Origin of the sequence: Undibacterium sp. TJN19, assembly GCF_049339485.1 — a bacterium.
GTDB lineage: Bacteria > Pseudomonadota > Gammaproteobacteria > Burkholderiales > Burkholderiaceae_D > Undibacterium.
The window spans coordinates 57672-109978 of sequence record NZ_JBMPPL010000003.1 but is presented as its reverse complement, the minus strand read 5'-3'; the positions used below and the strand labels follow the sequence as shown (position 1 = coordinate 109978).

The window sequence follows — 52307 nt, the reverse complement described above, 5'->3', positions numbered from 1 at the left end:
CAAACTGTAAGTGAGCATGGTCAGGGTTATGAAGGTCACCGCCTTCCAACACAAACTGCTCAAACGACCACACTTTGACTTCTGGTGCCGGTATAAACTGGTGCGGCGCCATTGGCTCGAATAAAGATTCTGGCGGTATTGGCCTGGCGAATTCAAGAACTGCCTTAGACTTCCTTGCCATCATCGTTTCACTTTAAACGTCACTCCACGCATAATCCAGTACATCACTCGCTCCATATTCGGTTCGCAACCGAATAACTCGCACAGAAAAGATAGCGTGTTTATGTACACCAGAACCCACCAAGAATACTGGACTTTTATTATGATCTTTGCCATGGCTCGTTATTGTTTTTCACTTAAGAAGAACCGGCGGGCCTGTAAAATCAGCCAGGAATGCATTGGACGACAGTTGTTTGTCGCCCTCTTCAGCATCGAACACCCGGAGTCTTGGCAACTCGCTGTGAAATATTTCATTATCTAGAGCAACGCCGTGCTCTGCGCACAGTGCCTCAAGTGCAATTTTGAATGCTTCGAAATTGGCGGACATTCTCTACCCTGTCTCTATTTAACTGAGTATCTCAAGCAAACTAATAAGGTTTGTTGGTGCTGGCGGCCAGCAAGTGGGATTCGAACCCACGGCGCGTCGTCTGTAAGCTACAGAGCCAAACTCAGCACTTATCTGTGTCACTGTTAAACCAGCTCCAGCATTGCTGCCTTTCCAGCACCAACACGCATGATTACTACAATTATTTGGTAATCATGCGTGTTGCCACTAGTGAACTTATTTGCAACTATTGTTTGCAATTGAAATTGTGTTTTTGAATTGTCTTTTATTTAAAATAAATACGTCGACAATTTTCTGCCGATAACTTATCAAAAGGAAAACAAATGGCTACTTTTTGCGTTACCGCTGCAAATCACAAAAATATCAAAAACCATTGCGCATCGTCGTTTAATTTGTGGGAAAAAAACACGGACGACAATATCTATCGGCGCATTGGTGCGACTCCACTTAGCAAACTAGTTGCCCTTATAGCTGATGGGAATATTGTTCTTACAGGTAGGGAAAACGAAGACTCTATTACTGTTGGCGCGCCAATCGAAGCAGAACTTAGAATTGCGAAAAACGAAAAACATTTCCCCATCAGTGAAATGCCTACTTTTTAATATTTTAATGAAAAAAGCCCCGAATCTTTCGACCGGGGCTTTGCAGTGACACTGATGACGTGTATATGAAACGGATGTTATACCGGACGAATATTCCGGTCAAGCGAAAAGTTGTGATAAAAAATCACCTTGGCATCAGGGCGTAATCTTCACACCATTAAACTCCATGCCCTCACAGGATACGTTAACGTTATCGCGGTATTCCTGCGTAAATTGATATCCGCCAGCCTTGCCAATACTAGAGGTCATTGCATCCAGACATTTTTTCTTACGCTTTTCAAAATTCTCGGGCGAATTGTAATAAGCACTTCCGACCATGCCGGCAAGAACAAATAACGAAAATAAAGTGATACCGGAAATCAATGTGTACCTGAGCCAAGGCGTAGGCTTGGCAATCACTGGTGTGGCAATAGGGTTGCCGCATTTCGGGCATGCAGCCGCTTTATCGCTGACTTCTGCGTCGCATTCACTGCAATTTACCAATGCCATACCAACCTCGCCAAGTTTTATCTTATCAATAATACATAAAACTCTCGAGTTAGGCAAAAATATACCCGCCTAAGCGGGTTTAGGGTTACGCAGCTATGTTATCTGAGCTCTGAACGCAAATGCGAGCAAGCCTTTCAGCAATTTGATGCTGAGCTGCCGCATCCACATTTTTCAACCATGACCAAATCAATTGTTTGTTGTCATGCGCGGAAGATTTGGCTACACCTAACCTTTCTGCCTCGCGTGTGATCGATATCTTGCGATCATAGAAAGCGCGAACAATTGCCTCACGCATGCCACGCACTGACATGCCAGTAATTTGTGACGTTGCCAACTCCCTTAAGCTGCCAAGTTCAGTTTTGAAGGCTTCACTCGGGCTTTCAGCACCACAGCATTTGCATTCGACAAGCTTGTTCGCGTACCGGACGATGATGCAGGACCGGTGTATCGGGGCGAGTCGATCTACCTCGGCGAGTATCATGCCGGCCTGACCAGCCCCGTCCACCGATATCAGACCTTTTCCGCTGCCGGCACCCTTGAGCGCTAATTTGGACATGGGCGACAATGCGTATTGCTGGCCTGAATAATTGAATGCAAACGTCAGGGCATCGTGCGTATTATTGAAAAGCTCGGTCATTGTTTTGCCTTTCCTATTTTAGCGGCTACACGAACGATAGCGCGACGAGTGGCCTCGTGTGAGTCTTCGCCCAATAGCTCGATTGCGAACGCGGCAGATACCTTGTCACCTCTGTCAGCAGAAACATGAACTACACCAGGCGACCTATACATGATTGAAAGACGCAACTTCGCCGCAAGAAACATAGCATTACCGTTATTTCTCAGCGGATTCCAAAGCCCTTGCAATGTTTCATATGTAGCAAGCATATCGTTCCACCTGATAATATTCACCTCATCAGCAATTGCAGCATATTTCAACAATTCAAATTCATCATTTGTCATGATTTGCACATCTCCAATGCTTGTTGCTCTGTAAAACCTTCGCTGACTAGACTGAGAAATCTCTTTCGTTTTATCTTTGCCTGAAGCACTTCATATTCAAATATCGCAGGCAAGTTCTCTCTCACTCGCACCACCGTCTGAGCAAATTCAAATTGTAGATTTTCTGGAATCATTCTGTCTCCTCATGTCTGACACATCCAAAATCTTGGGCAGTAAAAAGCCTTGCGTAAAATTCGCTGCCATCCGCGAGCCCAAAGCCATTTGATTCAACTGGCGATTCATGGAAAGTTTGCGTAGGCATTTTGCAAATTTTGGTTTCAAATCCACGGTCCATTGGAATAAAAGTATCCGGGTCAACAGGTAGGCATATCTCCTTTTCCAGACTCATATCACTGCCTGGGCCTTGCCAATGACGACAAGTCTTGCAAGTATTCATCAATCACGCTCCTTATAATTTGAACATTTTTTCCCGTGACGTCGGCCTTTGGTGCATGTCTTCAATTTCTCTTCAAACACCCTTTCCGTTTTCTCGAAAGCGCAGCCTTTGCACGAAACTTCTTCCCGCTTGATAAGGATCTCCAGGGGGTCACGCGAATATTCGTATTGCCTGGTCACCTGGCCTCCTGAATAGCGACAGGCTCAACAAGCAACCATTTTGTATTGTTGCTTTGACTTATATCGGCAGTAACAAGCCCTTCTTTTTTCATCTTTAGCAGTTCTGCCCTTACTTGAATTGTTGAAAATTTGATGCGTTCTTTGAACCACCATGTGCAGTACATAGCGTCGCGCTCACGATAAAATGTGCCAGGGTAATCTCTCTGCCTCATTTTTTCGTGCCGCTGCATTTCTGCAACTACTAGTTCTCTCAGCGAGACTTTTGATTCTTCTGAAGTTTTCATGTTGCATGCCTCAATTTATCCGCCGCTTCCTGGATCTGGGTGTCGCGGATCAGCTCTGCTGCATATCCAAGAGTCATTGACATTGCTGCCTTGCGCATGCGTTCAAAACAAGATCTTGCCTGCTGTACGTCCATATCTGTGATGCCCTGATCGTTCTGCAACTTCGTTGCGATCAGCCTTAGCGGTGACAAGTCAATCGTTACTCCGGCCCTTTTTTCGTGGATTTCGTATGCATCAACGACGCCCATGATGGCGTACGCGCTGTCGTACCAATATCCATCAACCACATCCTTAAACATCGGAGTACCGTTTGCTGATACGTCGACGGTACCGTCGCGCTCAAGTTGATGAACGATCGCCAGTAATGGGTCAAAAACTGCATTCAAACGCCATGGCTGGGTTTTGAAAAGGCACTTTGTAGAGTCGCGCGGCACATATTTTTTCTTCTCACGTTTTTTGGATGCCATAATCAAATTCGCTCCCTATTTGCCCAATCGTCACGCTTTCCAGCAACTTCCAGGTCTACTGATTTAAAATTTGGGCAGGTATGGCGCAATGCAATAAAATGCCCCGGGGCTTTTGCCAGCGAACATGCGCCATAACCAGTTTTTGCGTGCTGGGGAAATTTTTGCAGGCTTACAAGGTTGGTGCAGTGAATGCATGTCATCAGTCATCCCCTGAACAATTTTCAACTTCCGTTTCTTGATTTTTCCCCTTTAAAGCAGCCTGTAAGGCCTGACTTCTTGCCGCTTTCGCTTCCGGCGTCATATCCCTTTTCATTTCAACTTGGACGGGTGGACGTTCCGATATTTTGTTCGGAACGACAGCGGCATAGAGATCGGGCCCGTCAATTGCCGCTTGCACACGGGCTTTAAATGTCGGCATGTTTTCACCTGGATATGGCACCAGGGTGTGCTTCCGGCCCTCGGCCAGGATCAACTCGTCAGAAGTCCACCATGGCGTCTTGCGCTTACGCTCGCCGATCAGCGTCAGGCAAGTGGCCTTCAGGAAAGCGATCGGATCAACTGGACGCTGCACGACGGCAATGCGCACTGCCTCGACAACGATGTCATCCCCATGATCCTTGCAAAGCTTGCCTACGATTGCCCCGCATTGCTTTGCCGGTGTGCCAGCCTGGATCAGCAGAGACTTTCCCGCCGACCAGAGCTCGTCCTTGGTCATCTGCTCCTGGGTTTTGGGGGCTGGAGAATTTCCCGAACATGGGCTAGGCGCTTCAGCGCCCGTACCGACAGGTACGGAAGTATTTAAAGTTCCCTCTCCGTTCCGTTCCCTCTCCGTTCCCTCTCCGTTCCCTCTAAGAGGGTTTTCCGCTGGACTTCCGAAGGAAATTGGATTGCTTTCCGAAGGAATAATTTCGCTTTCCGACAGAATTCCATTTGGGTATGTACCGGATTTCCACTGATCAAACGTCGGAACTCCTACAGGTGGTCTCTTCTCATGCGTGCGTTTTACGTTCTCTTTCCGCATGCGGTCGCAGAATTTTCCGTACGCGTGGCGTTCCTTGGCTGCGTAAGCAGATACAGCTTTATCAGCTATCACTGGGTGATAAAGCCTACCATCTGAACATTTGATAAAGCCGTGCAATGCCTCGGCACGAACCTTGCGCCACTCCTTCACAACCCTGCCGTAGCCAGCAAGATTTGCGAGCTCAATATCATCATCAGGCAAAGACGAAGCTGGGGTCTGGTGCCAAGCAGCGCACCATAATAAAATTGCTGCTCGGAAGGCATCGCCATCAGCAGATGCAGCAAATCTGGAATCGCGCAGCCTGCGCACATCCAGTTCCATGTATTGGAAATCGCTCAAATCACAATCTGCTGGCGTCAACGGATCTGGTAATTCAGTCAATCGATATCTCCAAACCCATACGTTTTAATATTCGGTGTGTATGCTCTACGCCTGCGCGGAATTGCGCCAGCATCAACTCGCGGCTATAATTCTTTGGCATAGGCATGCGCCCATCAAGCAGATCGTGGCAAGTACTGCAACCGAACGCAGCGGCCGTGTCAGGTGCCTTCAGGCCCATACCCTTGCCGTCTTCCAGCAAGTTCGAATGACAGAGCGCGGTTGTCTCAGGGTTGTAGTTACATACCGGGAACCGCAACGTACATTCCTGGCTACGTGCAGCCTTGCGTATTGGTGTCATGCGCGGGCGACTGGTTTTCATGCGCTTGGTGCTGCGCGGCATTGGGGAGCGTTTCAATCTGTGCACCCCACACATTCAATTCCCTCGTCATCAAACGGGAAAAGTTCGCCATGGTCCATTGCCATTCGGTACATTGATTCATAAGATGGTCGATCAGATCTGAACACCGCGCCAGACGGCTTACTTGCTAGCCCTAGCTTCTCAGCCTCCATCCACCAAACCGCCTGTTGAGGCTCCTCGCGAACGAGTGATAAGATTTGATTCCCACCCTTTAAAAAGCATAGATCGCAATTTCCGTGCATAGTGATGCCGTTATTATTTGGCAACTGAAGATCAAAAGGTTGATCTTGCCAAAACTTACCGACATCACCTTTGGTGACTCCCGCTGCTGCGAGAGGAGCATGGCGAGTTTCGTACGTGCCATAATCTTGGTTACGGAGTTTTGCAACGCGCCGCTGCTCGTCAGAGCGCAACCCCACAAAACTGTCCCATTCAGTCCACCCGAGACTTTTCAAATACCGATGAACAACTCGGACTTTCAATTCAACAGTACAGAATCGTGCGACCGGGTTGGGAAGATATTGCCGGTCCAGAATTAGGCGCATGAAAGGCTCGCCATTGCGCGAAGCAGTCGCATAATCCACGACTGACAACAATTTTTCTCCTGAGCTACTCAGTCCGGCATACTCAAGCCAAATGATAGGAACACTCCAGCGCTCACTACATTCCTGAACAAAGTCCAAAGACTCCTTTCGTTCCTTGCCTGTATTTTCAAAGCAAACAATCGCGCAGTCTGGCAGTCCGCCATTGGCTTCAAGCACCAGCTTAAGCATCATTCCCGATGACCTGCCGGCACTAAACTGAATGACTGTGGGCACGTCAATTTTGAATGACATCTATCCCCTCCTTCACACCAGTCGCATCAACTGCTTGTCTGACAGTCATAGCGGCACGCTCAAGCTGCTCAGCAAGTTGGCTCAATTGAACCAATGCCCCATCACCATGCCAGCCGGTAAGCGACTCCAGCCTTTGCGCAAGCTTGACCATGTTTAAGGACGGGCCGCTATATCGATCAAAACTGATGCCGGTTTCTTGCGTAAATTTTTTAATTTGTTCTTCGCGTTCATGAAAGCGACGAGTCACACTTTCAACTTCCCGAGCAACACGCTTATCAATATCAGCACGTGCGTGATCAACAGCAAGTCGCTGTTTTTGCTCCGCGATTGAATCAATTTGTTCATGTGCACGGCGTATCAGAGATGCAAAGAATTCCCGTGTTACTTGTTTTGGTTCGAGTTTCGGCGCTTTGACCACCTGGACAATGCCGGTGTCGCGCAATTCCAGAAGCCCCCAGGAAGGCGGCAACTCGCCGTCTTTGACGATACCTTTTGGTGCCAAAATCCACCAGTAGTCACAGAAACGGTAGATGTCTTCGGCCTTTTCGGGCTGTTTCAGTTCGCGAAGCCAATCCGAGCGGCTGACTTTGATTTCGAAACCGTGGATGGCATGGCCGCGGCTGTTCCAGAGATTGATTGCGACTGCATCTGCATAGCGGGTGCCGCCACCGGTTGCCGGGGCGACCTCTTCCATCAGCGCCCATTCTGGCGCGGTGTAGCGTTTGTGAAGCATCTGGCGGGCATGCGCGGTGTTCAGCACTACTGGTGCCGAGGGTGCTTCTGTTTTCAAAAGGTCTGCCTGCGTCATGCTGCCACCTCTTGAGAGTCAAACAACGACAATTGTTCGTCTTCAACTGCCTGCGCCGTTTCCGCCATAGTTTGCTCATGCTTGATACGAGCCTGGGCGATAGCTACATAATCGGGGTCAAGCTCGATGCCAATGAACTGCATGTTCTCCCGTGTCGCGGCCTTGCCCGTGCTACCACTTCCCATAAATGGATCGAGTACGGTACCGCACGCGGGTGTAACCAGACGAATCAAGTAAGCCATCAGGTCAGTGGGCTTGACCGTTGGATGGTGATTGCCATTGCGGTCTGTCAAATTCTCAGCATCGTGCAATAAGCTTCCGCACTTGAACTGGGGCACGATCTCGCCTAACCCTGAATGTCGATCTGCTGGGCAGGCCTTAGCGCAATAGAAGAACCGGGCAGCGCTGCCTTTGTCCCCATGAAACGACCCCGCGACCCTCTCGCGCTCGCTTGTCACACGACTGATGCTCGCGGCGCTGGCCTCAGTGCCACGCACGGGCGCAGAGGCACCAGCCTGACTTGGGAAGGACGCAACGACCTCATCACTACCATCGTGAATGAAATTGGCTGGCCAGCGGCCCTTAGTTTGAAAACCGCCATGGGTGCCGCCACTGATACCCGAGCTTCCAAAGCCACTAACCCCGTTGGGATTATGCTTGATAGTGGCGACACCTTCAGGGGCAGCAATACGGCAATCATTGATGTTGATAGCACCAGTACCCCAAGCCAGAGCGTTCTCGACAACGGTACCAATGAGCGCCTTGCGCGCCACGACAATAGGCTCATGCGCCGGTTTTAATGCTGTGCCCCAGCCATCCCATTGTCTGGCCTCGTCGGTCTGCGGCACATACTCGCGGCCGTTGTTCTTGATCCATGAGCCGGTCGCGTCCTGGTCTGCACCTGGTATCATGCGCTTGACGGGCTTTCCCTCACTCACAACGATGCGCTCGGCACCAGCAGCCTTGTCGATCGCCTTGCTCACGTTCAGGCTTTTAGGGAATCCGCTTCCATAAACCCACATGATCTGGTCGCGGACCTCAAAACCAGCATCTTCGACGGCACACACCATGCGGTGATAAGTGCGGGAGCCGCCAAAAGCCAGCAAATGGCCGCCCGGCTTTAGGACGCGCAGACATTCGGCCCACATAATTAAATTATTAGCAATGCCAGTGCTATCCCATTTCTTGCCCATGAAACCCAGTTCGTATGGCGGGTCAGTAACAACGCTGTCCACTGAGTTGTCCGGCATAGTTTTCATAACCTCGATGCAATCACCAAGATAGAGAGTGGCGTTCCCGATGACAATTGCGCTGATGTCTTGCAAAGAATGTTCATCGTCGCTTAGAATATTTTCAGTCACTTCTCATAACCCTATTTGTGCGAATTGATCAGAAGCCCTGGCAGTTACAGCTGCCTGGGCTTTGCTTTTTGATTTGACGCTGACGTATGTCGCAAGCTGAACGACATCGCGGATCGTGCTTGCGCCAACTCCGTAGACTTGAGCCAGGGCACCGTAGCCCCTGCCGTGCTTGTACGTGCGATGGCTTGCGCGGATTTGGCGCACCTGATCGTCGGAGAGTTTGCGGCGGCGGGTCATGCGTTCCCTTTCTGGCTTGCCCAAACCCAGATCCATTTGTTGCGCCCTTTTCTTCCTGAGCGACCATCGGTGCCAGAATGTGAGAATGCCGCACGACTCCAGCCATCAAAGCGATATGTATTGCCATTGTGTATGTCAGCGTCTTGATAGCTGATTGCAAACTGGTACCCGGTATTCGGAAATACAAACTCGCGCCAAAGCCGCAACGCAACCCGGCAAAGATGTGGACGAACAGCACAGAGGCGCGACAGTTCGCAAGTGTTTTCCCTGGTTAGGTGGGACAAGCCGCCGCCAACACGCTCACGGATCAACGTTGACATCATTGCCAGGGCAACCGGTTGCCCGTTCTCATAAAGCGCGTAATGACACCCAGCCTGGATTCCACGTAGCAGCGGCCCCATCTTGTGGCCCCACGCTGTCAGCAGATCATTGGCCACCGACAGTGATATCTCGTCAAAAGAGGCAATCGGAAACATCAGTTGCTCACCTCGAATTGGCAGAGGATGGCTTCCATGGATTGCTCAGCAATCTGGGCTGACGCATGCGGCCATAGATACTTTTGAGCATGCGATGTACGGAAGAACTCCAGCACACCGTCACAGTAAATTTGAAAATCGCCTTCGTCACATTTGGCGTAGCTGATGGATTTGGGTACCGGGAACACCCCGCCGCGTGGACCAGCCGCCCAGACGACCCAGCCAGACCCCACTTTGACCCACAGCCTGAAAGTCTCGCGATCTTTGAATCGCTCTTGATTTTTAAATACTTCACCCTCCAGCTTCATCTGCTTGCGATGAGCTGGACCAAAACGGGGAATAAGCGTTTGAATTGAGAAGAATTCACCGCTTCCCAAGTGCCAAATTCCATTCCAGAACCTACGCCATGCTTTTTGGTCTTCTTCAGCCTGTCCGTCTACCATTTCAAACAGGCATTCGCGCAACACTTGACGCTGCGTGTCGGTCAGATCCAGGTCAGAACGCTTTGTGAGAACGATTTGCGTCATGCCACACCCCGGCAACGACGGCAGTACATATAGACTTCTTTGCCAGCAGCGTTACGAAATTGTTGGATAGAGCGAGATTGGCCGGCGCCATTGCGACAACGCGGGCCGTAGCAGAAACGCATACTTGATGGACTGATGCCAGGTATTTGGTTTTTGCGATGTAATTCTTCGGTGCGTGCGGCGGTATTCATGAATGTCATTGCTCACCTCGCAACTTTGCGATTTCTGTTTCCAGATCTTTTATGCGGGCAAGCAAAGCAGTGCGTTCAGATAATTCCTCGCGCCAACCAGGTATGAAAGTGTCCAGTTCGTCAGTGCCAAAACCTCCCCTGCACCAGCCTTCAATTAATGCTGGTTGTGGACTCCATTTCTTGCAATACGCATCATAAGCGCGTAAATGCATATCCCAAGGTATGCCACCTACATACCCCTGTACTGGTGCACGCTTTTCTTGAATTACTGGCAGTGGCAAGTTGCGAATCAATTTTGCGCATTGAGATCTGGTTGCTATTTCAATTGTGAAATATTTTTTGTAGCTATCGGGAAAGTTTCCTTCAACTACATGCGCGCACTGCTCTTTGAGCAGTTCTAATAGTGATGTCGTCGACATTTCATTCTTCCCAAAATGCAACGCAACCAACAAATAGAACCCATCCGGAATATTCAACTTTGAAAAACAATCCGATTAACCCTGCCACGATCACGAATGCGGCATTTAGTTTTCTCATGGCTGCCCCTGAAAGAAATCACGCAGCGTCCTTAAACGACGAATAACAAGGATGCGCGTCCAAGTAAGCTCAAGGCGCAAGAGTTCATAAATTGTCGGTGTCGTCATGATTCCGCCTTCACCAAGGTGTCAATTGCTTCCCGCAGATGGCGCGTAGCAGCTACCAAACGGCTCTTGCATTCTTCCGCCCTGGGTGTGCCACGCGCACCGATGTTTTCTTTGTCAGCCTCTCGCCAGTTTTTTGTCATCACAAGAACCCTTTCTTTTTTCTGGTCGATTTCGTCGTTCATTCCTGTCTTTCATGTGTCTCATTGTTATTTGCCCTTCCCGTCAAAGACGCATATTCCTGTTGGGGAAGATGGCCATTTTCTGGCCAGGTATGGGCCTTTCAATACGTCGCCGCGCTCGAATATGATTCGTACTACTTGCCCAGTTGTTTGCCAGGGTTCGTAATATTCTTGAATGAGGAATATCGTTTGCTTTACAGCGATTTTGGAATTCCAGATATTCGTCTGCGTTCAACAGGGTTTTTACAACGATGGTGCGAGAGTTCATGATTTGTCCTAGTGATAGTGATACAGGTGCAATGCGAATTTGGGGAAACTGAAAGAGCTCACATGGGTGCTTACTCCTGGAGTTCAGGCCAAAAATTCTCCCAATCATTTGGCCGCAATGATTTACGAGTGATACCGGTTTCTTTTTCAATGAGGACGCAGCCGTCTGAAGGGACTCCCACAGGACTTTTCAACCATTTCTGAATGTGCGATTGAGAGATGTTTGGCTTGTACTTTTTCAGCAAGTTCGCGAGCGCGACCTGCGATCCGGCGATCGTAATTGCTTCTTGAAGTGCTTCAAACGATTGGTTTTGTGTGCTCATAGGCATCACAATATAACCAAAGTAATCGTTTGTCAAACACTATGGTTATTTTGATTTGTATTACTTTAGTAATAAACTTAAGCAATGGAAAATACAGGCCAAACAATTCGGAAAAGACGTATCGAGCTAGGATTCTCTCAAGAGTCACTAGCTAAGGTATTGGGCTGTAGCCAGGCTAATATTGCGAAGTTGGAAAAGGGTTCCACGCCCGATATTCGAATCGGAATGCTACTGCAACGTTATCTTGGCCTGGATGCTATCAAATTATTTGTTGACGGCGAAGAATCGATTACCGAGGCAGATGGCACACCTTCACATAGCACCGATGAGCATATAAATGCCGTAATTTCCATGATGCGGGAAACCGACGCTGAAGGCAGGATAAGGTCGAAATTCGCTGTATCAGATACTCTCCGGCAATACACTTTAAATAAGCAAACTTCGACGCCTATAAGTACTAACTTGGACATTCCTGAGTCTGTGCTTCAGAATGAAGATTTCCTGAATATGCTTTCTACATTGATTAAGCAATTTTCGAGCGGCGGCAAGGCCAAGAAGTATTATTAAAAACAGTTTTGCAATTTATTGCAAATTTGCGAGATGCTTATGAAATAACTATTCTGCCTTGCATAATCCGCGAATGGACATTGCAAGCAGACTCGATATGGCAATGAAGGCGAGCGGCCTCATTGATCAAGTGAAACTCTCAAAAGTTTCGGGCGTTTCAACCTCAAAATTAAATAGAATTCTTAGTAACAGAACTAAAACTGTTGATGCTGAGGATGCCTATAGACTGGCGGCAGCATGTAAAGTCTCTGTTGCCTGGCTAATCTCCGGCCAAGACGACGGCGGTGAAGTTGTTCGCCACGCGCTGCTTAATAAAACTGAATTTGACCTGATTCAGAAATATAAACAATGCGACGCTTCTGGACAGGCGTCCATCCGCTTGGCTGCAGATGTCGCTATGCGCTTTTCGCACGCCCACCAAAATTTAGAACAATGACTTCTGCCTTTCGCGTCGGGTAAAACTCAGACAGTCCCTTCACGTAATCTATCGCAAAATCTTGCCCTAAGTGGTTGAGACTCTCTAAAGCGTCAAGTATTTCAATTTGACGTTCGCTCAACTGTTGCTCCGAATTCATTAATTTACCCTTCGCTTTAGTTGTAACAAACCGGATTCCTATGTAAAAAGAGAGGCATCCTCCTTTTTATTTACCGAAATTCGCATTCATAGTGCATTGTAATGTCATGCTAAATGATTTTGCAATCTATTTTAGTGTCATAAGATAAAGTAATTTTTTTACGTTTGTTTTGCATACTCAAGACCTGTTTGTTTAGATTGATTGTTGTAAATGAAATTATCGCGGTGTAATATGTGAATATTAATCATTTAAAGTGATCTTTATGAACCCTGCGCCGATTACCCTGGTTACAGCCGACGACCAGCAAATGTTATTGACTCTCTACCGTGTCTGGGCTGGGGAGTCTGGAATGACTGTACTGGAGGAATGCAAAACGCCTAATGCGGCGTTAGATGCCTACGTCAAACATAAGCCGCAGGTTTTGCTACTTGATATCCGATTTGGAACTGACAAATCTGGCTTTGATGTGGTGCGCGATATTATTAAGTTACACCCGGAAGCAAATATTGTCTTTATCAGTCAATATGACCAGGCATCGTACATAGGTGAGGCCTATCGTGCTGGTGCAAAAGCCTTTCTAACAAAAAATTGTGACCCGGAGACGTTCAAAAAAGCGATTCAAGCTGCGAGTAAGGGCGAAAAGTTCTTCATGCCTGAACTATTAGAAAAAGCTGTGCAGCTGGTTACCAATCCAGAAATGAATCCCAAAATTGTTTTGCAAGAGAAAAACCTATTCGAAGTATTTATGCTTCTTGCTGAGGGCCTTACAAACGAAGAGATCGCAGACAAATTATGTGTCGATAAGCGGACGGTGTCAGTCCATCGGCAAAAAATACAAGATAAATTGAATATCAGCAGATTGCAGGAATACACAAGAATGGCAATTGCGCATGGCCTGATGGAGCCTTAAAAGCTCTTAAGCTCATTCAATGATAGATCTTCACAAGATTTTTCCCCTTCGTTGGTTTTTCCCCTTAATTGCGGTTATACCAATTTTTTTCGCCGCTTGCTTGGCCGGCGCATTTCTTGATTCAAGCATATCTAACCAACTCGACGATCGGTTGGAGCGTAATTTGCGTGGCCTGGGTGAAAATATTTCGAACTCTTCAGAATTCGCTTTGCAGACCAAAAACATCGCGGAATTGAACAAATTGATTTGTGCCGGTTTGCATTTATCAGCTGAAATCAATGAGATTGAAATTCTAGATGAACGCTCGGTACAAGTGAGTGATTGTCGCAGGATGGTGAAAGTTGATGGCGAATCAGTCAGCGTGGTACTACCTATTCATCCCCTGGATAGGGACCAACTTAAAACTTCAAACAAAAACATAATCATCGGCTACGTCCGCATTACTTCAGCAAAGTCCATTGTTGAAAGTGAGAAACGCCAGATCAGGTTAAAGATTTTTGGGATCCTGTCTATATCTGTCTTGCTTACCCTTTCACTTTCCTATTTATTCACAAGAAAGTTGGCTGGCGCCGTCATTGAACTATCAGTAGCATCAAAAAGTATTGCTGGTAAAAATTTCCACATCAAATTTTCAAAAATACTTGGCGGAGAACTCGGCCAAATGCAAAAATCATTTTTGGAAATGTCGAGGACCATGTCCGATTTTACAAAACAGTTGAACAATAACGTCGCGGCCAGAACAAAAGAACTCGAATCTCAAAAAGTACTGCTTGAGAAAGCCTACTCGGAAAATAAGAGGCTGATACATCGTATCAACGGAGCGATTGAGAATGAACGTAAAGTGATCGCTCTTGATTTGCACGATGTATTTAACACCGTCATCTTGCACATTTTAGGAACTGCACGGCAGACAAAATCGATCCTGCGAAAAATTACACAAGAGGTAAACCTTTGTGACGCGCAGTCAAATTTAGACGTCATAGAAAAAAATGCCAATCACCTATATGCCCTGTCAAAAGACTTGGTTTCCAATCTAAGGCCGGATGTGTTGGACGAGTTCGGCCTGGCGGAGGCGCTTCATGATCTTGTAGACAAACAAGGTAAGTCAGATATCGAATGCCAGTATTCATTGATTTTGAATGGTCATGTTCCACGATTTGACTACGATTTCAATATTGCCGTCTACAGAATCGTTCAAGAATCCTTATCTAACGTGGCGAAACACGCGAAGGCCGCACATTGTAATATTAACCTGACTGTCATTGAGAAAATAGATCAATATCGGCTCGTGTTGAGCATAGAAGACGACGGCAATGGCTTTGATATCAGCTGTCGAAGGCAAGGCTTTGGCTTGGATGGCATGAGAGAAAGATCTGGAGGAATTGGCGGGATATTAGAGGTATCCTCTACGCATGGCACTGGCTCAAAAGTTATGTTCAGTGTCGACAAAAATATTCAGTCTCATTTAGAGATATAGATGAAGAAGTTTCTTAAAATTGTCTGTGTTTTTTTTCTGTCATTTGGATGCGCATGCCTGTTATCGCCCTACGCTTTTGCGATTGAGCAAAACCAGACAGACAAAGTAGAAAAACTACTAAATAAGTTTGATGGCAATTTTCGAATAAATTTTGAAGAGGTTGAGAGCACCTTGGCTGAATTAAAGGCATTAGAACCGTTTTTCACCAAGGATCAAAAAGATCGGGTCTATGTAAAACATGCAGCAATGCTAGGATTTCAGGGGAAACACGAAGAACGGGTAAAACTTATCAATTCATATCTTGCTGAAGTTACCGACATAGAAATGAAAGCACGGTTTCTGGGGCAACTGATTAGAGCATACGCTGACCTTGGGGAGTATGAAAAAGCCATCGAAGTCATGAATAATAGTATGAAGTTGGCTGATAGATTAACGACCAACAAGGCAATTGCCAACTACCTACAAGGCACAATCAATTTACTGCGATTACTCAAGGCATATGATGATGCCCTAACCTATGCCAACCGGATTTTGGAACTTAAAGAAAGTAAGGAGGAGAGGTGCCTAGGTATTTTAAATACTGTGGAACTGAATTTCCTGCGAGGAGATGTTCTGCGCGCTAGATCTCTTATGCCTGAAGCAGATGCGTCGTGCAAGGACCATGGTATGAGGCTACATACTCAAATTTTGCAAGCGATGGCAACTATTGATTTGATCAATTCTGGTAATTTTGAACAAGGCATAGAACTAGGCATCCCGTTGGTGGCTGATTTTGAGTTGTTGAACCATAAAACGGAATATAGGTTGCGACTTGAAGAGTCTTTATGCAAAGCTTTCATGGCAAAAAATGATTTAAAGTCTGCTGAAAAATACGGCAAATTTGCATTTGAACATGCTAAATCATCGCGATCGGTCGAACAAATTGAAACTAGTGCTGAGACAATGGCGGTGCTCAAAGAGAGACAACGTAATTTGGCAGCATCACATGAATACCTAAAGATCGCGTTCGAATATAGAAAACGGCGTACTGATGACGACATTCAAAAAAAACTTGCTTACCAGAGGGTGAAATTTAACTCGCGTGAAAACGCCGCGCACCTAAGTGCGCTTGAAGGTAAAATACAAAATCTAGTTACGGACTACGATCAGGAAAAGAAAAGCAAGCAGCAATTGCTTTGGATGACTGTATCGCTGGCACTCGCCACGTTTGTGTTTGCCGGCGCGCTTTTGGTATTTAATAAACTGTAGTAGTTGCGACCCGATCTGACAGTCACCCGGTTTGAAGTGCGGAATTGTCAGATCAAATTCAGTTATTTAGTTTTGTGATTTTATCGTGCCACGCCTCCTTTCCGTCAATTAGTGTTTGAATTGGTGTACGACCACAACACATTTTTCCTTGATGAGTACGTTCGTGATTGTAGTAATACAACCAGTCATCAAGGTCTTTCTGCAACTCATCAATCGACAAGTAAATCTTTTTCCGGAACGTGACCTGGTAAAATTCATTCAGGATGGTTTTATGGAAGCGCTCGCAGATGCCGTTGGTCTGAGGGTGACGCACCTTGGTTTTCGTGTGTTCGATTTCATTTAACGCAAGATAGAGTTGATAATCGTGCGACTCTGGCCTGCCGCAGTACTCGGTTCCCCGATCAGTCAAGATTCGAATTAAGCCCATTTCGTATTCGGCGAAGAGCGGCAATACCTTGTCATTGAGTAGGTCAGCAGCCGTAATCGGGGTTTTGGTACTGTAGAGTTTGGCTGTAGCAACCTTCGAATAGGTATCAACAAATGTCTGCTGGTAAATACGCCCAACGCCCTTGATAGTGCCAACGTAAAACGTATCCTGACTGCCAAGATAACCAGGATGTGCAGTTTCAATTTCACCGACTGCCACGTCGTCATCCTGCTTACGTTCGAGAGCGACAACTTGAGCTTCAGTCAGAACTTCACCCGTTTGGGCAACATGCTTCTCTAGCGCTGAGAGCCGCTTCTTAAACGATTCGAGATCGTGTCGCAACCAGACTGAACGCACGCCAGAGGGCGACACAAACACTCCACGTCGACGTAGCTCATTGGAAACTCTAACCTGGCCAAATGCTGGCTGTTCAATTGCAAACGCTTTAACTGCGTCTTCAACGACATCATCAACACGATTGCGCAGATTTGGCTTCCTCCGGTTGGAATCGATCAGAGCTTCAACTCCACCGCTCTCAACGGCAGACTGATAACGGTAAAACGTGTCCCTCGAAAAACCCATTACTTTGCAGGCTCGGGACACGTTACCTAGTTCGGCAGCAAGGTTGAGCAGCCCAACCTTGTGTTTAATGACATTTTGAGAAATACTATTCATGAGATTACTCCTATGGCACTTTCGTGCTGGTTTTATAAAGATTCGCACCTCTATCAAACCGGGTAATCTCTCCTTTTGCAAGGACCTTCTGTCAGATCAAATCGAAACTAATACAAATAAACAGAGAAAAAATTTAACCAAAGCCGCCCAGATCGATCAACTAACACAAGTTCTTGAAAGATCCTATTTCATATCTTGTGTCTCTGAGAAAATTGCAAAACGACTGGAGCCGATCGCTATTGTCCTGTTGGACCTGGACCGCTTCAGAAAAATCAACGCCACCTACGGATTTACAGTTGGGGATTACATCCTCGCTGAAGTGTGTTCAAAAATTAAAACGTTACTGGACGAAGAAGATTTATTTGGCCGGATGCAAGGCGATGAATTTGCAATTTGCCTGGTCGGTGCAAGTAGTGAGATGGCCTTGCGTTTGGCTGAGCAATGTCGCCTAGCCATTTTAGAGATGGACATTGAGAAACGGGCACCAGGCGTTAAATTAACAGCCAGCCTCGGCGTTGCAACAATTGATACTCAAGGCTTGACAACTTTTGAAGATACACTAAATGCAGCGCGTGGCGCGCTGCTTTTTGCAAAAGGGATTGGCGGCAATAGTGTCAACGGCTAGGATTGCGACAACTCGTCGACATATCTTTCAGTTCAACGGCTAATCAATAACCAATTTCCAGGGTTTCTAGCGCGCCATATTGAACGTTTGGAATGCCAATGATGTCAGCTACAATTTGCTTATCGCCAGAATGGATAGCCGCCTGCTCAACTTGAGTCAAGCCAAAATTAGTCATTGCGGCTTGAGGATTTTCATTGTGCGCTTTAAGAGCAACAGCATCTCTGTCTATCAGATTCAGATAGTCAAGTAAGGGAGGTATAGGTTTAGGAGTAGTCATGGCAAGTTACCTTTCCAGTTAAAAACTAAATAATACTGCTACTGGCATTTTAGTATGATTCTCTTCATATCATATTTTTTTCTTCGGTTAATCAACGCTTTTAAACTTCATCTTACCTGTTGGCACATAGTTCTTGTATGCAGCAATCCAATCAGTTGCCATTGCTTCCTGGGCGACCTTCAACGGCAACTCGTTGGCACAGACTTTCTTATACAGAACGAATTCAAGCTGATCTTTCTTCTCTGCTGACCATTCGGACTTTCGTGGCTGGGGCCACAAATTCTTTTCTGATCGTGGTGCGCCGCCAATTGAGAGCGCGACCAGGTGATCTTCCTCGTATTCCTTTGGGTTCGTGTCATCGTAGCCGTATTGACTGATCTGGACCTTCTTGAGTTTATTTGTATAGCTCGCCGGCGGACGAATGGTTTTGGTATAACCCTTAACGCAAACTGTTAACTGTATGTTTTCCTGGGTTACTTCCGGATTCAGGTCGCCAGGTGTGAATTTGGGATTTGGCAGGTCAGAAGCATGAGCGAGGACGAACGCGAACCCAGCACAAGCGAAAGCAAATATTTTTTTCATATGATTTATCATAAATTTGCAGCCTTGGCTTTTTTCATTTCTTTTTGACATTCAGTGAAATTTGAAAACTCATATGATATTTTCACGAACCCCGCCTTCATGGAAGTCGCTTGTGCAAATATGCCAATAGAAACAATATTATTGGGGAGTTTAAGGTTATCTTTCTTTTCGAGCCACAGATAACCGTAGGATGCTGAATCTTCTTTGGACGCCATCATCCAAAACTGCGGATTTCTTCGATATACATCTTGGTTAGCGAAGTCGACCTTTTTGGAGGGCGCCCCATATTTGGTTTCCATCATTTCTTTAAATTTATCAGCACCCTGTTTCAGTTGAGCGCCGGTGTCATTGACAGTTTCATATGTGGCTGAGGCGACAATTTTGCACAATCCAAGATTAGGAAGGGCTATGGCAATGTAGTTTTCCACGCCTGGAATTGGTTTTGGCGCTTTTCCTGTGAAAAAGTAACTTGTATCGGCATCTTTCACAAAACCAATATCACGTGTTAATTCGTCGGTCGATATACCCATTGCTAATCCGAATGGCCCCTCATAAATTTTTTGAGGAACCTTTTTTACCTCCGCTGGTTTTACTTCAGCCTGCTTTACTGGAACTATTGGCGCTTGTTCGACAACTGGCCCTTTTTTTTCGCAACCCATTACCGCGACGATAGCAAACAAGGTAATTAATTTTTTCATGTTTTCCTACCAATCTCAAAGAAGTTAAAAATATAACAAATACTGTTGCAAATTGTAAGTGTTTACCTCGCCCTAAATATTAAACACTTGCTGAAACGCAAGCAAAGCCACCTTCCCTGATTCAAACCAATTTCCTACTTAGAACTTACCGCATCAGCAATTGCTGCAATGCACAATGGATATTTTAATTTTAAATTACTTTGGTTGTTGACTTGTTTATTACTTTGGTTATACTTACATACATCGCAGCAAACAAACAATCAGGAGTAACGATGAACACTCAACTGCCTTTCGGACTTCCAAAGGAACACTTTGCCCAGCCGGCCATCGAGTCCGCAGCAGCGCCACTGGACGGCCAAACGCTGATTGATGCCTTCTCCGATTGCAGCACGGAACAATGCGAAAAAATGGCCGCGATGCTTGATCAGGGCAAGTTCGAAAGTGCCGGCCGCATGCTCCTGAAAGCGATGAAAGACTGGTCTGAAAAGACCGTTTGATTGAACTCCAGCTCGATCGGAAAAGACCATGCACACACAAAATATCCAAGTTGTCGGCAATGCGCTGTTTGATGCTATGAACAGCCAATGCATCGGCATCGTCTACGGCTGGGCAGCTGATCCCATCTATGACGAAGACCAAAAGATAACCAATCTTGAGGCATTACAGCCTTCTGAGCGAGCAAAAGCGAACGCCCTGCTTTTTGCTGCGGCACCAGCTCTGCTTGAATTTTATCGCGCTGCGATCGCCTTCAGTGACACCGTAGGCCATGAAGATGCGACCGCTGAAAATGAGCACGATGCTGAGGCGCGTTATGACGCAGCAATGAAGGCAGTAAAAGCGGCCTTGGAATAAGTTGGCCCTGACGGGTAAAGCGGTCTGAAGTTATGGACGCCGGCACGCAACCGGCAAATGAATTGGAGTAGAGAAGATTGCAAGACTGGCTGAATCGTGACGTCAAGTAACGCTGTACTGCGCGAAAACCTATGAACGAAACACGCCATGAGCAAGCCGTGGACGGAAGGCGCTGCCGTGACAGCCTGGAGAGACAGGCTTTTAAACAAAACCAGCCTCCCCGTGTTACGGCGGGTAGAACTCCAGATTTGAGGCTGGTTCTGTTTAAAGCAAGTAATTAAACAAAAAGGAGACTGTCATGCAAAAAATATTTGACGAGTGGTTTTCGGATGAGCCTTCCGCGAAGCGGGCAGCAAAACGTGTTGCAAAAAAGGGATACATCACAACCGTTGATCTATCCATTTCGGCTGACGGTGAAAGCGGTTGGTTGCTTGTGGCTTATAGCGTCTAGTCTCGCCTGCAGGGTGACTCTCACCCACCCTGCCCGCTTTCGTGCTGGACAAATCGGACTGGACGTTCTCGCCAGCGAAGTATTAAAGGAGAGCCAACAGGAAAGAGGGGGTCACAGCAAAACGGACGCCAGGCTTGTCGCAGTACCGAGTTGACCGAGAGGGACAAGCTAACAAACTGGGGTATTCCTCTTTTTCCTGTTGGTGAGTAGCAAGCGTTAGCGGGCACGCGAAGCAGTACCGCCGGAGATGAGACTCGCACCGGCAACCAACTAAGCAATACACCCCGAGAGGGTCGCTCTACAAAGCATCGTAGAAATCAGCAATGCCTGCGGTCATGAGTGGGCACTGTGGTAGGCCCCACATAAAGACCTGACGGAGCCATGTCCAGCCGTCGGCACCTGTCGAGGATTCCGCTTTATAAGATGGCGGTAGCGCGACTGCTGGGACGAGAGTAACCCAGCGCCAACAAATAATCCGGTTCAAGTAGTCAAAGGCAGTTGATCGAGCCTGGCACGACGCCGGTGGTGGATATGTGGGTTCGAATCCCACCGAGCCGGATTATTTGTTGGTAAATGCATGATCGGATCTGGACGGATAACCGTACCCGGAACCTCTCAGTGAAAACGAGCTGACACGTTCGAAAAAGTGAAGATAGCCCATTTACCAACAGCCAATTTAACCAGGAGATCAGCAGCATGAATACAGCAGATCAGTTTGAGGTAGCGCAGCACACACCAGGGCCATGGCATCTAATTAAAAAAGATTTGGCCTTCAATATCATGGCTCGCGGGCAAAACATATATGGCCGAATTTGCACTGTCAGTTGGGCTTGGCCGCATAAGCAGCAGGTAGTTGAGCAAAAAAACAATGCTCGCTTGATCGCTGCCGCACCTGATTTGCTGGATGCATTGATTGACGCAAGCAATGGACTGCGCTGGTATCAAGAGAGTTTTCCGGAAGCTTCAAACGGATGTGACGAAGAAGCAATGTCGAAAATTGCAGCTGCGATTGCCAAGGCAACAGGGGCACCAACATGACCCACGCTCACCCTATCCGCGCATATCGCCACTGGCGCAACTCAGGTTTCACAGTAAAGCACGCCCTGTTTTTGACCATCAAATGGGGCGGCCCGAAATGGTCTTGATAAAGAACATCCTGTTTTATCGCCGGCTTGGGCATGGTTGGCGAACTGCCTGGCGCAAGGCCCGCAACACAATTTAGAAGAATTAACACTCAACAGTAAAACGGAGTTGTGATGAACGATGTAATCGAGAATCCTGTCGACAATCAAAATTTGAACCTGCTGTCTACCAATAATGCGGCGCTGATCCTCGATAGCGCCAGCATGGATAGTATGTACCGCGTTGCCGAAATGATGGCATCAGGACGCTCAACTATTCCTACACACTTGCGCGGCAACAAGGGCGACTGCATGGCGATCGTGATGCAAGCAATCGGCTGGAAAATGAACCCGTTTGCTGTAGCCCAGAAAACGCACGTGGTGAACGATACTCTTTGCTACGAAGCGCAGTTAGTAAACGCCGTTATTCAGTCGAGCGGCGTAGCGCAAGACCGCTTTGCGTATGAATGGTACGGAGCATGGGAAAAGATCATCGGCAAGACTAAAGTAATCAAAATGCCAGCAAAAGGCGACAAGAAGGAATATCAATTCCGCGTGCCTGACTACGGTATGGAAGATGAAGATGGATTGGGAGTGCGCGTGTCATGCACTCTGAAAGGTGAATCAACTCCACGAATACTCGATCTGCTTCTGGTCCAGGCCAGCGTACGTAACTCGCCTTTGTGGGCATCCGATCCAAAACAGCAGTTGGCATACCTGGCTGTTAAACGTTGGACACGCCTGTATGCGCCAGACGTGATCCTGGGTGTTTATACGCCAGACGAATTGGAAGAAGTCAACCGGGAAATACGCGACATAACTCCAGTTGGTGAGCAAATTCCTAGTCCTTTGCAAGTACCCGAAGCTGCACACGAACTGGTCCAGCAGGCACAATCGGCCGCATCCAAGGGAGTTGCCGCCTACCAGAAATTCTGGAGTGAAACCGGTGCGCCAAATCGTAAAGCATTAGCTTCTTATCATGAAGGATGGAAAGCTGATGCCACCGCTGCCGACCAGGGCCGCACAATTGATGCCGAACCGGTAGCCAGCGCTGCAAAGCCACTAACCGAGAGTCAACAAGCCATCCTGGCAGACTTTAGTGTTTTGGCCGACGAAGGCATCGACGTTTTCAACGATGCCTGGAGCCGAATGTCACCAGCAACGCAAACCGCCTTGGCAGGCGACTACCCAAGCCTGAAAGCAAAGGCCGAGGCCGCAGGAGCAGGCAAATGATTGTACTCAACTGCGATCAGGGAAGTGCCGAATGGCATCAAGCTCGCGCTGGCGTCATCACTGCCAGTATGTTTGTGGTGGCGCGATCACGCGTAGGTGGACTGGATGAAAAGCAGCAAGCCTACGTCAACGCAATCCGGTCAGGTATGTCCGAGGGTGCAGCCCGTGATGTTGCTGGATACCGAGCGCCTCCAAAAGCTGAATCAATTCAACGCGCCATCGAAGGGCTGCCAGTCGGCGATTTTTCCGAAGCCGCCAAGGCCTACGCCTTCCGCCTGGCTATTGAGCGCATCAGCGGTGAGCCGCTCGATGACAGTTTCGAGACCTATGCAATGCGACGTGGTCATGACCTGGAGCCAGATGCCCGTCGAGAACACGAAATAGCAAGCGGCCACATGGTACAGCGCGCAGGCTTCGTGCTTTCCGAGGACCGCTTGTTTGGTGCCAGTGCCGACGGCCTGATAGGAAAAGATGGCGGGAGTGAATACAAATGTCTGATTTCGCCAGAGCGACTGCAACGCATCTACATCGAGAAAGATGCAAGCGAATTCATGGACCAAGTCCAAGGCTGCATGTGGCTCACAGCACGGAAATGGTGGGACTTCTGCTTGTATTGCCCCGCATTGCTGATCATCGAAAAGCAGCTCTGGATGCGCACATTCCAGCGCGACGACGAGTATATCGATCAGATGGTCACAGAACTCGCCGAGTTTGAAAAATTGGTCACTTACAACGAAACCCAATTACGACTGAAGGAAGCAGCATGAACAACCATCAAGCAGAAAACGAAGCGATAGGTGCTGTTGCAGTGCATGCGACAGTGCTTCCAGCAGCCAGCCAGTTGATCACTCTCGACCCGATAAAGTACGTCGCCGAGGTGTTCAAGCCATTCAGCGACAAATTCGAAATACTAAAGGCCGAGGCTGATGCGATAACGCCGGATGCCAGCACGCCCGCCGGGATGGAGTCCGCAGTCAGATACCGCGCTGCTTTCCGTGACGACATTCGTATCGCTGGCGAGAAGGCACGCGCCGCACGTAAAGCACCGATTCTGGAAATCGGCAAACTTCTTGACTCAAGGTACAAAGACCTGGTTGCAATCGTTGAGCCATATGAAGCAAAATTTCACGACGCGATCAAGGCAGAAGAAAAGCGCAAGGAAGACGCAAAAAAGGCTGAAGCTGCACGCCAAGACGAAATCCGCCAGCGTCTGGTTGCTATCCGCGAATTGCCATTGCAAGCCATCGGTAAGACTTCCGCAGAGATCGCTGCCATGCTGATCGCCCTGGACGCTGATGAGCCTACAGAAGACTTCGGCGCGCTCTTGGACGCAGCAAAGGCGGCCCACAGCGACGCAATGGCGAAACTGATCAGCGCCCAGGCGTCGGCTGTCGCTGTTGAAGCTGAAGCTGCCCGCATAGCAGCTGAGCGCATCGAACTGCAACAGTTACGCGAAGCTGCCGCCGAGCGTGCCCGCCTGGCACAAGCAGAAGTTGACCGTATTGCAGCCGAGCAGAAAGCAGAAGCAGATCGTCTTGCTGCTGTGGCTGCGGAACAGGAAGCTGCATCGCTTCGTGAGCGTGAAGTCGCAGCAGCGAAAATGAAAGCGGAAGCAGATGCGCAAGCGGAGAAAAATCGTATTGCCCAGGCAGAGATCGACCGTCAGTTAGCTGAACTTATCGCTGCGAAAGCCGCAGCAGAAAACGCCAAACCCACGGTTCTTGAATCAGTTGCCAGTCCTGCCTGCGCCGATGTCCAGCAAAATTTGCTGGTCTTGAGCGCAGACACAGTCAGCATCAATACGACACCGGCAGCCGTTGAAGTTCAACAGATAGCCCACGCAGCTCCTACTGCCGTACCCACTCTCACTCTCGGGAAAATCGGCACTCGTCTGGGCTTTAATCTGTCTGCGGACTTCCTACGCAATTTAGGGTTTGAGCCAGCAGCCAAGGAACGTTCGGCAATTCTTTACCACGAAAAAGACTGGGAATCTATCTGCGCTGCGCTGATTAGGCATATCAACCTGGTTAAAGTCCCGCAGCAACAAGCAGCGTAACCACAAGCAAACTCAACAACTATTGGAGCTCTCATGACCACAGAAACTCAGGCATTGCCGGATATAACTATGTCCCCAGTTGTTTCATCTCAACTGGCAGCTATCGGCCACTGCCCTGCCACAAACCGCCTGGCCGTCCAGTTCAAGGGCAAGGGCGATACGCCTGGCAGCGTCTATCACTACAGCGATTTCGACGCTGCAGCATTTGAAGCATTCCGCTTGGCTGCGTCTCTTGGTTCGTACTTCAAGAAATACATCAAGCCATGTGCTGACCGCTTTCCTTTCGTGAAAATCAGCTAATTCGCCGCTACAACCAGCTCCAAACACAGAGGACCAGCAACCATGAACAGACATTCAACCGCAAGCCTGGCAAAGGCAACTGCAAAACTCCAAGCTGTTTGCAACAACTTCAACAACGCCAATCCAGTTGGCACAGAAGTATCGGTGCTGCTTGATGGTGGGGAAGTACGCCAGACCGTTACAACAAGTGAAGCCCAGGTATTGAGTGGCCACAGTGCTGTCATCTGGTTACAAGGCATCGTTGGTTGCTATCTGCTGGAACGCGTGAAGACGTTACCCAAGGAGGTTGCATGAGCGCCGCCTGCACGAAAGAGCGTTTCCTGCGCGATGTTGCCACACACGTGATGAACGTGATTCGCGAAGACGGAGTGAATCGGCATGTCCGATTCAAACAACCAGACAGCACCAATATGTATTTCGATCTGATCACATGGCCAGGTTTTTTATGCTACAGCGGTGACATGGGAACGTTTGTTTTTCAGCGCACGAACGATATGTTCGCCTTTTTCCGCAAAGATGGGCTTTTGGACACTGTTGATCACGCCTACTGGGCAGAGAAAATCGAGGCCTCTGACAGGGATGGCGTGCGAAAGTTCAGCCATGCGATGTTTCAGGCCATGGTCCGCTCATGGGTCGATGAAAGCGAGAAAAACGATCGGCCGTGCACCGATGATGCTGAAGCAATGACTAAGTTCACAGCAGCATATGCGGAGTTGCGCACCGTAGTGGAATCCGAAGTTGTCAACACTGACGATAACTCGGTGCGATGCTTCGACTCGGCGAACGACTTCCGCCACAACGGAGATGACTGGCAGGAATTCCATGGCGAGAACGCCCAGTTCGAATTTAACGATGTTTGGGACGGTTTCGACTTAGCTACACAGGAATACACGTTCCGATTCCTTTGGTGCTGTTATGCGCTTGTCTGGGGAATTCAACAATACGATGCTGCAAAAGCAAGCGCAAAACTTGATGAGTCCGTTACGACATGAACGCGCTGCAACGAAATTTTAACCGGGCGACTGCAAGACTGCTTGCTCAAGCTGTCTATGAAGCGAATCTGCCAGACGGACTGACCTTGCGGGACAACGTGCTGTATTTCGAGTGTCCGCGCTGCGGAAATGACAGTGAATGGTATGGCACAGCAGAAGACTTCAGGGACCCAGAAACAGTCAAAGTTTGTGGCGGATCACATTGGTGCATCCCATGAAAGGCCCGAAAGTCGTCTGTTGCGCATGTGGAAAAGAGTGCGGCATTTTCAGACCGTTCTGCAAGGCATGCCTAAAGACCACGGATGGTGATGATATGCCGCAACCAAAACCAACACCGCCAACTCCGGAAGAACTTGAAAAAGCCGGACAACAAAGACTTATCCCATAAGGAATTGATATGTGGTTCAAAAACTTACAAGTATTCAGGCTGACACAGCCATGGAGGATCACCGGCGACGAATTGCACGCGCAACTGGCCAAGATTCAGTTTTCGCAAGTCGCATCGAACGAGATGCAAAGCCAGGGTTGGGACTCTCCGCGCGGCAATGATCAACTGGTGCACGCGGTCAACAAGCAATTTTTGCTCTCGTTGGCAACTGAGAAAAAGTTGCTGCCCTCTTCCGTCATCAACCAGGTGACAAAAGCCCGGGCGCTGGAACTCGAAGAGGAACAGGGCTTCGCACCAGGTCGCAAGGCCATGACGGAACTGAAAGAGCGCATCACGGAAGAACTGTTGCCGCGCGCATTTGGCGTAAAGACCAAGACTGCCGTTTGGATTGATCCAGTGAATCGCTGGCTGCTCATCGATGCTTCCAGCCCGTCCAAGGCAGATGAAGTCATCAAGCTATTGTTGAAGTGCTGCGACAAGCTGCCACTGGAAGGCCTGCGTACGCAAACGTCACCACAGGCTGCAATGACAGGCTGGCTTGCTGGCAATGAAGCGCCCAAGGGTTTCACGATTGACCAGGACACGGAGCTGAAGTCTTCCACCGAGGACAAGGCAACTGTGCGCTATGTCCGATACACGCTGGAGCCAGACGACACGCAAAAGCACATCAGCGCTGGCAAGCAGTGCACCAAGTTGGCTATGACCTGGGACGACAAGATCAGCTTCGTTCTGACCGACACGCTGCAGATCAAGCGCATCAAGCCGCTTGACGTGCTGGAAGAAGGCAAGGACAAGGGCAGCAACCAGGACGAGCGGTTTGATGCTGACTTTGTGCTGATGACTGCAGAGCTGGCCAGCTTGCTCAGTGACGTCGTGTTTGCCCTTGGTGGCGAGTTGACATGAAGCCAAAAGAAGCTGTCCTGACCATTTTTCCGAATGCCAAGTGTAAGCGTATAGGAAGCAGTGTGTTCCGGGTCTACAGCGAAGGCAAATGCATTGGCTTTGGCGGTTTGCCACATGTTGCATGGAAAAGTGCTGAATTAAATTGTGCACATATGCAGCCAAATACTGCAATTAACAATGATAGGAAATAAAAATGACGAAAGAAGAATTTGCAGCGCTGTTAAATGGCCGCGACTACGGTGATGAAATCGCCCACGCAGAGGAAAAGCTAGCAAGAGAATCCGGCTTACTTGTCATCGTAGGTTCGAGCGATGATCTTGTTGAAATTTACGGTGTAGAACGCGAAGAGTTAGGGGCATACGAAGGACTGCAATTTTCTGTTGATGCAAAAGGCACTGTGCGGCGCCCAAACATTGAATGGGAGGGCGAAATCACAGATGAAGATGAAGAGACGCTTGCTACTTATTTCCAGCGCAAGCAAGTAGCGAAACCGATCCAGGCACGCTGGTGTGCAGACGATAGCGAATGGACCTGGTCATTCAAAACCGACATTCCGCATTCGACGTTTGACATCGTTGACGAAGGAGAGAAATTCTGTCGCGGCATCGTTATTGACACCAAAGATTTGTTGCCGCCAATCGCCGAATCAGACAATGAACTTACTCACACAAAAGCGGCAATCGCGAAATTGGAGAAAAACCTTCTGCAACTTGGCCGGATAGCCGACAGGAACATCGTCACCATGCAAGCAACCTGGATTGAATGGAAGAACGGGAAAGGCGCTGAAGCAGCCCTGGAGTGGATTGAAAACACGCTTGACGGTCCTGGCCTGATCCCATCTGTTAATGATGAACATTACACCGATGCTCAAAAGTACTTTGATGCAAACGCCCCTGACTACGGAACATGATCATCAGCAAAGACCGCATCAAGCGCGAATACGACCACATTGCCCAACATGAGCCGCCAGACCAGGCGGCGCATTGGACAGCCGAAAAGCTCGGCATCCCAGTGGCAACAGTAAAACAAACCATACAAGAACAGGAGCAACCAGCATGAGAGCAATTACATTTGGTGCCGGTACGACAGGCACGGCAGTACCAGAGAAATACACGTTTGCCAAGGCATCAGAAACCGCAACGTTTGTATCGCAAAACAAGCTGCTCGACATGGTCACAAAAGCTGCGGAACTGCGTAACGATGCAGGCCTGGCTCGTTTGCTGGAAGTTGCACCACCAGTCATCAGCAAAATTAGGCACAAGCGCTTGCCTGTCGGCGCAACCCTAGCAATCTCGATTACAGAGGTTACTAACCTGTCTATTGCCGATATCACAGCCATTCTTGCTGGCCAGGTGGCTGCATGATCATCGAGAAAGACATCAAGCACTTCCACTTCTGCTGCGGACTAGGTGGCGGCAAGAAAGGCTTTAACAAAGCCAGGCCTCGCGTGGGCAATATGGTAGGCAAGCTGCGTTGCATCGGTGGCGTGGACGTGGACCCGGCAGCAATTCGCGATTTCGACAAAATGGGCGATGGTAGGCCAGGCACTGTCATGGATCTGTTCACGCGTGGTCAGTATACCGCCTTCCATGGCAAAGAACCCTCATTAGCCTGGAACGAAGTGACACCGGCAGATATCCGCCGCGCCGCTGGCAATGAAAGCCCGAACATCGTTTTTATCAGCAGTCCGTGCAAAGGTGCATCTGGTTTGTTAAGTGAAAAGCTCAGTCAGACAGCCAAATACCAGGCGCTCAATGAACTGACGCTGCGTTGCATCTGGCTGATGGCCGAGGCCTGGGCAGATGATCCGGTCGAGCTGATCGTGTTTGAAAACGTGCCGCGTCTGGCTACGCGTGGCCGTCATCTACTTGACCAGATTAACCAACTATTGCACCGGTATGGTTACGCAGTGGCCGAGACAACACACGACTGCGGCGAACTCGGTGGACTGGCTCAATCGCGCAAGCGTTTCTTGCTGGTTGCCCGACACATGGAAAAAGTGCCACCGTTCCTGTATGAGCCAGAGAAAAAGCGCCTGGCCGCAGTCGGCGATGTCCTGGGGCGCATGCCAATGCCAGGTGACTTGGCGGGCGGACCAATGCACCGGATACCACGCTTGCAATGGAAAACATGGGTGCGCTTAGCATTTGTTGAAGCCGGTAGCGACTGGCGCAGCTTGAACAAGCTTGCCGTGAACAATGGGCACCTGAGCGATTACTTGATTGTGCCTGAGTACCGCTCTGGATACCTTGGTGTTCAAAACTGGTCTGATACCTCGGGCACGGTCTGCGGGAAATCAAATGCGACAAATGGCGCGTTCTCAATTGCTGATCCTCGCTTGGTTACCACTGCCGAATATAGCCAGTACGGTGTGCTGCCATGGACAGACTCAACGGGTGTTATCAGCGCTCAGTCCGCCCCCGGTGGCGGCAAGTACTCTGTCGCTGATCCACGTATGCCCGAGAAAGCAAACAGGCAAAACGGTATGTATCGGGTTGTGAAATGGGACGGACAGTCTGGATCTGTGACGGGCGCTTGCCACGTTGCTGGTGCTGCAATGTCAGTCGCCGACCCTCGCCGGGTAGGACCAACTTTCGGCAAATATGCCGTGACCAAGTTTGACGAGCCTGCTGGTACCGTGATCGCTGGCAGCACGACTGGCCAAGGTGCGTTCGCAGTGGCGGATCCGCGTACCAGCATGAATCGCAAGTCCGGTGACGCATACCTGACTGGCGGACACTATGGTGTAGTGCCATGGGATTCTGCCTGCGGAGCTGTAAGCGCATCGGCTGGCCTGGATAACGGTCGCTGGTCAGTAGATGATCCGCGCGTCGCTACCCTGCCCGCCATGGATGAAAAGACGATCGCCATTATCCAGTCGTTGGATGGTACTTGGCATCGCCCTTTTACAACCTTGGAGCTCGCAGCTCTGCAAAGCCTGGTTGAGCCAGAGGAGTACCTGGAGCTGGATGGATTGTCTGACAGCGCCTGGCGCGAACGCATCGGCAACGCAGTACCACCAGCGGCGGCTCAAGCAATAGCTGAAGTCATGGGCACTACCTTACTGCTGGCATGGTCTGGCGAAACGTTCGTACTGTCGGCCATGCCAATTTGGGTTCAGCCAGTGGCGGTTGCTTTGTCAGTGACGCAAGGCGAAGCTGCATGAAATCACTGGCCGCGATCGTGGAGCCTATTGATTGCCTCTTTAGTGGCAATTTCAACAGCGCGGCGAATCTCGCCGATTTCGGACGAGGAATCAACGGTGCCTTTAACAGTGCCTTTGACATCTTCACCAAGCTTTACTTCGGCTTGCCAAGGTACACGATTGCCACCTTCTTCAATAGTGCCTTTGAAGTAATACATCACTGCAGGAGCCGATTCGGGTCGGCAATAACCATCATAAGTGTGAATCATCAAATGAAAATAATTTGTTTAATAACGAAAGGATCAAAAAAGTTTGATCCTAAGCTGTTTCCTCGATTTTTCAAGTCCTTCTTCGACTTGTCGTATTCCGTAATCAGCAATCTCCATCATTTCAAGAACTTGTGGCTCCATCTCAGACAGCCAATTAACGGCAAATTTCATTTCTTTTATTTCAGCAGACAACACCTCTGCCATGTCAACGGCGGATCGGATCTCCAAAATTCCGCGAGACATATCGTACGAACGCAACTCATGCAACGGAATCGCAGCAAGTGCATCTTGGATGTGGTTGAAAGCCTGAGGTCTGTACTTGCCTTCAAAATACTTGTCCAAATCAATCATGTCCGTTTCGAAACCAGTAAATGCGTGATGAAGTTCTCGAACCATATCGACAGCCGCAACAGATATAGCATAGCAACTGGATTGAGTCTGAAACACGTTCAAATTTCTTTCTTGAGCAGCATGTTTCGCCAATCCATCAACTTGCCGCTTAAACAAAATCACGGTGACGAAAATCGTCCCAACGGAGCCTATTGCTTGAGCCCATCCAGCGGCCTCCTGCGACCACATAGGTGTGCCACGGATAACCTGGACAAGAGCCACAAGCCCCTGCAAGCAAACAAGGCCAAATATTGCATTACCAACATATTTAAGGATGTTCTCTTTCATAAATATCCAATAGCAAAAATTCAAGGAATCGTATCATGAAAGAACATCCTATTCTATTTTCCGGCGCAATGGTACGCGCTCTGTTGGATAGGAGCAAGACACAAACGCGACGGATGATGAAACCGCAACCCAAGCAAGAGGAAAATGGGTTCTGGAGTGCCTTTGGCGCAATGTGGACTGATGGAATCAAGTCAGTTCCAGTTGTACCAGGCCATTCACTTGCCTGCAATTGTCCATATGGCGCGCCTGGCGAACATATATGGCTGCGCGAAACATTCTATGCATACGGCCGCTGGGAGACGCGTTACAGCGAGAAAAAGAAGCGTGATGAATGGCACTTCATCGACATGACGGTGGAATGCGGTCGTGCTTATCAGTACGCAGCAGATAATCCGGACGTGCCACTGACAACTGGTCGTGGCGGCGCATTGCCTGGCTGGTACAAGCGCCCCTCCATCTTCATGCCGCGCGCGGTTAGCCGGATTCAGCTTGTCATAACCAAAGTGCGTGTCGAACGGTTGCAAGTCATATGGGCAAACGAGGTTGACTGCATTGCTGAAGGTATTGAACAAATCCCGCCAGCGATTCAAGGCGCGTGCCTTTGGCGTAACTATATGCCAAATAACGGATGGACGCGATCAGTTGCTATACCAGGAAATTCCTATCGAACCCTATGGGAATCCATAAACGGCGAAGAAAATTGGCTAGCCAATCCCTGGGTCTGGGTAATTGAGTTTCAAAGGGTTCCGCCATGACCTATCACCTTTTCGAATTGAAAAGGGTCACCGCCAGAAAAAGGCACAAGTGCATCTGGTGCGGCCAATCGATACAACCTGGTGAAGCCTACGAGCGAGAAAAGTCAGTTTATGACGGCAATTTCCAGAATCACAATTGGCACCCAGAGTGCCAAGAAGACGCGCAACAGTGCTGGAAAGACGGCGGCGACCAAGAATTCACAGCGTACAGCGCAGATCGACCTGAAAAGAAAGAAGAAATAACGACATGATTACAGCATACCCATTAACTTGGCCAACTGGCTGGCCGCGCACACAGCCCAGTTCCCAGAAAGAAGGCAGGTTCGGCACACGTAAGGTGCGTTCTGGCTCATCGTACGCAAGGTCTGAAGACATAACCGTTGCAGATGCAGTTTCCCGCGTACTGGCCGAGCTGGAGCGCATGTGCATCCATCGCGACGACATCGTCATCAGTACAAATATCAAACTGCGCCTGGATGGCCTGCCACGCGGTAACGAGCGGGAACCAAATGACAACGGTGCCGCTGTGTACTGGGAGACCCGCGCCGGTGCCCGTCGAGTTATGGCTATCGACCAATACACGTCAGTAGCAAACAACCTGGCTGCGATCGCTGCCACGCTGGAAGCAATGCGGGCGATTGAGCGGCACGGCGGGGCCCAGATCCTTGACCGGGCGTTCACAGGCTTTACTGCCCTTCCCGCGCCATCGACAAAACGTACCTGGCGTGATGTGTTTCAGTTTGCCCCAGGAGCTGCAATTGATCCTGTAACCCTCAAAAATCAGTTTCGTAGCCTGGCAAGACAGTGCCATCCGGATATGGGTGGCACTGACCAGTCTATGGCAGAGTTAAACGTCGCCTACGAAGAGGCGAAAAAGGAGCTGGGCATATGAACTTAGCTATGGCGACGCCAGACGATTTCCGACGCATGTGGTCAATCTTTCGCACACGGGAAAGACTGCGTTATGCATATCTTCAGGAAGATCAACGCACCCGCGAAAGTCGGTGTGCAGCCCTGATTCTTGGCCGCCTGGATCAATTGGGAGGTGGATTTTTGCGTGTTGTTCACGGTGCTGAAATTCTGATTGATGCATGTTGCGTGAAGTTTGTCGACGTCTACAAGCTCAAGCCTGAAATCGCCACTTCAGATGAAACCCTGGCGGCGCTGAAAGAAATGGTGAACGAGGTTCAGCCCTTGGGTATCGACCGGCCGGTGTATCAAGCGGCACTGGCAGCAATTGAAAAAGCGGAAAGATCATGAGCGAAAACACAAATATAGAATGGTGTGACCATACTTTCAACGGGTGGACCGGATGCACGGCGATAAGCCCTGGCTGCGATAACTGCTATGCGAAAAAATTTGTCGAAAGGTTCGGCAAGGACTTTTCTGAACGTACTCGCACATCAGTTACAAACTGGAAAACGCCTTTGCGATGGAATGCGAAACATGCAGAGTTCTTTGCCGTGCATGGCCGGCGCCAGCGTGTGTTTTGTTCCAGCCTCGCTGATGTGTTCGATAACGCAGTCTCTGATGACTGGCGCGCGGATCTGTTCAACTTGATCGCTGCCACACCAAATCTTGATTGGCTGTTACTGACCAAGCGGATTGGCAACGTTACAGCCATGGTGCCCTATGATTGGACATGCCCGAAACGCGGCTGGCCAGTAAACGTTTGGCTTGGTGCAACGATTGTCAATCAGGTCGAGGCTGAGCGCGACATTCCTAAATTGCTGCGCGTGCCAGCGACAAAGCGCTTTCTGAGTATGGAGCCGCTCTTGGGACCGGTGGACCTAACACGCATTCCCATCAGTGGGTACGGCCACCACGAATTCGACCCGATCATCACCGCGAATGTGCTCAAGCGCGCAGAAGCCTATACACCACTGCCGAAGGTGGACTGGGTAATCGACGGCGGCGAGAGCGGCCCGGGTGCGCGTCCTAAACACCCAGATTGGTCGCGAAGCTTGCGCGATCAGTGCGAGGCGGCCGGTATTCCATACTTCCACAAGCAGTGGGGAGAGTGGTATCCATGGCAAGAGCAACCATTGGACGTTCCGCACAAACGTGAAATTTATGTTGAGCGTGACGGAGCAACTACAACAGCAACCACGCGCTGCGATGCTGCTCTCATGCTGTACGTGGGCAAAAAAGCCGCTGGCCGCCTGCTCGATGGTGTTGAGCACAATGGATTTCCGGAGGTATGACATGGCTCACAATACAAACAGGATATTGAGCATCATTAAAGCAAACCCGGGCATCAGGCAAGTTGAGATTGCCGATAAAGTCGATTGCGATATGGATGCTGTCGAATGGGCCCTCAAACCGCAAATTGAATTGGGTGACGTTTTACGGAGCCTAGTAGCGGGGCCGAATGGAGTATCGCAATCTTCATATAAATTGGCACCGAATTTCGAGGCTCCGGATTATGTCGAGCCCAAAACTCCAGCAGCACCAACTGTTGAGCAGCAAAGCAAGGATACACCATCACCTGCCCAGGCTGCACCCTATAAGTCAAAGCCGGATTTGGCAATCGACCACCTGTCTAAGGTTGGCTTTGCAGATGATGTTGCAATGCGCGTTGCAATGGGTCTGAACATCGGTGGCAACGTCAAAGCATACCTAGCAACTGCATTGGAAAAGCGCCTAGTCATACGTGTAAAGAAAGAAGGTGTCTTGGGCTACGCGATTGGTAATGGTGTGCCCGTCAAGTTATCTGAAAAGAAGCAAGTCATTAATGAGCCAAAAGCTGTGTCGATTCCAGTATTTTCAAAACCTACAATGCCAGCGAAATCGACTGAATCAAAAATTGCAACCTCATCGGCAAATATTGATCATTCGCCAGTTGAGATCTCGCCCAACAAATACCAGCGCCAAGTAAAGGGGACTTTGGTGGATGTGTATGACGTGCTTAAGGCGTGGGACGTGCGAAATCCAGCCATTCAACATGCGATCAAGAAGCTGTTGCAACCGGGCCAGCGTGGCCACAAGGATGCGATTCAGGATTTGCGTGAAGCTGGCCAGTCTATTGAGCGGGCAATTGAGTTGGAGGATAACGAACTATGATTACTGAACAAACAATGCAGGAGCAGTTAAGAAGTTTGGCAGATCTTGATGAGCATGCCGGATGGAACGTAATGTCGGTTCAAATTCGAAAAGCAGCCGACCGCATAGACGAGCTTGTGTGCCAGCTTGCTGAAGCGCAGAAAGATACAACCCGCTTGGATTTTATGTTTAACAAGGATGCATTTATTGGAAACATAACATTCGACGGCGTAACGCCTGCTGGATTTGCATTGATGACCAGGTATGAAGATGGGTATAGAAATCTCTCAGGGAACAAATTGGCATGCGATTCTCCGCGTGAAGCCATTGATCTTGCAATGCAGGAGGCGTTATGAACCATAAATATATCGTAATGCAGTCCGGATCTGAAGAACTAATCTTCATCTTCCCTGAAAGCATAGCCCACAACCACATGGCCGAGGCAGTTTGCCAGGTGCGTCAAGGCATAGGTGGACGGTGGACCAAGCCGCACTTCAATGCCAAGCCGATATCGGCAGGTTTCGTTTCGAATGATGGCATTTGCTATGGCAAGAGCGAAACACTGAATCTGGGGTCGAGGCTGGGTCTGGACACTATGTTATTGAATGTTGGAGTGTTCAAATGAAGAAAAAACAGAAATGTAAAGTTTGCGGCGGGAATTGTGGGCGCCGACCTGGCCAGAGTTGCCAGTATTCTGCAAATGTACGGAAGGAGCAGGAGCAAAGTTTGTCGGCTTATGCTTTTGCAACATCCCAACAGCGCATTCAAGAGAGGAAATCATGAGAAACGATGTAGCAGCACGCTATCAACAAATGCACGATATTCTTTTTGGCAACGCAATGTTCATTGAAGAAATTATGACGAAATTACGTACATCAGAAAATTATGCCCGCAAGCTGGTAGGCGATCTGATGCATTCTGGTCATATTGGCGCAAACCCGATCCCAAATAAACGCGGGCGCACCACTCAACAGTTTTACTGGGTACCAGGCAAGCCGGTACCAACCGAAAGCACCCGCAAACCGAAAATTGAAGTCAAAATCGAACGTACTGACCCGCTTATGATCGCTCTATACGGACAGGCATAACCTAAAACTTAATTGGAACTGCAATGACAACACCAGTAATCAACGCCATCAAGCGCACTATCGAAATACTTGAAAACGACGCTGAAGAGCTCAAAGAGAATTTTTCCAATGATGGCAAGGATTGGAAGAATACAACACACAAAGACGATTATAAAGAACGCAAGCAACTGGCCTCAGCGCTCCGCAAAGCGATACCTGGAGGTTGAATATGAGTTCCTATCTCACTGCTTCTGAGCTCGCAGAATTAGTTGAATGCAAGCCAAATCAGCGGAAACAAATGTGCACTTGGCTTGATCACCAAAACTGGACCTATGTACTAAGTAAGAATGGTTTGCCCAAGGTCGCACGGGCATATCACGATAAGCGAATGGGAATAACGGATGGCAAGCAAAAGGCAAAATTCAGCGAAGGCCCAAACCTCGCAGCCTTTGCGTAAGGAAAGTACAGGTATCGATCGCCTTTACAAGCGCACAGGTGTAAAAAAAGTCTCGTTTTACTATCAGTATGCCGATGGAAGAAGTGAAACATTGGCAACTGCACAAATTGGGCAAAGACAGGAAATTGCAGATGCCGAACGGAAGGCGAAGCGCCTGGCGCTGGACATAAACGAAGGCAAAATTATTGCAGGCTCAATCGCTGACGTCATAGACAGGTTTAAAACTGACGTTGCTCCGACCCACTATCTTGATCAGTCCAAAGACGGCTTGGCCGTGCGAGAAAGTGGTTACGCCAATCTGGTCAAGTTCTTTGGGAAAATGGCACCTATGGCTCTTAAAACCGTCCACGGCTACCAATTTCTTGATGCGCGCGCCAAAGCGGGGGCGCCGGCAAAAGCCAATAAGGAATTAGCACTTTTTTCTACGATATGCCATTTCGCTGTGCGTTGGGGAGTAATTGAAGCAAATCCATTTGTTGGCATCATGCAAAACAAAACTGATTCTGTGGTTCGAAATACCAGCCGTGATCAAATTATTAAGTTTTATTACTGGTCAAGAAAACAGCCGTCTCTCACTGTCAGGACGATGGGATGTGCCGCAATGTTTACATATTTGACCGGCTTCAGACCGTCTGAAGTTCGACCATTTCATATAACAGGGATTACAAAAGAAGGGGTGCTAGTTGTTAATGCAAAGCGTAAATTAGGGCAAAAAGAAATAACCAAATTACGCGAGTGGTCCCCAAGCCTAAGACGAGTTATTGCCAGGGCGAAGCAAAACCATGGCGCAGCGCGCATGTACTTATTTGCAAATTCAACCGGTTCGCCATACAGCCGCAGCGGCTGGGGATCGGTATGGACTGATGCCCTGCATGAATGGATTGCCTCGTTTGATGTTGAAGCAAAGAAAGCATGGGATCTGAAAAGAGTACTTGAGCTCCAATACCGGGCGGAATACAGCAAGGGCCAAAAAAGAACTAGCATCAAAGTTGACGACTTTTCAATTACCGGCCACCTACAATACTTCTCGCTACAAAACGTGCGGCCAGCCGCTATAACAACGAAATTACGAAATCGAGATGCCGATGCATACGATTTTGCGGCCCATGCAAACCCGTCAACCACGCATAAGCATTACGATCACAGAACGGCAAAAAAAGCGAAGGCAACAGAATAGTCGTTGGAAAATGCAAAAAACCGTTGGAAATAACGAAAAAAGGCTTACATGAAAATCATGCAAGCCTTTGATCTAAAACAAATTCTTTGGGGTGATCGATGGGGTTCGAACCCACGACAACAGGAATCACAATCCTGGACTCTACCAACTGAGCTACGACCACCACTGTGTTTTCTCCTGCAATTCTGCTGCAAGAGAGCTACGCATTATACGAGGAATCCGGCTTGCTGGCAATAGCTTTATTCCCCTTCCTACATTGCTAGAACTTATTTCCCCCACTCATGCCACCGCTGCGCTGGCGGCCCATGCCCCCTTTTTGCTTAGGTGCATCGTCACCATCTGGACGTTTCGTCTTGCCACTGTCAGGGCCGGCACGCAATGAAGTGACCCAGAAGGTTTGCATGATCTGGCGCTGCTTGTCATCCAGCGCATCATTCATGGTGAACACCAGTTCGCGAATTTGCTTGTTTTCTGCGGCGCTGGTTTGCTCTTCCTGTTCAATATGCGGATTGACGTCACGCAGCTCCATGCCGTTCTTATCAAGCCGCAGATCCAGTTCTGCCTGCAGACGCTCACGCCTGAGTTCGCGCTGATGCTGTATCGATTGCAACTTGTTTTCTGTTTGTTGCCACAGCATTTGCTGGTTGGCATTGAGATTAAGTTCACGCTTCAAATCAGCCGCTTTGACCAGCATGCTTTCAAACCGCATATCCATGACAGAGGTGGCATTGACCACTGGCGTTATCAGTGCTGCCGTCAATGGCAGACATATTGCACAGAATGCAAAAACAGTTTTGCCCAAGATTTTATGCGACATACGATACCCGCTATTGATGTAAAAGGCTGTTGAAATAAAAAAGCCTACGCAATTGACTGCGTAGGCAACCCCACTGCTACAGTGAGATGAAGGAGAGAGCAATGAAACGTGACCAATATATGCCCGCCACTCATCAAGCGAATAGGGTATTACAAATTCTTACGAATCACGTCACACCGAAATATACTCCTGCATCAGATTTACATTTTACCCGGCACAACCGGCTCATTAAGTGCCTTTGCCTGGGCTTTTACTTCCACGATTTCAGTTTTTTTATCTTTGGATTCAAACTTCAGTTTCAGCGTGACATTGTCGCCCGGTTTTACCTGCCCTTTTAAATCCATCAACATCAGATGCAGACTGCCGGGTTTGAGTTCTATAGTTTTACCAGCCGGTATCTCAAGATGACTGATTTCACGCATTTTTATGAGATTGTTTTCCATCTTCATTTCATGAATTTCAGCGATACCGGCGATCTCTGTCTGCACCGATAACAAGCGCACGTCTTTGCTGGACTGTATTTGCATGAATGCGCCTGTCGCATGTTGCTGGACAACCGTCGCCCTGATCCACGCGTCCTTGACGATCACTTCAGCAGAAGCCAGATAGCTGACAAAACTCAGGGCACAAGCAGCGAGACATTGACGGAATAGTTTCATGATGGACGTGTGAATTTAATTGGAAAATTGCTCTTCATGGCTGCGGTCATAAGCAGTCACGCTTTGCATACGTTGTGCGGCTTCCAGCAACAAGGCAGGATCGCCCAGCGCCAGGCGCTTGCTGTCAGAAAGCACCTGACGGAAAGTGCGCGCCCCCACCAGGCCCATCATCAAGCCCAACATATGCCGCACCACCGTATTAAGACGCAAACCCTTGCCACCATTGCCATATAGCTCAAGCTGACGATGGATGTAGGGAATCATGCAAGCCAGAATTTCTTCACGGGTTTTTACTGGTGCCGCATCACCATAATACCGCTCATCAAAGCCAGCCATGAAATACGGATTATGGTAAGCCTCGCGGCCTATCATGACCCCATCGACATGCTGCAAATGAAGATCCATGTCTGCCATGGTCTTGATGCCGCCATTGAGAATAATTTCCAGTTGAGGAAACTCGCGCTTGAGGCGATACGCAAAATCATATTTCAGTGGTGGAATTTCACGGTTTTCTTTCGGTGACAAACCTTTGAGCACTGCGGTACGCGCATGCACGATAAAGGTCTGGCAACCGGTCTCAGCAACCGTGCCAACAAAATCACGCATGAAATCATAGGAATCAATATCATTGATACCGATACGATGCTTGACGGTGACATCAATCGATACTGCATCTTTCATGGCTTTGACGCAATCCGCCACCAGTTGCGGCTCTGCCATCAGGCAGGCCCCAAATGCCCCTTTCTGCACACGCTCAGACGGGCAACCGCAATTGAGATTAATTTCATCATAGCCCCATTGCTCACCCAGTTTGGCGCATTGCGCCAAGTCAACTGTCTCGCTGCCACCCAGTTGCAGCGCAACCGGGTGCTCACCTGGATTGAATTCAAGGTGGCGCTGTACATCACCATGCAAGAGCGAACCGGTCGTCACCATTTCGGTGTAAAGCCAGGTGTGACGGGTAATATGGCGATGGAACTGACGGCAATGCCTGTCAGTCCAGTCCAACATGGGGGCCACGGACACGCGGCGCGGAGGTAGTGCTTTAGTATTCACAATAAAACAAGACAGCTATTCACAATCCGCTATTGTAACCTGCGGCGCTGTCGCCAATGATTTTCGTGGCCTTGACGACAGCAGGAATCACAATCCTTGACGCTTCCATAAACTGATTTCATTAATGAACGAAATCAAAACACATCACGGACATCAGGCTGGCCTGTGTTCTGTACCTAGCCCCATGGTCATGAACAGCATACGGCTGGGCGCATGCACTTTGGCAGTGTGCCAGCGGCCTTTTGGCACCAGTACAGCCGCACCTGGCTGCATGCTGATGCGCTTAACTTCATCACCCTCTTCCAGCAAGAAATCGGCAGTACCTGATAACAGATAGACAAATTCATCCGCATGCGGGTGCATTTCCCAACTCGGCCAGTCTGATTCGCAACTGAATTCGCTGATCAGCCAGTGCTTGCCCCACGCCTCAATGTCAGGCTCTGGCAGGCTCCAGAAAGCATCACCGCCAAGCAGCACAGTCGCATTGCCATCTCCGGCCAGCGCAACATAGTTTTTTTGGGAATCAATTTTCATTGCGGAATCTCACTTCATAATTCACTTCATAAAAAGTGTTTACTGCAATTCAAGGATTGGCGGCAATGATCCCTGACGCCAGTGCCTGCTGATGATCAGCAAAAATAGCCATGGCCGTCTGCATGGGATAAAACCCCAGTTTCTGATAGAAACCTTCTTTGCCAGGGTTGGCGTACAAGATAATTTTCTTATGCCCTTTTGATTGGGTAACCAGGTAATCGACAATGGCTTTGCCGAGCTGAATGCCCTGATAATCGGGATGTACCGCAATGTCGCAGATATACGAGCAGTCAAGACCGTCCGCAAGCGCGCGGCCAACACCAACCAGCATGTCGCCTGCATAGACAAAACATTTGAACATGCTATTGGAGAAAACAGTTTCCAGATTTTTGGCTGGCTTGTTACTCAAGGGAGCGATTTTGTATAAATTGGAAAGCGCTTCCCAATCGACCTTATCTTGCTCAGTAAGCCAAAGCAACTCTGCCATGTCGACCTCATGATTAAATACCACCGCACCATAATTGTGCGCATGGAATATTAGCATATCAATAAAAAATCAGATTAATCGCATCCAAAACACCAGCGCAAGGATGAGCAAGTTGATGAGTACCGTGAAGAAAAACAGAATACGGAAAGATAATTTTTGGGTCTTGTGACGAAATATCTGCTGCGCCATGATGGCTCCTGGCCAGCCGCAGGCAAGCCCACAGAGTAGCAAAGTGCGCTCGGAAATTCTGGACTTGCGTTGCCGTGCCGCGGACTTATCAATCGCATACAACAGGATAGTGAACCCGCTCATCATCAGATAAAGCACGGCAATTGCCGCTGACACAGGCCAGTTATCACTCGTCATGGCAGATTACAACTTATCATGGCTTCTCATTTCGCATGTCAGTCAACTCATTGAAGACCAGGGCGATCAACACGACTGCACCGCCATAGATGCTTGCCATAGCAGGTACTTCGCCCGCGCCCAGCCAGGCCCAGATTGGTGCCAGCAACACTTCCAACAGAGACAATAAAGCGATCTCAGGCGCGGTAAGACTGTCAGAGGCTTTTACCATCAGCATGCAAGGAAGACCCAGCTGGAAAAATCCCAGTATTGCCAAAATAATGAGGTCATGCAGAGATACATGAAACGGCCAGGCAAATGGCAGCATCATCAGCGCAGAAATAGTGCCGCCCATGAAGACGGCAGGCACCAGGTCAACAGCATGTCCACCCTTTTTTAAAATGATCACGTTGGTGGACGATGCCAGTGGTATGCCAAATGCGATCAGCATACCCGTTAAACCACGGCTATCGACTTCAGAAATACTGCCGACGAACATCCAGACCATGCCAAGGCAAGCCGCAGCAATTGCCCACCAGGTACGCGCTGGAATTTTCTGGCGCAAGACCAGCCAGGCGAGCAAGGCGGTAAATAGCGGCGAAAGACTTTCCATGACTGAGGTATTAGCCACGGTGGTCATGGTAAGCGCAATCATGAAACAGCTATACATGGTGGCCCACATGAAACCTGACAGCATACCCAGTTTGCCCAGCAGGCGCAGACGGGGAACGAAACCCCACTTGTATTGCTTCATCATGACAGCGGCAATAAACACCGCCGCGAAAAAACTACGCCAGAAAGTGACTTCAAAATCACGTGCCACTTCGAGGTGACGGGTGAATACGCCCGCGATACTCCACAAGGTAGCGGCGCAAATCATCAGCATCACCGCTTTGCGGTGAGACATTTTATTTTGCATATCAATCCAAATAAAAAACCCGTTTGACCCTGGCCAACCTGACCAAAGCAAAACGGGTTGATCTTAATGCGGTAGAGTTGTCAACCGCATCAGTCAGAAGAGATCACGTTATTCGCGTGACGCCTTTTTACGTTCGTGCTCTTTCAGGAAGCGCTTGCGCAGGCGAATACTCTTTGGTGTCACTTCAACCAGTTCATCATCATCAATGAACTCAACCGCGTATTCCAGGTTCAACTGGATAGGTGGTACCAGGCGCACCGCTTCATCCGTACCGGAAGAACGCACGTTGGTCAATTGCTTGCCTTTGATCGGGTTCACAACCAGGTCATTGTCACGGGAGTGGATACCGATGATCATGCCTTCATAGACTGGGTCATTGTGGCTGACAAACATACGGCCACGGTCTTGCAATTTCCAGATGGCGTAGGCAACTGCCGCACCATCATCTTGCGAGATCAGTACGCCATTGCGACGACCAGCAAGTTCGCCCCTGGAATTATCAACTGGTGCATATTCATCAAACACGTGGCTCATCAAGCCTGTACCGCGTGTCAATGTCATGAATTCGCCCTGGAAGCCGATCAGGCCACGCGCTGGAATACGGTATTCCAGACGAACACGACCTTTGCCGTCCGGCTCCATGTTCTGCAGGTCGCCACGACGACGGCCCAGTTCTTCCATGACGCCGCCCTGGTTGGCTTCTTCGACGTCAACAGTCAGATTTTCATATGGTTCGTGACGTACATCACCTACCATTTTGAAAACCACGCGTGGACGCGATACTGCCAGCTCAAAGCCTTCACGACGCATGTTTTCGATCAGGATAGTCAGATGCAACTCACCACGACCAGATACTTCGTAGGTGGAATCATCACCTTCGGCCTGCACTACGCGCAGGGCCATGTTGGATTTCAATTCACGTTCCAGACGGTCACGGATCTGACGAGTCGTGACGAATTTGCCTTCGCGGCCAGCCAGTGGGGAGCTGTTAACCATGAAGTTCATGGTCAGGGTTGGTTCATCAATCTTCAACATCGGCAAGCCATCAGGCGTGTCTGGTGCGCAGATGGTGGAACCGATACCGATTTCTTCAATACCGTTGATCAGGACGATGTCACCTGCCAACGCTTCGTCAACCAGTACGCGATCCAAGCCCTGGAAAGTCAATACCTGATTGATACGTGCTTTTGTTGGTTTATCGTTCGGGCCATTCATCCAGATAACGTCTTGCAGTGCCTTGACGCGGCCACGCAGGATACGGCCGACGCCGATTTTACCAACATAGGAAGAATATTCCAGGGATGTAATTTGCAATTGCAGAGGACCATCCGGATCATCTTCACGCGCAGGAACGTGCTTCAGGATAGCGTCAAACAAGGGTTCCATATTACCCTCGCGTACTGTGTCTTCCAGACCAGCATAACCTTTGAAACCGGACGCATAGATGATAGGGAAATCGAGTTGCTCGTCAGTTGCGCCGAGTTTGTCGAACAATTCAAAAGTTGCGTTAACAGCTTTTTGGGCGTCGGCGTTTTCACGGTCAATCTTGTTGACGACAACGATAGGCTTCAAACCCAGCGCCAGCGCTTTACGTGTCACGAAACGCGTTTGCGGCATCGGACCTTCTTGCGCATCAACCAGCAACAATACACTGTCCACCATGGACAAAACACGTTCTACTTCACCACCAAAGTCAGCATGGCCTGGTGTATCGACGATGTTGATATGTGTGCCCTTGTATTCAACAGCACAGTTCTTGGACAAAATAGTGATACCGCGCTCTTTTTCGATATCATTCGAATCCATCACACGGGCATCAACCTGCTGGTTGTCGCGGAAAGTACCGGACTGACGCAATAACTGGTCAACCAGAGTGGTTTTGCCGTGATCGACGTGAGCGATAATGGCGATGTTACGGATAGCGCGTTTTGTAGTAGACATGATAGCGTTCTTATTGGGTAAATCTATTTGGTAAATCGGATAACCTGCGATTATAACATGCTGCAATGCAAAAGTAGAAAAACTCCTATTATTTCAAGGAGTTGCTACACAGCGATGACAGAATTAGTGCCCAGTGGCAATCAAGCGTTCAGGAGCCAGTATGCCGTACTCTTGCAACTGGGCTGAGCCCAGCAACTGTCCGTCCGATTCACGATAGACGCGAACGCGGCCAGTTTCAATGGGTAAAATGATTTCTTCTTTATTTAATGCCAGACGCTGCCCATGTAAAAAACGACGGGACAGCTCGTCATTCATATGAATAGCAGCAAAACTTGATAGTAATGCATCGACTGGATCCAGCAAAGCCAGACGCTCTGGCTCAGGCAAACTTTCCAGATACGTCAGGCTGATGGATTTCTCCAGAACCAGGTGTCCTACACCTATACGTCGCAATTCTTTCAAATGCGCACCACAACCCAGCATCGCGCCAATATCTTCACCCAGCACGCGCACATAGGTGCCTTTGCTGCATTTGACTTTTAGATGCAGGAATGGTGCCTCATAGTGGAGTATTTCCAGCTCATGAATGATAACGCTGCGAGCTTCTCGCTCGAGCGTAATACCAGCGCGTGCATATTCATACAGGGGCTTGCCATCACGCTTGAGCGCCGAATACATGGGGGGCACTTGCTGTATGGGGCCAGTAAATTGCGCCACGGCTTGCCGGATCCGTTCCAGGCTGATGTCCACGGGCTTTTCTTCCAGTACTTCGCCTTCAGTATCCCCGGTTGTCGTGGTAACACCCAAATGCACGACTGTCGTATAAGTCTTGTCAGCTTCAAGCAAATCCTGGGAAAACTTGGTTGCTTCCCCAAAGCATAAAGGCAGCAAACCAGTAGCAAAAGGATCGAGCGTACCGGTATGCCCGGCTTTGGCGGCATTCAAAAAACGCTTGGCCTTGATCAGGGCATCATTACTGGAAAAGCCGACAGGCTTATCCAGCAGCAATACGCCATGCACAGGCACACGCTTTCTTTTTATTTGCGGAGTCGTCATGTGGTCAGCAGCCTGTTGCCAGGCGGCGCGCTGTGTCAGTCGGGAGTTTCTTCGCCGTCGTCTTTGGCGCGGGTGGCATTGGCTTCATCTATCAATTTAGACATGGCGATACCACGGATGGTGGATGTGTCATGCACAAAATGCAGCTGCGGCAAGGTATGGATATGCAGGCGCAGACCCAGTTGATTGCGCAAAAAACCAGCAGCCTTGGCCAATGCTTCTATGGTGTTCTTGATGGCAACCGGCTCATCTACCAGTGTGGTGAAATACACTTTTGCATGGGCGTAATCAGGTGTCAATTGCACTTCAGTCAGCGTAATCATGCCTACGCGTGGATCTTTCAGCTCAGACCAGATGATTTCCGCCAGGTCACGTTGAATCTGGTCTGCAACACGCAGGCCACGACCAGGAATATTTTTACTATGTTTTGCCATAATTTTCTTGCTTCTCCATAAACCACAACCCCGGAACTAGTCCGGGGTTATCTTGAGTTACAGAGTACGTGCTATCTCTTGTACTTCAAATATTTCAAGCTGATCGCCAACCTGAATCTCGTTGTAGCCTTTCAGTGAAAGACCGCATTCCAGACCTGCCTTGACTTCCTTGGCATCGTCTTTGTAACGCTTGAGCGAATCCAGCTCGCCTGTCCAGGTCACCACGTTGTTGCGCAGCAAACGGACAGAAGAGGTACGCTTGACCATGCCATCGGTAACCAGACAGCCTGCAATCGCACCAACTTTGCTGACCACGAAGACTTGACGAATCTCGACCATACCAATGATCTGTTCGCGCTTCTCTGGAGCCAACATGCCGGACAAAGCTGCTTTGACTTCATCTACCGCATCGTAAATGATGTTGTAGTAGCGGATGTCAACACCGTTAGACTCTGCCAATTTACGGGCAGATGCATCAGCACGGGTGTTAAAGCCAATGATGACCGCTTTGGAAGCGACAGCCAGATTGACGTCGGATTCGGAAATGCCACCCACCGCAGCATGCACAACCTGCACACGCACTTCGCTGGTCGACAATTTGACCAGGGATTGCACCAGCGCTTCTTGTGAACCCTGTACGTCAGTCTTGATAATGACAGGCAGGTTCTTGACTTCACCCTCGCCCATGTTTTCAAACATATTTTCCAGTTTCGCGGCTTGCTGCTTGGCCAGTTTCACATCACGGAACTTACCTTGACGGAACAAGGCGATTTCACGTGCCTTGCGCTCATCTGCCATGACCATGACTTCTTCACCAGCGGATGGCACTTCTGTCAGACCCTGGATTTCTACCGGAATGGAAGGACCCGCTTCAGCAATATTCGCGCCATTTTCATCCAGCATCGCACGAACACGACCATAAGCAGAACCAGCCAGAACGATGTCACCGCGTTTCAAGGTACCGGACTGTATCAGGATAGTTGCCACAGTACCGCGGCCTTTGTCCAGACGTGCCTCAACAACCAGACCTTTGGCAGGGGCATCTTTCGGCGCTTTCAATTCCAGCACTTCAGCTTGCAACAAAACGTTTTCCAGCAGGGAGTCGATACCCAGACCAGTTTTTGCAGACACTTGCACGAAAGGTGCATCGCCGCCGTATTCTTCAGGCACAACGCTTTCAGCAATCAACTCTTGTGTCACGCGGTCAGCATTGGCACCTGGTTTATCAATTTTATTGATAGCCACGACCAGCGGCACGCCAGCTGCTTTCGCATGCGCAATCGCTTCTTTGGTTTGCGGCATGACGCCGTCATCCGCTGCCACCACCAGAATAACAATATCCGTTGCCTTGGCACCGCGGGCACGCATCGCGGTAAAAGCTTCATGGCCCGGTGTATCAAGGAAGGTGATCATGCCACGCGGTGTTTCCACGTGATAAGCACCGATATGCTGTGTAATACCGCCGGCTTCACCAGACGCGACTTTGGCGCGACGGATGTAATCGAGCAAAGATGTTTTACCATGATCAACGTGACCCATGACAGTGACAACAGGTGCACGTGGGAAGGACTCGTATTCGCCGTGTTCTGTGGTATCCGTCAGCATGGCTTCAGGATCGTCCAGCTTGGCAGCGAATGCCTTGTGGCCCATTTCCTCAACCAGAATCATTGCTGTTTCCTGGTCAAGAACCTGGTTGATCGTGCACATCTGGCCCAGTTTCATCAAATGCTTGATAACTTCCGATGCCTTGACGGACATTTTGTGCGCGAGCTCAGCCACAGTCAGGGTTTCAGGTACAAACACATCCTTGACGATCGCTTCAACCGGTGCCTGGAAATTGGATTCACGATCATCATGATGATTGTTGCGACGGCCTTTCGGACCACCTTTCCAGCCATCACGACCACCAGAAGTATCACCACGTGTTTTCAAACCACCGCCGCGTTTTTTCGCAGCATCGTCTTGCCAGGTCGAAGACACGTTAGCGGATTTAATCGCCTTCTTGTCAGCAACAGCAGGTTTTTTCTCGTCTTTTTTCTCAGCAGGTGCGCCAGGTTTCTTCTCAGCCACTTTTTTATCAGCAGGCTTGTGCAAAGTACCTTCAGCAGCTTTCGGCGCAACAGCAACCGGTTCCGGCGCTTTGGCTGGACGGCGTGCTGCATTCATCATCTCTTTAATCTGCGCAACTTCATCCGCTACGGCTTTGCGTGCTTTTTCAGTTGCAGCAGCGCGCTCAGTCGCTTCTTTGGCATCTGCTGTGGCTTTTTTCTTCGCATCTTCTGCATCCAGACGTTTTTTATCTTCGTCTGGTTGCGCTGGCTTGACTACTTCTGCCACTTTATCCACGACTTTGTCAGCCACATTGGCCGAGGCTGCGGCTTGCGCAGCCTTGACACGCTCAGCCTCTGCCTTGGCAGCTTCTGCCAACTCAGCTTCACGCATGGCTTTGGCTTGCGCTTCTTTTTCAGCTTCCAGCTTGGCCAGGCGCTCTTGCTTTTCAAGCAGCTCAGCTTCCTGACGTGCAATCAACTCAGCTTCGATGCGATCTTCTTCTTCGCGACGCGCCTGTTCAGCAGCATCCAGCACCGGTGCTGGCGCCTGCGCTTCATCTGCGGGGGCATCATCACGTTTTACAAAGGTACGTTTTTTACGAACTTCTACCTGAATGGTACGAGACTTCCCAGTCGCATCGGCTTGCTTGATCTCGGTCGTTTCCTTACGAGTCAAGGTAATTTTTTTCTTTTCGGTGTCCGCAGAAACGCCATGGGAACGACGCAGATGTTCCAACAACTTATCTTTGTCTTCCTTTGTCAGCGAATCTGACGTTGAGCTCTTACTGACGCCCGCTGCACGCAATTGCGTGAGCAGCAAATCTGCTGACATCTTTAGCTCGGTGGCAAATTGGGCTACATTGTTACTCGCCATTCAGTCCTCTTTTTCTATGTGCGCGTTATGAGATTGAAACCCGTGAATTACTTAGCTTCTACGAGTTTCCAGGCTTTGGCTAACAGCGCCTTGGCCTGATCATCATATTTAGCGTCGATGAGTTTCATCTCATCATCGGTCACATCTTCAAATGCTTCTTTAATTAATTGACGGGCACGGTCGGCAGATAATGCCAAAATCGCGCCAAATTCGTCATAAGCCAATCCGGCAAAAGCCGCCAGGTTCTTGATACCAGCCAAACCCAGCTTACCCGCAGTCACGCGGGTCATACCTTCGAGATTGACCAATTCATCTTCCATACCTTCAAGACCTTCTTCAGAAGCAATCGCTTCTGTCAACAGAGCATCACGAGCGCGGTTACGCAACTCATTGACAGTGCTTTCGTCGAAGGCTTCAATTTCCAGCATTTCGCTGATAGGTACGTAAGCGATTTCTTCCAGACTGGAGAAACCTTCATCCACCAGGATGTCGGCGACTTCCTGGTCAACGTCAAGTTTTTCCATGAACAGGCTGCGTATACCGGCAGTTTCCTGCTCGGCCTTGTTCGCAGACTCTTCAGCAGTCATGATATTGATTTGCCAGCCCGTCAATTCAGCTGCCAGACGGACGTTTTGTCCACTGCGGCCAATAGCAATTGCCAGGTTTTCTTCATCCACGACCACATCCATGCCATGTTTTTCTTCATCCACCATGATGGATGAGACATTGGCAGGTGCCAGTGCGCCGATAACGAATTGCGCCGGGTCTTCAGACCACAGCACGATATCGACACGCTCGCCACCCAGCTCACCAGTCACTGCCTGCACGCGTGAACCACGCATGCCGACGCAAGTGCCGATAGGGTCAATACGTTTGTCATTGGTATGCACGGCAATTTTTGCACGTACACCAGGGTCACGCGCTGCGGACTTGATGATCAGCGAACCCTGTTCGATTTCCGGCACTTCCAGTTCGAACAGCTTCATGATGAATTCTGGCGCAGTACGCGACAGGATCACTTGTGGGCCACGGGCATTGCGGTCTATGCGCAAAATATAGGCACGAACACGGTCACCAACACGCAGATTTTCTTTAGGGATCATCTGATCACGTGGCAGACGGGCTTCAATCTTGCCGGACTCAACCACGGCTTCGCCGCGTTCCATACGCTTGATGGTACCCGTTACCAGTGAATCACCGCGCTCCAGGAAATCAGCCAGAATTTGCTCACGTTCCGCATCGCGGATACGTTGCAAAACCACCTGCTTGGTGTCCTGGGCAAAACGGCGACCAAAGTCGACCGATTCAATTTCTTCTTCGATGTAGTCATCGACCTGAATTTCAGGATCATCTTCGACTGCTTCAAAATGCAGGATTTCCTGATCTGGCAATTGCAGACCCGCCTCATCAGGCACTACGTGCCAACGGCGGAAAGACCTGAATTCACCAGTATCACGGTCGATTTCTACGCGAATATCGACTTCACCGGGAAAACGTTTTTTTGTCGCTTGCGCCAAAGCATGCTCCAGCGATCCGAAAACAACCTCTTCATCGACGTTCTTTTCACGCGCCAGCACATCTACCAATAACAACAAATCACGACTCATGCTTTGCGACTCCTAAAATCCACTTGCGGCACGAGACGTGCCTTATCCACATCGGCGAGCGTAAACTCCAGCATGGCCGACCCATCTTTTACTTCAAATTCCAGCTTCAGATTTTCACCCTCGGGCTCGTGCAACACGCCTTCGAAAGTTTTGCGATTTGGCGTACCCGGCATAGGCATACGCAACTTCACGGTGACCTTTTCGCCAGCAAAACGCGCATAGTCAGCAAGTTTGGTCAGCGGCCTGTCAAGCCCTGGAGATGAAATCTCAAGGCGACCATAATTGACATTTTCCACCGTCAAGACATGCGATAGCTGATGGCTGACTTTTTCACAGTCTTCGACTGTAATATTGCCGCGCTCCAGATCTTCCGGTAAAAAATCAATATATACCCTGAACAAGCCACGTTCGGCCTGCTCAAAATCTACCAGTTCGTAACCAGTACCGTTGACGGTCTTTTCTATCAAATCCAACAAAGCCAAACTATTCTCCGAAAAACACGTATTGCCTCAGCATTGCAAATCAAATTCGCACCAAAAATTTTAACTATCAGACCGCCCAAGCGTCGCACCGCAACTACTTAAAACACAATGCTAATCGTCAAAACCAAAAAAAAATGGGCAACTGCCCATCTTTTTTGTAGCGCCTTGATTTGAAATCAATAAAGGCAAAATCTTCTAACTACAAGATTATAAACGATAAATTACCTCGTCGCAATGGAAAACGAGGTAATTTCAACACGTCCATCTACTTCAAAACACGTAAAATCTGCTAAAAAGATCAGGCACCACGGGAGCGCCTGCGCGCCGCGATACCCTGCCCTATCGCCTGACCACTACCACGCGCAGTAGGGCCGCGACGCTGCCCCGCATCGGGGAAACCCAGTGCTGTCTGCAAAGGATCAGGCTGGCGCGGGCGTTTTTTACCGGCATTGGCATTATTGCCAGGTGCATTACCACCCGATTTATTGCCATTTGCGTTACTTGCAT

The 52307-nt window shown here is 49.2% G+C and carries 75 protein-coding genes, 1 tRNA gene and 1 pseudogene (2 of these 77 cut by a window edge); 35 read left to right on the top strand and 42 right to left on the bottom strand.

What is annotated here, in order from left to right:
- From ACO0LH_RS11865 to ACO0LH_RS11855, 3 genes and pseudogenes are all read right to left on the bottom strand, one after another.
- Window positions 1-181, bottom strand: the 5' end (the start) of a protein-coding gene (locus tag ACO0LH_RS11865) for a putative metallopeptidase (RefSeq protein ID WP_422941598.1). It extends 461 nt beyond the left edge of the window; 181 of the gene's 642 nt are visible here — the first part of the coding sequence; it begins with the start codon at window positions 179-181; the stop codon falls past the left edge of the window.
- Between the two features lie 171 nt (window positions 182-352).
- Window positions 353-547, bottom strand: a complete 195-nt coding sequence (locus tag ACO0LH_RS11860) for a hypothetical protein (protein WP_422941295.1) — start codon at window positions 545-547, stop codon at window positions 353-355.
- 64 nt (window positions 548-611) lie between these two features.
- Window positions 612-714, bottom strand: a pseudogene (locus tag ACO0LH_RS11855).
- A gap of 174 nt (window positions 715-888) precedes the next feature.
- On the opposite strand from ACO0LH_RS11855, the gene ACO0LH_RS11850 reads away from it, so the two are divergent.
- Window positions 889-1167, top strand: a complete 279-nt coding sequence (locus ACO0LH_RS11850; RefSeq protein ID WP_422941294.1) for a hypothetical protein — start codon at window positions 889-891, stop codon at window positions 1165-1167.
- 135 nt (window positions 1168-1302) lie between these two features.
- Here the strand turns inward: ACO0LH_RS11850 and ACO0LH_RS11845 are convergent, their stop codons facing one another.
- From ACO0LH_RS11845 to ACO0LH_RS11760, 18 genes are all read right to left on the bottom strand, one after another.
- A complete protein-coding gene (locus ACO0LH_RS11845) occupies window positions 1303-1656 on the bottom strand; it encodes a hypothetical protein (protein ID WP_422941293.1) in 354 nt (117 codons plus the stop codon).
- Between the two features lie 85 nt (window positions 1657-1741).
- The gene (locus ACO0LH_RS11840; RefSeq protein ID WP_422941292.1) at window positions 1742-2293 is read right to left on the bottom strand and encodes a hypothetical protein; all 552 of its coding nucleotides are present in this window, start codon (window positions 2291-2293) and stop codon (window positions 1742-1744) included.
- Window positions 2290-2616 (bottom strand): hypothetical protein, encoded by a 327-nt coding sequence (locus ACO0LH_RS11835; protein ID WP_422941291.1) that lies wholly within the window; start codon window positions 2614-2616, stop codon window positions 2290-2292. Before ACO0LH_RS11835 ends, ACO0LH_RS11840 begins: the two co-directional genes overlap by 4 nt.
- Window positions 2613-2789 (bottom strand): hypothetical protein, encoded by a 177-nt coding sequence (locus tag ACO0LH_RS11830; RefSeq protein WP_422941290.1) that lies wholly within the window; start codon window positions 2787-2789, stop codon window positions 2613-2615. Before ACO0LH_RS11830 ends, ACO0LH_RS11835 begins: the two co-directional genes overlap by 4 nt.
- Before the next feature lie 438 nt (window positions 2790-3227).
- Entirely contained in the window at window positions 3228-3515 is a 288-nt protein-coding gene (locus tag ACO0LH_RS11825) for a hypothetical protein (protein ID WP_422941289.1), read from the bottom strand.
- Window positions 3512-3982, bottom strand: coding sequence for a hypothetical protein (locus ACO0LH_RS11820; protein WP_422941288.1), 471 nt, complete (start codon window positions 3980-3982; stop codon window positions 3512-3514). Before ACO0LH_RS11820 ends, ACO0LH_RS11825 begins: the two co-directional genes overlap by 4 nt.
- Window positions 3983-4181: 199 nt before the next feature.
- Complete coding sequence (locus ACO0LH_RS11815) at window positions 4182-5384, bottom strand: DUF1376 domain-containing protein (protein ID WP_422941287.1); 1203 nt, start codon at window positions 5382-5384, stop codon at window positions 4182-4184.
- Window positions 5377-5739, bottom strand: coding sequence for a nuclease domain-containing protein (locus ACO0LH_RS11810; protein WP_422941286.1), 363 nt, complete (start codon window positions 5737-5739; stop codon window positions 5377-5379). Before ACO0LH_RS11810 ends, ACO0LH_RS11815 begins: the two co-directional genes overlap by 8 nt.
- Window positions 5736-6578, bottom strand: coding sequence for a Nin-like protein (locus ACO0LH_RS11805; RefSeq protein WP_422941285.1), 843 nt, complete (start codon window positions 6576-6578; stop codon window positions 5736-5738). The genes ACO0LH_RS11810 and ACO0LH_RS11805 overlap by 4 nt, the downstream gene beginning before the upstream one ends.
- Window positions 6562-7386 carry a hypothetical protein gene (locus ACO0LH_RS11800; RefSeq protein ID WP_422941284.1) on the bottom strand — a complete coding sequence of 275 codons (825 nt, stop codon included), beginning with the start codon at window positions 7384-7386 and terminating at the stop codon, window positions 6562-6564. Before ACO0LH_RS11800 ends, ACO0LH_RS11805 begins: the two co-directional genes overlap by 17 nt.
- Window positions 7383-8747 carry a DNA-methyltransferase gene (locus ACO0LH_RS11795; RefSeq protein ID WP_422941283.1) on the bottom strand — a complete coding sequence of 455 codons (1365 nt, stop codon included), beginning with the start codon at window positions 8745-8747 and terminating at the stop codon, window positions 7383-7385. Before ACO0LH_RS11795 ends, ACO0LH_RS11800 begins: the two co-directional genes overlap by 4 nt.
- A gap of 3 nt (window positions 8748-8750) precedes the next feature.
- Entirely contained in the window at window positions 8751-8984 is a 234-nt protein-coding gene (locus tag ACO0LH_RS11790) for a hypothetical protein (RefSeq protein ID WP_422941282.1), read from the bottom strand.
- Complete coding sequence (locus tag ACO0LH_RS11785) at window positions 8981-9460, bottom strand: hypothetical protein (RefSeq protein WP_422941281.1); 480 nt, start codon at window positions 9458-9460, stop codon at window positions 8981-8983. The genes ACO0LH_RS11790 and ACO0LH_RS11785 overlap by 4 nt, the downstream gene beginning before the upstream one ends.
- Window positions 9460-9987 (bottom strand): hypothetical protein, encoded by a 528-nt coding sequence (locus ACO0LH_RS11780; RefSeq protein WP_422941280.1) that lies wholly within the window; start codon window positions 9985-9987, stop codon window positions 9460-9462. The genes ACO0LH_RS11785 and ACO0LH_RS11780 overlap by 1 nt, the downstream gene beginning before the upstream one ends.
- A gap of 196 nt (window positions 9988-10183) precedes the next feature.
- The gene (locus ACO0LH_RS11775) at window positions 10184-10597 is read right to left on the bottom strand and encodes a hypothetical protein (protein ID WP_422941279.1); all 414 of its coding nucleotides are present in this window, start codon (window positions 10595-10597) and stop codon (window positions 10184-10186) included.
- A gap of 221 nt (window positions 10598-10818) precedes the next feature.
- On the bottom strand, window positions 10819-11004 hold the full coding sequence (locus tag ACO0LH_RS11770; protein WP_422941278.1) for a hypothetical protein: 186 nt from the start codon (window positions 11002-11004) through the stop codon (window positions 10819-10821).
- 40 nt (window positions 11005-11044) lie between these two features.
- Window positions 11045-11269, bottom strand: a complete 225-nt coding sequence (locus tag ACO0LH_RS11765; RefSeq protein WP_422941277.1) for a hypothetical protein — start codon at window positions 11267-11269, stop codon at window positions 11045-11047.
- A 70-nt stretch (window positions 11270-11339) separates the two neighbouring features.
- On the bottom strand, window positions 11340-11591 hold the full coding sequence (locus ACO0LH_RS11760; protein WP_422941276.1) for a transcriptional regulator: 252 nt from the start codon (window positions 11589-11591) through the stop codon (window positions 11340-11342).
- 84 nt (window positions 11592-11675) lie between these two features.
- Between ACO0LH_RS11760 and ACO0LH_RS11755 the strand changes: the two genes are divergently transcribed.
- The 5 genes from ACO0LH_RS11755 to ACO0LH_RS11735 all read left to right on the top strand — a co-directional run bounded on the left by ACO0LH_RS11755 (window position 11676) and on the right by ACO0LH_RS11735 (window position 16368).
- Window positions 11676-12158, top strand: a complete 483-nt coding sequence (locus tag ACO0LH_RS11755) for a helix-turn-helix domain-containing protein (RefSeq protein WP_422941275.1) — start codon at window positions 11676-11678, stop codon at window positions 12156-12158.
- 97 nt (window positions 12159-12255) lie between these two features.
- A complete protein-coding gene (locus ACO0LH_RS11750; RefSeq protein ID WP_422941274.1) occupies window positions 12256-12594 on the top strand; it encodes a helix-turn-helix domain-containing protein in 339 nt (112 codons plus the stop codon).
- A gap of 401 nt (window positions 12595-12995) precedes the next feature.
- The gene (locus tag ACO0LH_RS11745; RefSeq protein ID WP_422941273.1) at window positions 12996-13643 is read left to right on the top strand and encodes a response regulator; all 648 of its coding nucleotides are present in this window, start codon (window positions 12996-12998) and stop codon (window positions 13641-13643) included.
- A 19-nt stretch (window positions 13644-13662) separates the two neighbouring features.
- A complete protein-coding gene (locus ACO0LH_RS11740) occupies window positions 13663-15120 on the top strand; it encodes an ATP-binding protein (RefSeq protein ID WP_422941272.1) in 1458 nt (485 codons plus the stop codon).
- A complete protein-coding gene (locus tag ACO0LH_RS11735) occupies window positions 15121-16368 on the top strand; it encodes a hypothetical protein (protein ID WP_422941271.1) in 1248 nt (415 codons plus the stop codon).
- Between the two features lie 58 nt (window positions 16369-16426).
- Here ACO0LH_RS11735 and ACO0LH_RS11730 read toward each other — a convergent pair whose 3' ends face one another.
- Complete coding sequence (locus ACO0LH_RS11730; protein ID WP_422941270.1) at window positions 16427-17470, bottom strand: IS481 family transposase; 1044 nt, start codon at window positions 17468-17470, stop codon at window positions 16427-16429.
- Between ACO0LH_RS11730 and ACO0LH_RS11725 the strand changes: the two genes are divergently transcribed.
- Window positions 17469-18095, top strand: coding sequence for a GGDEF domain-containing protein (locus ACO0LH_RS11725; RefSeq protein WP_422941269.1), 627 nt, complete (start codon window positions 17469-17471; stop codon window positions 18093-18095). The genes ACO0LH_RS11730 and ACO0LH_RS11725 overlap by 2 nt on opposite strands.
- Before the next feature lie 43 nt (window positions 18096-18138).
- Here ACO0LH_RS11725 and ACO0LH_RS11720 read toward each other — a convergent pair whose 3' ends face one another.
- The 3 genes from ACO0LH_RS11720 to ACO0LH_RS11710 form a co-directional block, all read right to left on the bottom strand.
- Window positions 18139-18372, bottom strand: a complete 234-nt coding sequence (locus ACO0LH_RS11720) for a hypothetical protein (RefSeq protein WP_422941268.1) — start codon at window positions 18370-18372, stop codon at window positions 18139-18141.
- 87 nt (window positions 18373-18459) lie between these two features.
- Window positions 18460-18954, bottom strand: a complete 495-nt coding sequence (locus ACO0LH_RS11715; protein ID WP_422941267.1) for a hypothetical protein — start codon at window positions 18952-18954, stop codon at window positions 18460-18462.
- Window positions 18955-18962: 8 nt separating this feature from the next.
- Complete coding sequence (locus ACO0LH_RS11710) at window positions 18963-19652, bottom strand: hypothetical protein (RefSeq protein WP_422941266.1); 690 nt, start codon at window positions 19650-19652, stop codon at window positions 18963-18965.
- A 272-nt stretch (window positions 19653-19924) separates the two neighbouring features.
- On the opposite strand from ACO0LH_RS11710, the gene ACO0LH_RS11705 reads away from it, so the two are divergent.
- From ACO0LH_RS11705 to ACO0LH_RS11630, 16 genes are all read left to right on the top strand, one after another.
- The gene (locus tag ACO0LH_RS11705) at window positions 19925-20149 is read left to right on the top strand and encodes a hypothetical protein (protein WP_422941265.1); all 225 of its coding nucleotides are present in this window, start codon (window positions 19925-19927) and stop codon (window positions 20147-20149) included.
- A 28-nt stretch (window positions 20150-20177) separates the two neighbouring features.
- Window positions 20178-20504, top strand: coding sequence for a hypothetical protein (locus ACO0LH_RS11700; RefSeq protein WP_422941264.1), 327 nt, complete (start codon window positions 20178-20180; stop codon window positions 20502-20504).
- Between the two features lie 298 nt (window positions 20505-20802).
- On the top strand, window positions 20803-20955 hold the full coding sequence (locus ACO0LH_RS11695) for a hypothetical protein (RefSeq protein WP_422941263.1): 153 nt from the start codon (window positions 20803-20805) through the stop codon (window positions 20953-20955).
- Window positions 20956-21651: 696 nt separating this feature from the next.
- Window positions 21652-21993, top strand: coding sequence for a hypothetical protein (locus ACO0LH_RS11690; protein ID WP_422941262.1), 342 nt, complete (start codon window positions 21652-21654; stop codon window positions 21991-21993).
- Between the two features lie 218 nt (window positions 21994-22211).
- The gene (locus ACO0LH_RS11685; protein WP_422941261.1) at window positions 22212-23309 is read left to right on the top strand and encodes a RecT family recombinase; all 1098 of its coding nucleotides are present in this window, start codon (window positions 22212-22214) and stop codon (window positions 23307-23309) included.
- Window positions 23306-24076: a lambda exonuclease family protein gene (locus ACO0LH_RS11680; RefSeq protein WP_422941260.1), complete on the top strand. Its 771-nt coding sequence runs from the start codon at window positions 23306-23308 to the stop codon at window positions 24074-24076. The genes ACO0LH_RS11685 and ACO0LH_RS11680 overlap by 4 nt, the downstream gene beginning before the upstream one ends.
- On the top strand, window positions 24073-25365 hold the full coding sequence (locus tag ACO0LH_RS11675; RefSeq protein WP_422941259.1) for a hypothetical protein: 1293 nt from the start codon (window positions 24073-24075) through the stop codon (window positions 25363-25365). Before ACO0LH_RS11680 ends, ACO0LH_RS11675 begins: the two co-directional genes overlap by 4 nt.
- A 33-nt stretch (window positions 25366-25398) precedes the next feature.
- On the top strand, window positions 25399-25665 hold the full coding sequence (locus ACO0LH_RS11670; protein ID WP_422941258.1) for a KTSC domain-containing protein: 267 nt from the start codon (window positions 25399-25401) through the stop codon (window positions 25663-25665).
- 42 nt (window positions 25666-25707) lie between these two features.
- Window positions 25708-25959, top strand: a complete 252-nt coding sequence (locus tag ACO0LH_RS11665) for a hypothetical protein (RefSeq protein WP_422941257.1) — start codon at window positions 25708-25710, stop codon at window positions 25957-25959.
- Window positions 25956-26657 carry a hypothetical protein gene (locus ACO0LH_RS11660; protein WP_422941256.1) on the top strand — a complete coding sequence of 234 codons (702 nt, stop codon included), beginning with the start codon at window positions 25956-25958 and terminating at the stop codon, window positions 26655-26657. The genes ACO0LH_RS11665 and ACO0LH_RS11660 overlap by 4 nt, the downstream gene beginning before the upstream one ends.
- A 397-nt stretch (window positions 26658-27054) precedes the next feature.
- Entirely contained in the window at window positions 27055-27948 is an 894-nt protein-coding gene (locus ACO0LH_RS11655; RefSeq protein WP_422941255.1) for a recombination-associated protein RdgC, read from the top strand.
- Window positions 27945-28139: a hypothetical protein gene (locus ACO0LH_RS11650; protein ID WP_422941254.1), complete on the top strand. Its 195-nt coding sequence runs from the start codon at window positions 27945-27947 to the stop codon at window positions 28137-28139. Before ACO0LH_RS11655 ends, ACO0LH_RS11650 begins: the two co-directional genes overlap by 4 nt.
- A 2-nt stretch (window positions 28140-28141) precedes the next feature.
- Complete coding sequence (locus ACO0LH_RS11645) at window positions 28142-28858, top strand: hypothetical protein (protein WP_422941253.1); 717 nt, start codon at window positions 28142-28144, stop codon at window positions 28856-28858.
- Window positions 28855-29007, top strand: a complete 153-nt coding sequence (locus ACO0LH_RS11640; protein ID WP_422941252.1) for a hypothetical protein — start codon at window positions 28855-28857, stop codon at window positions 29005-29007. Before ACO0LH_RS11645 ends, ACO0LH_RS11640 begins: the two co-directional genes overlap by 4 nt.
- Window positions 29004-29312: a hypothetical protein gene (locus ACO0LH_RS11635; RefSeq protein WP_422941251.1), complete on the top strand. Its 309-nt coding sequence runs from the start codon at window positions 29004-29006 to the stop codon at window positions 29310-29312. Before ACO0LH_RS11640 ends, ACO0LH_RS11635 begins: the two co-directional genes overlap by 4 nt.
- Window positions 29309-31114: a DNA cytosine methyltransferase gene (locus ACO0LH_RS11630; protein ID WP_422941250.1), complete on the top strand. Its 1806-nt coding sequence runs from the start codon at window positions 29309-29311 to the stop codon at window positions 31112-31114. The genes ACO0LH_RS11635 and ACO0LH_RS11630 overlap by 4 nt, the downstream gene beginning before the upstream one ends.
- Before the next feature lie 2 nt (window positions 31115-31116).
- On the opposite strand, the gene ACO0LH_RS11625 is transcribed toward ACO0LH_RS11630, so the two are convergent.
- Window positions 31117-31362 carry a hypothetical protein gene (locus tag ACO0LH_RS11625; RefSeq protein ID WP_422941249.1) on the bottom strand — a complete coding sequence of 82 codons (246 nt, stop codon included), beginning with the start codon at window positions 31360-31362 and terminating at the stop codon, window positions 31117-31119.
- A gap of 33 nt (window positions 31363-31395) precedes the next feature.
- Window positions 31396-32040: a hypothetical protein gene (locus ACO0LH_RS11620; protein WP_422941248.1), complete on the bottom strand. Its 645-nt coding sequence runs from the start codon at window positions 32038-32040 to the stop codon at window positions 31396-31398.
- 35 nt (window positions 32041-32075) lie between these two features.
- On the opposite strand from ACO0LH_RS11620, the gene ACO0LH_RS11615 reads away from it, so the two are divergent.
- The 12 genes from ACO0LH_RS11615 (at window position 32076) to ACO0LH_RS11560 (ending at window position 38538) form a co-directional block, all read left to right on the top strand.
- Window positions 32076-32795: a hypothetical protein gene (locus ACO0LH_RS11615; RefSeq protein WP_422941247.1), complete on the top strand. Its 720-nt coding sequence runs from the start codon at window positions 32076-32078 to the stop codon at window positions 32793-32795.
- Window positions 32792-33046 (top strand): hypothetical protein, encoded by a 255-nt coding sequence (locus ACO0LH_RS11610; protein WP_422941246.1) that lies wholly within the window; start codon window positions 32792-32794, stop codon window positions 33044-33046. The genes ACO0LH_RS11615 and ACO0LH_RS11610 overlap by 4 nt, the downstream gene beginning before the upstream one ends.
- Window positions 33043-33687 carry a J domain-containing protein gene (locus ACO0LH_RS11605; RefSeq protein WP_422941245.1) on the top strand — a complete coding sequence of 215 codons (645 nt, stop codon included), beginning with the start codon at window positions 33043-33045 and terminating at the stop codon, window positions 33685-33687. The genes ACO0LH_RS11610 and ACO0LH_RS11605 overlap by 4 nt, the downstream gene beginning before the upstream one ends.
- On the top strand, window positions 33684-34055 hold the full coding sequence (locus tag ACO0LH_RS11600; protein WP_422941244.1) for a hypothetical protein: 372 nt from the start codon (window positions 33684-33686) through the stop codon (window positions 34053-34055). Before ACO0LH_RS11605 ends, ACO0LH_RS11600 begins: the two co-directional genes overlap by 4 nt.
- Complete coding sequence (locus ACO0LH_RS11595) at window positions 34052-34999, top strand: phage Gp37/Gp68 family protein (RefSeq protein WP_422941243.1); 948 nt, start codon at window positions 34052-34054, stop codon at window positions 34997-34999. Before ACO0LH_RS11600 ends, ACO0LH_RS11595 begins: the two co-directional genes overlap by 4 nt.
- 1 nt (window position 35000) lies before the next feature.
- A complete protein-coding gene (locus ACO0LH_RS11590; protein WP_422941242.1) occupies window positions 35001-35858 on the top strand; it encodes a hypothetical protein in 858 nt (285 codons plus the stop codon).
- Complete coding sequence (locus tag ACO0LH_RS11585; RefSeq protein WP_422941241.1) at window positions 35855-36193, top strand: hypothetical protein; 339 nt, start codon at window positions 35855-35857, stop codon at window positions 36191-36193. The genes ACO0LH_RS11590 and ACO0LH_RS11585 overlap by 4 nt, the downstream gene beginning before the upstream one ends.
- Window positions 36190-36462: a hypothetical protein gene (locus tag ACO0LH_RS11580; RefSeq protein ID WP_422941240.1), complete on the top strand. Its 273-nt coding sequence runs from the start codon at window positions 36190-36192 to the stop codon at window positions 36460-36462. The genes ACO0LH_RS11585 and ACO0LH_RS11580 overlap by 4 nt, the downstream gene beginning before the upstream one ends.
- Window positions 36463-36616: 154 nt before the next feature.
- Complete coding sequence (locus ACO0LH_RS11575; protein WP_422941239.1) at window positions 36617-36925, top strand: hypothetical protein; 309 nt, start codon at window positions 36617-36619, stop codon at window positions 36923-36925.
- A 23-nt stretch (window positions 36926-36948) separates the two neighbouring features.
- Entirely contained in the window at window positions 36949-37131 is a 183-nt protein-coding gene (locus ACO0LH_RS11570; protein WP_422941238.1) for a hypothetical protein, read from the top strand.
- A gap of 2 nt (window positions 37132-37133) precedes the next feature.
- Entirely contained in the window at window positions 37134-37361 is a 228-nt protein-coding gene (locus ACO0LH_RS11565) for a DUF4224 domain-containing protein (RefSeq protein ID WP_422941237.1), read from the top strand.
- Window positions 37306-38538: a hypothetical protein gene (locus ACO0LH_RS11560; RefSeq protein WP_422941236.1), complete on the top strand. Its 1233-nt coding sequence runs from the start codon at window positions 37306-37308 to the stop codon at window positions 38536-38538. The genes ACO0LH_RS11565 and ACO0LH_RS11560 overlap by 56 nt, the downstream gene beginning before the upstream one ends.
- Window positions 38539-38625: 87 nt before the next feature.
- Here the strand turns inward: ACO0LH_RS11560 and ACO0LH_RS11555 are convergent.
- From ACO0LH_RS11555 to ACO0LH_RS11485, 15 genes are all read right to left on the bottom strand, one after another.
- A tRNA-His gene (locus ACO0LH_RS11555) sits at window positions 38626-38701 on the bottom strand.
- A gap of 96 nt (window positions 38702-38797) precedes the next feature.
- Window positions 38798-39355 (bottom strand): hypothetical protein, encoded by a 558-nt coding sequence (locus ACO0LH_RS11550; RefSeq protein WP_422941235.1) that lies wholly within the window; start codon window positions 39353-39355, stop codon window positions 38798-38800.
- A 200-nt stretch (window positions 39356-39555) separates the two neighbouring features.
- Complete coding sequence (locus tag ACO0LH_RS11545; RefSeq protein ID WP_422941234.1) at window positions 39556-40014, bottom strand: copper chaperone PCu(A)C; 459 nt, start codon at window positions 40012-40014, stop codon at window positions 39556-39558.
- A 15-nt stretch (window positions 40015-40029) separates the two neighbouring features.
- Complete coding sequence (dusA, locus tag ACO0LH_RS11540; protein ID WP_422941233.1) at window positions 40030-41070, bottom strand: tRNA dihydrouridine(20/20a) synthase DusA; 1041 nt, start codon at window positions 41068-41070, stop codon at window positions 40030-40032.
- Window positions 41071-41223: 153 nt separating this feature from the next.
- Complete coding sequence (locus tag ACO0LH_RS11535) at window positions 41224-41604, bottom strand: cupin domain-containing protein (RefSeq protein WP_422941232.1); 381 nt, start codon at window positions 41602-41604, stop codon at window positions 41224-41226.
- A 49-nt stretch (window positions 41605-41653) separates the two neighbouring features.
- Entirely contained in the window at window positions 41654-42091 is a 438-nt protein-coding gene (locus ACO0LH_RS11530; protein WP_422941231.1) for a GNAT family N-acetyltransferase, read from the bottom strand.
- A gap of 69 nt (window positions 42092-42160) precedes the next feature.
- Window positions 42161-42457: a DUF1294 domain-containing protein gene (locus ACO0LH_RS11525; protein WP_422941230.1), complete on the bottom strand. Its 297-nt coding sequence runs from the start codon at window positions 42455-42457 to the stop codon at window positions 42161-42163.
- A gap of 16 nt (window positions 42458-42473) precedes the next feature.
- Window positions 42474-43343, bottom strand: coding sequence for a DMT family transporter (locus ACO0LH_RS11520; protein WP_422941229.1), 870 nt, complete (start codon window positions 43341-43343; stop codon window positions 42474-42476).
- A gap of 120 nt (window positions 43344-43463) precedes the next feature.
- On the bottom strand, window positions 43464-45296 hold the full coding sequence (gene typA, locus ACO0LH_RS11515; RefSeq protein ID WP_422941228.1) for a translational GTPase TypA: 1833 nt from the start codon (window positions 45294-45296) through the stop codon (window positions 43464-43466).
- A gap of 123 nt (window positions 45297-45419) precedes the next feature.
- The gene (gene truB / locus ACO0LH_RS11510; RefSeq protein WP_422941227.1) at window positions 45420-46352 is read right to left on the bottom strand and encodes a tRNA pseudouridine(55) synthase TruB; all 933 of its coding nucleotides are present in this window, start codon (window positions 46350-46352) and stop codon (window positions 45420-45422) included.
- A gap of 35 nt (window positions 46353-46387) precedes the next feature.
- Window positions 46388-46786, bottom strand: coding sequence for a 30S ribosome-binding factor RbfA (gene rbfA / locus ACO0LH_RS11505; RefSeq protein WP_422941226.1), 399 nt, complete (start codon window positions 46784-46786; stop codon window positions 46388-46390).
- A 57-nt stretch (window positions 46787-46843) separates the two neighbouring features.
- Window positions 46844-49711 (bottom strand): translation initiation factor IF-2, encoded by a 2868-nt coding sequence (infB, locus tag ACO0LH_RS11500; RefSeq protein ID WP_422941225.1) that lies wholly within the window; start codon window positions 49709-49711, stop codon window positions 46844-46846.
- Window positions 49712-49758: 47 nt separating this feature from the next.
- Window positions 49759-51318 (bottom strand): transcription termination factor NusA, encoded by a 1560-nt coding sequence (nusA, locus tag ACO0LH_RS11495; RefSeq protein ID WP_422941224.1) that lies wholly within the window; start codon window positions 51316-51318, stop codon window positions 49759-49761.
- Complete coding sequence (rimP, locus tag ACO0LH_RS11490) at window positions 51315-51800, bottom strand: ribosome maturation factor RimP (protein ID WP_422941223.1); 486 nt, start codon at window positions 51798-51800, stop codon at window positions 51315-51317. The genes nusA and rimP overlap by 4 nt, the downstream gene beginning before the upstream one ends.
- Before the next feature lie 298 nt (window positions 51801-52098).
- A protein-coding gene (locus ACO0LH_RS11485) for a pseudouridine synthase (protein WP_422941596.1) crosses the window boundary here: on the bottom strand, window positions 52099-52307 show its 3' portion. 1453 nt of this gene lie beyond the right edge of the window; 209 of the gene's 1662 nt are visible here — the last part of the coding sequence; its start codon lies off the right edge, out of view; its stop codon occupies window positions 52099-52101.

Excerpts from the sequence above, each read along its gene's own strand:
- ACO0LH_RS11860 (WP_422941295.1), bottom strand. The coding sequence starts at position 547 with ATGTCCGCCAATTTCGAAGCATTCAAAATTGCACTTGAGGCACTGTGC.
- ACO0LH_RS11850 (WP_422941294.1), top strand. The coding sequence starts at position 889 with ATGGCTACTTTTTGCGTTACCGCTGCAAATCACAAAAATATCAAAAAC.
- ACO0LH_RS11845 (WP_422941293.1), bottom strand. The coding sequence starts at position 1,656 with ATGGCATTGGTAAATTGCAGTGAATGCGACGCAGAAGTCAGCGATAAA.
- ACO0LH_RS11840 (WP_422941292.1), bottom strand. The coding sequence starts at position 2,293 with ATGACCGAGCTTTTCAATAATACGCACGATGCCCTGACGTTTGCATTC.
- ACO0LH_RS11835 (WP_422941291.1), bottom strand. The coding sequence starts at position 2,616 with ATGACAAATGATGAATTTGAATTGTTGAAATATGCTGCAATTGCTGAT.
- ACO0LH_RS11830 (WP_422941290.1), bottom strand. The coding sequence starts at position 2,789 with ATGATTCCAGAAAATCTACAATTTGAATTTGCTCAGACGGTGGTGCGA.
- ACO0LH_RS11825 (WP_422941289.1), bottom strand. The coding sequence starts at position 3,515 with ATGAAAACTTCAGAAGAATCAAAAGTCTCGCTGAGAGAACTAGTAGTT.
- ACO0LH_RS11820 (WP_422941288.1), bottom strand. The coding sequence starts at position 3,982 with ATGGCATCCAAAAAACGTGAGAAGAAAAAATATGTGCCGCGCGACTCT.
- ACO0LH_RS11805 (WP_422941285.1), bottom strand. The coding sequence starts at position 6,578 with ATGTCATTCAAAATTGACGTGCCCACAGTCATTCAGTTTAGTGCCGGC.
- ACO0LH_RS11800 (WP_422941284.1), bottom strand. The coding sequence starts at position 7,386 with ATGACGCAGGCAGACCTTTTGAAAACAGAAGCACCCTCGGCACCAGTA.
- ACO0LH_RS11790 (WP_422941282.1), bottom strand. The coding sequence starts at position 8,984 with ATGACCCGCCGCCGCAAACTCTCCGACGATCAGGTGCGCCAAATCCGC.
- ACO0LH_RS11785 (WP_422941281.1), bottom strand. The coding sequence starts at position 9,460 with ATGTTTCCGATTGCCTCTTTTGACGAGATATCACTGTCGGTGGCCAAT.
- ACO0LH_RS11780 (WP_422941280.1), bottom strand. The coding sequence starts at position 9,987 with ATGACGCAAATCGTTCTCACAAAGCGTTCTGACCTGGATCTGACCGAC.
- ACO0LH_RS11775 (WP_422941279.1), bottom strand. The coding sequence starts at position 10,597 with ATGTCGACGACATCACTATTAGAACTGCTCAAAGAGCAGTGCGCGCAT.
- ACO0LH_RS11770 (WP_422941278.1), bottom strand. The coding sequence starts at position 11,004 with ATGAACGACGAAATCGACCAGAAAAAAGAAAGGGTTCTTGTGATGACA.
- ACO0LH_RS11765 (WP_422941277.1), bottom strand. The coding sequence starts at position 11,269 with ATGAACTCTCGCACCATCGTTGTAAAAACCCTGTTGAACGCAGACGAA.
- ACO0LH_RS11760 (WP_422941276.1), bottom strand. The coding sequence starts at position 11,591 with ATGAGCACACAAAACCAATCGTTTGAAGCACTTCAAGAAGCAATTACG.
- ACO0LH_RS11755 (WP_422941275.1), top strand. The coding sequence starts at position 11,676 with ATGGAAAATACAGGCCAAACAATTCGGAAAAGACGTATCGAGCTAGGA.
- ACO0LH_RS11750 (WP_422941274.1), top strand. The coding sequence starts at position 12,256 with ATGGCAATGAAGGCGAGCGGCCTCATTGATCAAGTGAAACTCTCAAAA.
- ACO0LH_RS11745 (WP_422941273.1), top strand. The coding sequence starts at position 12,996 with ATGAACCCTGCGCCGATTACCCTGGTTACAGCCGACGACCAGCAAATG.
- ACO0LH_RS11740 (WP_422941272.1), top strand. The coding sequence starts at position 13,663 with ATGATAGATCTTCACAAGATTTTTCCCCTTCGTTGGTTTTTCCCCTTA.
- ACO0LH_RS11735 (WP_422941271.1), top strand. The coding sequence starts at position 15,121 with ATGAAGAAGTTTCTTAAAATTGTCTGTGTTTTTTTTCTGTCATTTGGA.
- ACO0LH_RS11725 (WP_422941269.1), top strand. The coding sequence starts at position 17,469 with ATGAGATTACTCCTATGGCACTTTCGTGCTGGTTTTATAAAGATTCGC.
- ACO0LH_RS11730 (WP_422941270.1), bottom strand. The coding sequence starts at position 17,470 with ATGAATAGTATTTCTCAAAATGTCATTAAACACAAGGTTGGGCTGCTC.
- ACO0LH_RS11720 (WP_422941268.1), bottom strand. The coding sequence starts at position 18,372 with ATGACTACTCCTAAACCTATACCTCCCTTACTTGACTATCTGAATCTG.
- ACO0LH_RS11715 (WP_422941267.1), bottom strand. The coding sequence starts at position 18,954 with ATGAAAAAAATATTTGCTTTCGCTTGTGCTGGGTTCGCGTTCGTCCTC.
- ACO0LH_RS11710 (WP_422941266.1), bottom strand. The coding sequence starts at position 19,652 with ATGAAAAAATTAATTACCTTGTTTGCTATCGTCGCGGTAATGGGTTGC.
- ACO0LH_RS11705 (WP_422941265.1), top strand. The coding sequence starts at position 19,925 with ATGAACACTCAACTGCCTTTCGGACTTCCAAAGGAACACTTTGCCCAG.
- ACO0LH_RS11700 (WP_422941264.1), top strand. The coding sequence starts at position 20,178 with ATGCACACACAAAATATCCAAGTTGTCGGCAATGCGCTGTTTGATGCT.
- ACO0LH_RS11695 (WP_422941263.1), top strand. The coding sequence starts at position 20,803 with ATGCAAAAAATATTTGACGAGTGGTTTTCGGATGAGCCTTCCGCGAAG.
- ACO0LH_RS11690 (WP_422941262.1), top strand. The coding sequence starts at position 21,652 with ATGAATACAGCAGATCAGTTTGAGGTAGCGCAGCACACACCAGGGCCA.
- ACO0LH_RS11685 (WP_422941261.1), top strand. The coding sequence starts at position 22,212 with ATGAACGATGTAATCGAGAATCCTGTCGACAATCAAAATTTGAACCTG.
- ACO0LH_RS11680 (WP_422941260.1), top strand. The coding sequence starts at position 23,306 with ATGATTGTACTCAACTGCGATCAGGGAAGTGCCGAATGGCATCAAGCT.
- ACO0LH_RS11675 (WP_422941259.1), top strand. The coding sequence starts at position 24,073 with ATGAACAACCATCAAGCAGAAAACGAAGCGATAGGTGCTGTTGCAGTG.
- ACO0LH_RS11670 (WP_422941258.1), top strand. The coding sequence starts at position 25,399 with ATGACCACAGAAACTCAGGCATTGCCGGATATAACTATGTCCCCAGTT.
- ACO0LH_RS11665 (WP_422941257.1), top strand. The coding sequence starts at position 25,708 with ATGAACAGACATTCAACCGCAAGCCTGGCAAAGGCAACTGCAAAACTC.
- ACO0LH_RS11660 (WP_422941256.1), top strand. The coding sequence starts at position 25,956 with ATGAGCGCCGCCTGCACGAAAGAGCGTTTCCTGCGCGATGTTGCCACA.
- ACO0LH_RS11655 (WP_422941255.1), top strand. The coding sequence starts at position 27,055 with ATGTGGTTCAAAAACTTACAAGTATTCAGGCTGACACAGCCATGGAGG.
- ACO0LH_RS11650 (WP_422941254.1), top strand. The coding sequence starts at position 27,945 with ATGAAGCCAAAAGAAGCTGTCCTGACCATTTTTCCGAATGCCAAGTGT.
- ACO0LH_RS11645 (WP_422941253.1), top strand. The coding sequence starts at position 28,142 with ATGACGAAAGAAGAATTTGCAGCGCTGTTAAATGGCCGCGACTACGGT.
- ACO0LH_RS11640 (WP_422941252.1), top strand. The coding sequence starts at position 28,855 with ATGATCATCAGCAAAGACCGCATCAAGCGCGAATACGACCACATTGCC.
- ACO0LH_RS11635 (WP_422941251.1), top strand. The coding sequence starts at position 29,004 with ATGAGAGCAATTACATTTGGTGCCGGTACGACAGGCACGGCAGTACCA.
- ACO0LH_RS11630 (WP_422941250.1), top strand. The coding sequence starts at position 29,309 with ATGATCATCGAGAAAGACATCAAGCACTTCCACTTCTGCTGCGGACTA.
- ACO0LH_RS11625 (WP_422941249.1), bottom strand. The coding sequence starts at position 31,362 with ATGATTCACACTTATGATGGTTATTGCCGACCCGAATCGGCTCCTGCA.
- ACO0LH_RS11620 (WP_422941248.1), bottom strand. The coding sequence starts at position 32,040 with ATGAAAGAGAACATCCTTAAATATGTTGGTAATGCAATATTTGGCCTT.
- ACO0LH_RS11615 (WP_422941247.1), top strand. The coding sequence starts at position 32,076 with ATGAAAGAACATCCTATTCTATTTTCCGGCGCAATGGTACGCGCTCTG.
- ACO0LH_RS11610 (WP_422941246.1), top strand. The coding sequence starts at position 32,792 with ATGACCTATCACCTTTTCGAATTGAAAAGGGTCACCGCCAGAAAAAGG.
- ACO0LH_RS11605 (WP_422941245.1), top strand. The coding sequence starts at position 33,043 with ATGATTACAGCATACCCATTAACTTGGCCAACTGGCTGGCCGCGCACA.
- ACO0LH_RS11600 (WP_422941244.1), top strand. The coding sequence starts at position 33,684 with ATGAACTTAGCTATGGCGACGCCAGACGATTTCCGACGCATGTGGTCA.
- ACO0LH_RS11595 (WP_422941243.1), top strand. The coding sequence starts at position 34,052 with ATGAGCGAAAACACAAATATAGAATGGTGTGACCATACTTTCAACGGG.
- ACO0LH_RS11590 (WP_422941242.1), top strand. The coding sequence starts at position 35,001 with ATGGCTCACAATACAAACAGGATATTGAGCATCATTAAAGCAAACCCG.
- ACO0LH_RS11585 (WP_422941241.1), top strand. The coding sequence starts at position 35,855 with ATGATTACTGAACAAACAATGCAGGAGCAGTTAAGAAGTTTGGCAGAT.
- ACO0LH_RS11580 (WP_422941240.1), top strand. The coding sequence starts at position 36,190 with ATGAACCATAAATATATCGTAATGCAGTCCGGATCTGAAGAACTAATC.
- ACO0LH_RS11575 (WP_422941239.1), top strand. The coding sequence starts at position 36,617 with ATGAGAAACGATGTAGCAGCACGCTATCAACAAATGCACGATATTCTT.
- ACO0LH_RS11570 (WP_422941238.1), top strand. The coding sequence starts at position 36,949 with ATGACAACACCAGTAATCAACGCCATCAAGCGCACTATCGAAATACTT.
- ACO0LH_RS11565 (WP_422941237.1), top strand. The coding sequence starts at position 37,134 with ATGAGTTCCTATCTCACTGCTTCTGAGCTCGCAGAATTAGTTGAATGC.
- ACO0LH_RS11560 (WP_422941236.1), top strand. The coding sequence starts at position 37,306 with ATGGCAAGCAAAAGGCAAAATTCAGCGAAGGCCCAAACCTCGCAGCCT.
- ACO0LH_RS11550 (WP_422941235.1), bottom strand. The coding sequence starts at position 39,355 with ATGTCGCATAAAATCTTGGGCAAAACTGTTTTTGCATTCTGTGCAATA.
- ACO0LH_RS11545 (WP_422941234.1), bottom strand. The coding sequence starts at position 40,014 with ATGAAACTATTCCGTCAATGTCTCGCTGCTTGTGCCCTGAGTTTTGTC.
- ACO0LH_RS11535 (WP_422941232.1), bottom strand. The coding sequence starts at position 41,604 with ATGAAAATTGATTCCCAAAAAAACTATGTTGCGCTGGCCGGAGATGGC.
- ACO0LH_RS11530 (WP_422941231.1), bottom strand. The coding sequence starts at position 42,091 with ATGGCAGAGTTGCTTTGGCTTACTGAGCAAGATAAGGTCGATTGGGAA.
- ACO0LH_RS11525 (WP_422941230.1), bottom strand. The coding sequence starts at position 42,457 with ATGACGAGTGATAACTGGCCTGTGTCAGCGGCAATTGCCGTGCTTTAT.
- ACO0LH_RS11520 (WP_422941229.1), bottom strand. The coding sequence starts at position 43,343 with ATGTCTCACCGCAAAGCGGTGATGCTGATGATTTGCGCCGCTACCTTG.
- typA (WP_422941228.1), bottom strand. The coding sequence starts at position 45,296 with ATGTCTACTACAAAACGCGCTATCCGTAACATCGCCATTATCGCTCAC.
- truB (WP_422941227.1), bottom strand. The coding sequence starts at position 46,352 with ATGACGACTCCGCAAATAAAAAGAAAGCGTGTGCCTGTGCATGGCGTA.
- rbfA (WP_422941226.1), bottom strand. The coding sequence starts at position 46,786 with ATGGCAAAACATAGTAAAAATATTCCTGGTCGTGGCCTGCGTGTTGCA.
- infB (WP_422941225.1), bottom strand. The coding sequence starts at position 49,711 with ATGGCGAGTAACAATGTAGCCCAATTTGCCACCGAGCTAAAGATGTCA.
- nusA (WP_422941224.1), bottom strand. The coding sequence starts at position 51,318 with ATGAGTCGTGATTTGTTGTTATTGGTAGATGTGCTGGCGCGTGAAAAG.